This is a genomic window from Thioclava sp. NG1, assembly GCF_003122275.1.
GTDB lineage: Bacteria > Pseudomonadota > Alphaproteobacteria > Rhodobacterales > Rhodobacteraceae > Thioclava > Thioclava nitratireducens.
This window is the reverse complement of sequence record NZ_QFBB01000001.1, coordinates 1-55,872: the sequence shown is the minus strand read 5'-3', so window position 1 is coordinate 55,872 and position 55,872 is coordinate 1. Positions and strand designations below refer to the sequence as shown.

The 55,872-nt window shown below is 65.1% G+C and carries 52 protein-coding genes and 2 tRNA genes (1 of these 54 only partly in view); 32 read left to right on the top strand and 22 right to left on the bottom strand.

Going from position 1 to position 55,872, the window contains the following annotated elements; all coding sequences use genetic code 11:
• A protein-coding gene (locus DEM26_RS00270; RefSeq protein WP_109171453.1) for a class II aldolase/adducin family protein crosses the window boundary here: on the top strand, window positions 1–606 show its final stretch. 636 nt of this gene lie to the left of the window's left edge; 606 of the gene's 1,242 nt are visible here — the last part of the coding sequence; its start codon lies off the left edge, out of view; its stop codon occupies window positions 604–606.
• Between the two features lie 610 nt (window positions 607–1,216).
• Here DEM26_RS00270 and DEM26_RS00265 read toward each other — a convergent pair.
• Window positions 1,217–1,291: transfer RNA gene (locus tag DEM26_RS00265), tRNA-Gln, on the bottom strand.
• Between the two features lie 98 nt (window positions 1,292–1,389).
• Here DEM26_RS00265 and DEM26_RS00260 point away from each other — a divergent pair.
• The gene (locus DEM26_RS00260) at window positions 1,390–2,580 is read left to right on the top strand and encodes an NAD(P)/FAD-dependent oxidoreductase (RefSeq protein ID WP_109171657.1); all 1,191 of its coding nucleotides are present in this window, start codon (window positions 1,390–1,392) and stop codon (window positions 2,578–2,580) included.
• A gap of 95 nt (window positions 2,581–2,675) precedes the next feature.
• Here the strand turns inward: DEM26_RS00260 and DEM26_RS00255 are convergent, their stop codons facing one another.
• Window positions 2,676–3,980 (bottom strand): UDP-glucose dehydrogenase family protein, encoded by a 1,305-nt coding sequence (locus DEM26_RS00255; protein ID WP_109171452.1) that lies wholly within the window; start codon window positions 3,978–3,980, stop codon window positions 2,676–2,678.
• A gap of 311 nt (window positions 3,981–4,291) precedes the next feature.
• Between DEM26_RS00255 and DEM26_RS00250 the strand changes: the two genes are divergently transcribed.
• The 6 genes from DEM26_RS00250 to DEM26_RS00225 all read left to right on the top strand — a co-directional run bounded on the left by DEM26_RS00250 (window position 4,292) and on the right by DEM26_RS00225 (window position 8,376).
• Window positions 4,292–4,480, top strand: coding sequence for a hypothetical protein (locus DEM26_RS00250; RefSeq protein ID WP_172976163.1), 189 nt, complete (start codon window positions 4,292–4,294; stop codon window positions 4,478–4,480).
• Window positions 4,481–4,751: 271 nt separating this feature from the next.
• Window positions 4,752–5,795 (top strand): TRAP transporter substrate-binding protein, encoded by a 1,044-nt coding sequence (locus tag DEM26_RS00245; RefSeq protein WP_109171451.1) that lies wholly within the window; start codon window positions 4,752–4,754, stop codon window positions 5,793–5,795.
• A 2-nt stretch (window positions 5,796–5,797) separates the two neighbouring features.
• Window positions 5,798–6,310 carry a TRAP transporter small permease gene (locus DEM26_RS00240; protein WP_109171450.1) on the top strand — a complete coding sequence of 171 codons (513 nt, stop codon included), beginning with the start codon at window positions 5,798–5,800 and terminating at the stop codon, window positions 6,308–6,310.
• Entirely contained in the window at window positions 6,303–7,616 is a 1,314-nt protein-coding gene (locus tag DEM26_RS00235; protein WP_109171449.1) for a TRAP transporter large permease, read from the top strand. The genes DEM26_RS00240 and DEM26_RS00235 overlap by 8 nt, the downstream gene beginning before the upstream one ends.
• A gap of 69 nt (window positions 7,617–7,685) precedes the next feature.
• A complete protein-coding gene (locus tag DEM26_RS00230; RefSeq protein ID WP_075774285.1) occupies window positions 7,686–8,003 on the top strand; it encodes an antibiotic biosynthesis monooxygenase family protein in 318 nt (105 codons plus the stop codon).
• A gap of 100 nt (window positions 8,004–8,103) precedes the next feature.
• Window positions 8,104–8,376 carry a hypothetical protein gene (locus DEM26_RS00225; protein ID WP_075774286.1) on the top strand — a complete coding sequence of 91 codons (273 nt, stop codon included), beginning with the start codon at window positions 8,104–8,106 and terminating at the stop codon, window positions 8,374–8,376.
• 15 nt (window positions 8,377–8,391) lie between these two features.
• Here DEM26_RS00225 and DEM26_RS00220 read toward each other — a convergent pair whose 3' ends face one another.
• The gene (locus DEM26_RS00220; protein ID WP_109171448.1) at window positions 8,392–8,856 is read right to left on the bottom strand and encodes a YdcF family protein; all 465 of its coding nucleotides are present in this window, start codon (window positions 8,854–8,856) and stop codon (window positions 8,392–8,394) included.
• Between the two features lie 76 nt (window positions 8,857–8,932).
• Here DEM26_RS00220 and DEM26_RS00215 point away from each other — a divergent pair, with 76 nt between their 5' ends.
• On the top strand, window positions 8,933–9,532 hold the full coding sequence (locus tag DEM26_RS00215; protein WP_075774288.1) for a rhodanese-like domain-containing protein: 600 nt from the start codon (window positions 8,933–8,935) through the stop codon (window positions 9,530–9,532).
• 3 nt (window positions 9,533–9,535) lie between these two features.
• Here DEM26_RS00215 and DEM26_RS00210 read toward each other — a convergent pair whose 3' ends face one another.
• A complete protein-coding gene (locus DEM26_RS00210; protein ID WP_146194418.1) occupies window positions 9,536–10,294 on the bottom strand; it encodes a DUF6782 family putative metallopeptidase in 759 nt (252 codons plus the stop codon).
• Window positions 10,291–12,474, bottom strand: coding sequence for an excinuclease ABC subunit UvrB (uvrB, locus tag DEM26_RS00205; protein ID WP_109171446.1), 2,184 nt, complete (start codon window positions 12,472–12,474; stop codon window positions 10,291–10,293). Before uvrB ends, DEM26_RS00210 begins: the two co-directional genes overlap by 4 nt.
• 413 nt (window positions 12,475–12,887) lie before the next feature.
• Between uvrB and DEM26_RS00200 the strand changes: the two genes are divergently transcribed.
• A complete protein-coding gene (locus DEM26_RS00200; RefSeq protein WP_075774291.1) occupies window positions 12,888–13,199 on the top strand; it encodes an ETC complex I subunit in 312 nt (103 codons plus the stop codon).
• 87 nt (window positions 13,200–13,286) lie between these two features.
• Here the strand turns inward: DEM26_RS00200 and DEM26_RS00195 are convergent, their stop codons facing one another.
• The 4 genes from DEM26_RS00195 to DEM26_RS00180 all read right to left on the bottom strand — a co-directional run bounded on the left by DEM26_RS00195 (window position 13,287) and on the right by DEM26_RS00180 (window position 18,706).
• The gene (locus DEM26_RS00195) at window positions 13,287–14,492 is read right to left on the bottom strand and encodes an ABC transporter permease (RefSeq protein ID WP_109171445.1); all 1,206 of its coding nucleotides are present in this window, start codon (window positions 14,490–14,492) and stop codon (window positions 13,287–13,289) included.
• Window positions 14,492–15,196: an ABC transporter ATP-binding protein gene (locus DEM26_RS00190; protein ID WP_088720062.1), complete on the bottom strand. Its 705-nt coding sequence runs from the start codon at window positions 15,194–15,196 to the stop codon at window positions 14,492–14,494. Before DEM26_RS00190 ends, DEM26_RS00195 begins: the two co-directional genes overlap by 1 nt.
• Window positions 15,193–16,443, bottom strand: a complete 1,251-nt coding sequence (locus tag DEM26_RS00185; RefSeq protein ID WP_109171444.1) for an efflux RND transporter periplasmic adaptor subunit — start codon at window positions 16,441–16,443, stop codon at window positions 15,193–15,195. Before DEM26_RS00185 ends, DEM26_RS00190 begins: the two co-directional genes overlap by 4 nt.
• Window positions 16,444–16,633: 190 nt before the next feature.
• Window positions 16,634–18,706, bottom strand: coding sequence for a [FeFe] hydrogenase, group A (locus DEM26_RS00180; RefSeq protein ID WP_109171443.1), 2,073 nt, complete (start codon window positions 18,704–18,706; stop codon window positions 16,634–16,636).
• A gap of 160 nt (window positions 18,707–18,866) precedes the next feature.
• Between DEM26_RS00180 and DEM26_RS00175 the strand changes: the two genes are divergently transcribed.
• From DEM26_RS00175 to DEM26_RS00155, 5 genes are all read left to right on the top strand, one after another.
• The gene (locus DEM26_RS00175; protein WP_109171442.1) at window positions 18,867–19,715 is read left to right on the top strand and encodes a hypothetical protein; all 849 of its coding nucleotides are present in this window, start codon (window positions 18,867–18,869) and stop codon (window positions 19,713–19,715) included.
• 131 nt (window positions 19,716–19,846) lie between these two features.
• Window positions 19,847–20,740: a lytic transglycosylase domain-containing protein gene (locus DEM26_RS00170; protein WP_109171441.1), complete on the top strand. Its 894-nt coding sequence runs from the start codon at window positions 19,847–19,849 to the stop codon at window positions 20,738–20,740.
• Between the two features lie 68 nt (window positions 20,741–20,808).
• Entirely contained in the window at window positions 20,809–21,276 is a 468-nt protein-coding gene (locus DEM26_RS00165) for a GNAT family N-acetyltransferase (protein ID WP_109171440.1), read from the top strand.
• Window positions 21,277–21,317: 41 nt separating this feature from the next.
• Window positions 21,318–21,394: transfer RNA gene (locus DEM26_RS00160), tRNA-Arg, on the top strand.
• Window positions 21,395–21,540: 146 nt separating this feature from the next.
• Complete coding sequence (locus DEM26_RS00155; protein WP_075776987.1) at window positions 21,541–22,014, top strand: glycine zipper 2TM domain-containing protein; 474 nt, start codon at window positions 21,541–21,543, stop codon at window positions 22,012–22,014.
• 48 nt (window positions 22,015–22,062) lie between these two features.
• Here DEM26_RS00155 and DEM26_RS00150 read toward each other — a convergent pair whose 3' ends face one another.
• The 5 genes from DEM26_RS00150 to DEM26_RS00130 all read right to left on the bottom strand — a co-directional run bounded on the left by DEM26_RS00150 (window position 22,063) and on the right by DEM26_RS00130 (window position 28,442).
• Window positions 22,063–23,901, bottom strand: coding sequence for a heavy metal translocating P-type ATPase (locus DEM26_RS00150; RefSeq protein WP_109171439.1), 1,839 nt, complete (start codon window positions 23,899–23,901; stop codon window positions 22,063–22,065).
• 129 nt (window positions 23,902–24,030) lie between these two features.
• The gene (locus tag DEM26_RS00145) at window positions 24,031–25,326 is read right to left on the bottom strand and encodes an MFS transporter (protein ID WP_199224608.1); all 1,296 of its coding nucleotides are present in this window, start codon (window positions 25,324–25,326) and stop codon (window positions 24,031–24,033) included.
• Between the two features lie 116 nt (window positions 25,327–25,442).
• Complete coding sequence (locus tag DEM26_RS00140) at window positions 25,443–26,600, bottom strand: PAS domain S-box protein (protein WP_146194417.1); 1,158 nt, start codon at window positions 26,598–26,600, stop codon at window positions 25,443–25,445.
• 49 nt (window positions 26,601–26,649) lie between these two features.
• Window positions 26,650–27,549, bottom strand: coding sequence for an HAD-IIA family hydrolase (locus DEM26_RS00135; RefSeq protein WP_369907696.1), 900 nt, complete (start codon window positions 27,547–27,549; stop codon window positions 26,650–26,652).
• Between the two features lie 98 nt (window positions 27,550–27,647).
• On the bottom strand, window positions 27,648–28,442 hold the full coding sequence (locus tag DEM26_RS00130) for a DeoR/GlpR family DNA-binding transcription regulator (protein WP_109171436.1): 795 nt from the start codon (window positions 28,440–28,442) through the stop codon (window positions 27,648–27,650).
• 171 nt (window positions 28,443–28,613) lie between these two features.
• On the opposite strand from DEM26_RS00130, the gene DEM26_RS00125 reads away from it, so the two are divergent.
• The 8 genes from DEM26_RS00125 to DEM26_RS00090 all read left to right on the top strand — a co-directional run bounded on the left by DEM26_RS00125 (window position 28,614) and on the right by DEM26_RS00090 (window position 37,669).
• Window positions 28,614–30,251, top strand: coding sequence for a Na/Pi cotransporter family protein (locus DEM26_RS00125; protein ID WP_088720069.1), 1,638 nt, complete (start codon window positions 28,614–28,616; stop codon window positions 30,249–30,251).
• A gap of 123 nt (window positions 30,252–30,374) precedes the next feature.
• A complete protein-coding gene (locus DEM26_RS00120; protein ID WP_109171435.1) occupies window positions 30,375–31,217 on the top strand; it encodes an SMP-30/gluconolactonase/LRE family protein in 843 nt (280 codons plus the stop codon).
• Between the two features lie 475 nt (window positions 31,218–31,692).
• Window positions 31,693–32,745, top strand: a complete 1,053-nt coding sequence (gene pstS, locus DEM26_RS00115) for a phosphate ABC transporter substrate-binding protein PstS (RefSeq protein ID WP_088720071.1) — start codon at window positions 31,693–31,695, stop codon at window positions 32,743–32,745.
• Between the two features lie 77 nt (window positions 32,746–32,822).
• Complete coding sequence (gene pstC / locus DEM26_RS00110; RefSeq protein ID WP_109171434.1) at window positions 32,823–33,791, top strand: phosphate ABC transporter permease subunit PstC; 969 nt, start codon at window positions 32,823–32,825, stop codon at window positions 33,789–33,791.
• Between the two features lie 3 nt (window positions 33,792–33,794).
• Complete coding sequence (gene pstA, locus DEM26_RS00105) at window positions 33,795–34,634, top strand: phosphate ABC transporter permease PstA (RefSeq protein WP_075776978.1); 840 nt, start codon at window positions 33,795–33,797, stop codon at window positions 34,632–34,634.
• Between the two features lie 29 nt (window positions 34,635–34,663).
• Window positions 34,664–35,443 carry a phosphate ABC transporter ATP-binding protein PstB gene (gene pstB / locus DEM26_RS00100; protein ID WP_075776999.1) on the top strand — a complete coding sequence of 260 codons (780 nt, stop codon included), beginning with the start codon at window positions 34,664–34,666 and terminating at the stop codon, window positions 35,441–35,443.
• Between the two features lie 69 nt (window positions 35,444–35,512).
• Window positions 35,513–36,610, top strand: a complete 1,098-nt coding sequence (locus DEM26_RS00095) for a transglutaminase domain-containing protein (RefSeq protein ID WP_109171433.1) — start codon at window positions 35,513–35,515, stop codon at window positions 36,608–36,610.
• An 84-nt stretch (window positions 36,611–36,694) separates the two neighbouring features.
• On the top strand, window positions 36,695–37,669 hold the full coding sequence (locus DEM26_RS00090; RefSeq protein ID WP_109171432.1) for a type I glyceraldehyde-3-phosphate dehydrogenase: 975 nt from the start codon (window positions 36,695–36,697) through the stop codon (window positions 37,667–37,669).
• A 56-nt stretch (window positions 37,670–37,725) separates the two neighbouring features.
• Here DEM26_RS00090 and DEM26_RS00085 read toward each other — a convergent pair whose 3' ends face one another.
• Together DEM26_RS00085 and DEM26_RS00080 are read right to left on the bottom strand one after the other, a co-directional pair.
• Window positions 37,726–38,445: a Bax inhibitor-1/YccA family protein gene (locus DEM26_RS00085; RefSeq protein ID WP_075776975.1), complete on the bottom strand. Its 720-nt coding sequence runs from the start codon at window positions 38,443–38,445 to the stop codon at window positions 37,726–37,728.
• Between the two features lie 134 nt (window positions 38,446–38,579).
• Window positions 38,580–38,810: a DUF1127 domain-containing protein gene (locus tag DEM26_RS00080; RefSeq protein WP_088728066.1), complete on the bottom strand. Its 231-nt coding sequence runs from the start codon at window positions 38,808–38,810 to the stop codon at window positions 38,580–38,582.
• A gap of 114 nt (window positions 38,811–38,924) precedes the next feature.
• On the opposite strand from DEM26_RS00080, the gene DEM26_RS00075 reads away from it, so the two are divergent.
• Window positions 38,925–39,773, top strand: a complete 849-nt coding sequence (locus DEM26_RS00075) for a LysR family transcriptional regulator (protein ID WP_109171431.1) — start codon at window positions 38,925–38,927, stop codon at window positions 39,771–39,773.
• Here the strand turns inward: DEM26_RS00075 and DEM26_RS00070 are convergent.
• Complete coding sequence (locus DEM26_RS00070) at window positions 39,764–40,732, bottom strand: NADPH:quinone oxidoreductase family protein (RefSeq protein WP_109171430.1); 969 nt, start codon at window positions 40,730–40,732, stop codon at window positions 39,764–39,766. The two genes, DEM26_RS00075 and DEM26_RS00070, sit on opposite strands and share 10 nt — an antisense overlap.
• Before the next feature lie 396 nt (window positions 40,733–41,128).
• Between DEM26_RS00070 and DEM26_RS00065 the strand changes: the two genes are divergently transcribed.
• Window positions 41,129–41,491 (top strand): helix-turn-helix domain-containing protein, encoded by a 363-nt coding sequence (locus DEM26_RS00065; protein WP_075776971.1) that lies wholly within the window; start codon window positions 41,129–41,131, stop codon window positions 41,489–41,491.
• Between the two features lie 146 nt (window positions 41,492–41,637).
• Window positions 41,638–42,456: an inositol monophosphatase family protein gene (locus DEM26_RS00060; protein ID WP_088720078.1), complete on the top strand. Its 819-nt coding sequence runs from the start codon at window positions 41,638–41,640 to the stop codon at window positions 42,454–42,456.
• Window positions 42,457–42,588: 132 nt separating this feature from the next.
• Here DEM26_RS00060 and DEM26_RS00055 read toward each other — a convergent pair whose 3' ends face one another.
• Window positions 42,589–43,572, bottom strand: coding sequence for a Hint domain-containing protein (locus tag DEM26_RS00055; RefSeq protein ID WP_109171429.1), 984 nt, complete (start codon window positions 43,570–43,572; stop codon window positions 42,589–42,591).
• A gap of 211 nt (window positions 43,573–43,783) precedes the next feature.
• On the opposite strand from DEM26_RS00055, the gene DEM26_RS00050 reads away from it, so the two are divergent.
• Together DEM26_RS00050 and DEM26_RS00045 are read left to right on the top strand one after the other, a co-directional pair.
• Window positions 43,784–44,563 carry an SDR family oxidoreductase gene (locus DEM26_RS00050; protein WP_075776968.1) on the top strand — a complete coding sequence of 260 codons (780 nt, stop codon included), beginning with the start codon at window positions 43,784–43,786 and terminating at the stop codon, window positions 44,561–44,563.
• Between the two features lie 99 nt (window positions 44,564–44,662).
• The gene (locus tag DEM26_RS00045) at window positions 44,663–45,763 is read left to right on the top strand and encodes an ABC transporter ATP-binding protein (protein WP_109171428.1); all 1,101 of its coding nucleotides are present in this window, start codon (window positions 44,663–44,665) and stop codon (window positions 45,761–45,763) included.
• A gap of 4 nt (window positions 45,764–45,767) precedes the next feature.
• On the opposite strand, the gene DEM26_RS00040 is transcribed toward DEM26_RS00045, so the two are convergent.
• Genes DEM26_RS00040 through ccmI form a run of 3 tightly spaced genes read right to left on the bottom strand, consistent with a single transcriptional unit; the run spans window position 45,768 to window position 48,051 of the window.
• Window positions 45,768–46,013: a DUF1289 domain-containing protein gene (locus DEM26_RS00040; protein ID WP_078548071.1), complete on the bottom strand. Its 246-nt coding sequence runs from the start codon at window positions 46,011–46,013 to the stop codon at window positions 45,768–45,770.
• Complete coding sequence (gene ruvX, locus DEM26_RS00035) at window positions 46,010–46,483, bottom strand: Holliday junction resolvase RuvX (protein WP_088720082.1); 474 nt, start codon at window positions 46,481–46,483, stop codon at window positions 46,010–46,012. The genes DEM26_RS00040 and ruvX overlap by 4 nt, the downstream gene beginning before the upstream one ends.
• On the bottom strand, window positions 46,480–48,051 hold the full coding sequence (gene ccmI, locus DEM26_RS00030) for a c-type cytochrome biogenesis protein CcmI (protein WP_088724801.1): 1,572 nt from the start codon (window positions 48,049–48,051) through the stop codon (window positions 46,480–46,482). Before ccmI ends, ruvX begins: the two co-directional genes overlap by 4 nt.
• A 192-nt stretch (window positions 48,052–48,243) precedes the next feature.
• Between ccmI and DEM26_RS00025 the strand changes: the two genes are divergently transcribed.
• The 4 genes from DEM26_RS00025 to DEM26_RS00010 all read left to right on the top strand — a co-directional run bounded on the left by DEM26_RS00025 (window position 48,244) and on the right by DEM26_RS00010 (window position 53,377).
• Window positions 48,244–49,488, top strand: coding sequence for a sarcosine oxidase subunit beta family protein (locus DEM26_RS00025; RefSeq protein WP_075776998.1), 1,245 nt, complete (start codon window positions 48,244–48,246; stop codon window positions 49,486–49,488).
• 70 nt (window positions 49,489–49,558) lie between these two features.
• Complete coding sequence (locus DEM26_RS00020) at window positions 49,559–49,882, top strand: sarcosine oxidase subunit delta (RefSeq protein WP_109171427.1); 324 nt, start codon at window positions 49,559–49,561, stop codon at window positions 49,880–49,882.
• Window positions 49,879–52,833 (top strand): sarcosine oxidase subunit alpha family protein, encoded by a 2,955-nt coding sequence (locus DEM26_RS00015; RefSeq protein ID WP_109171426.1) that lies wholly within the window; start codon window positions 49,879–49,881, stop codon window positions 52,831–52,833. Before DEM26_RS00020 ends, DEM26_RS00015 begins: the two co-directional genes overlap by 4 nt.
• Window positions 52,826–53,377: a sarcosine oxidase subunit gamma gene (locus DEM26_RS00010; RefSeq protein WP_109171425.1), complete on the top strand. Its 552-nt coding sequence runs from the start codon at window positions 52,826–52,828 to the stop codon at window positions 53,375–53,377. The genes DEM26_RS00015 and DEM26_RS00010 overlap by 8 nt, the downstream gene beginning before the upstream one ends.
• Before the next feature lie 378 nt (window positions 53,378–53,755).
• Here the strand turns inward: DEM26_RS00010 and DEM26_RS00005 are convergent.
• Window positions 53,756–55,872, bottom strand: a 2,117-nt coding sequence (locus tag DEM26_RS00005) for a pyruvate carboxylase (protein ID WP_109171424.1), incomplete at its 5' end; no start/stop codon positions are given.

The window sequence follows — 55,872 nt, the reverse complement described above, 5'->3', positions numbered from 1 at the left end:
ATCGAGTTCGTTAGCGCCGCCGAAGCGTTTCTCGCGTCGCAAGGGATCACTGTGGAGGGTCCGCAGTCCAATGACGCGCCGGTCCCCGATGATCTGGCCTCCGCGCTGACCCGGGCCCTCGCCGCGCAGGGAGCGCTTGGCGCCGAGCCCGTGGTAGACTTCCGCACGACACCTGCGATCCGGCGCTATCTCTCGCGCGAGGATTTGTCGGAGCTGGCAATGCGTGGCACAGCGACCCCGGACCACGTGATACGTATCAAACCCTTCCCGCTGATCGTGGAGGTCGGGGACGATGTCGCGGCGATCGAGCGCAAGCTCGCGGGTTACGCCGATCGCTATCAGGCCTATTTCGAGCGCAACGCGCCCCATGCTTCCGAGCCGAAGACCATGCTCGATCCTGCGCCGCGCGCGGTGCTTGTGCCAGGCGAGGGGCTTTTTGCAGTCGGTGCGAACGAGAAAGCGGCGCGCATCGCAGGCGATCTGCTGGAGCAGACGGCGCGTATCGTGAACGCGGCGGAAGAGTTCGGGCGCTTCGCTCCGATTTCCGAGCGCGAGCTGTTCGACATGGAATACTGGTCCCTCGAACAGGCGAAGCTGAAGAAGTGAGGGAAAGCGTGAGCGCTTAAACAAAGGGCATTATTGGATAGTGCGACAAGCTTCGGTTGAGTGCTGGCCATGGACTTCGTGGCAGGTAGCGACCTGAGATGAGCACCGTCAATGCAGCGAATGTCTGCTCTCGCCCAAAAACGACCGAGCCCTTGGCGCGGGCAACAGAAGTGAGAGCCCTAACCTTCGGCTCGTGTCGTTGGGGGCTGCGGGCGTCATGCCCGATTGCTGCCGGGAAATTTGGGCGGGTGAGGTTCTGCGCGCTGCTTGATCGCCCGTCCCTTGCGGCCGCATCCATAGGGCGTGCCCTCAGGGCGTCGCTCTTTTTGTTACAGCAGAAGTCTAATGAACGACCGAGTAACGTTGAATGGCCTGAGGCGCATGCTGCGCTCTTTCTAAGAGATCGAGTGCATCTTCCGATTTTCCTGCGCGCTGAGCGAGAGATGGCGGAGATGGAGGCCGAGCTTGCGGCTGTAGAGTGGGCGAAAGCGATCCTTCGATTCGACGAGGATGAATGCCCTGATAGTCCGGGAACGTGATCCCCAAAGTGTTACGTTCGCGAAACTGGTCCGCTCCGCAATTAGCTGGTTTCGCTACAAAAAAAGGAGAGTGGCTGGGGCGGTAGGATTCGAACCTACGGTGCGCGGTACCAAAAACCGGTGCCTTACCACTTGGCTACGCCCCAACTTGGGGGCTATCTAGCCAAGCTCGCGCGGGGCTTCAAGAGGAAAATCCGACAAATTTCGATTGCGCGTCATGCGCCGCTACGGCAAGCGAGGCGGCATGGAAAAATGCGATGTTGTGATACTCGGCGCGGGCGCTGCCGGGCTGATGGCCGGGATCGAGGCGGCGCGGCGCGGGCGGTCGGTGCGCGTGCTCGACCACGCACGGCGCCCGGGCGAGAAGATTCGAATCTCCGGCGGCGGGCGGTGCAACTTCACCAACCGGCTACTGACCCGGCAGAATGCGACCGAACGCTTCCTGTCGCGCAATCCCCGCTTCGCTCTCTCGGCGCTGTCGCGCTATACGCCTGCGGATTTCATCGCGCGGTTGGATGCGGCAGGGATCGCGTGGCACGAGAAACATCTCGGCCAGCTGTTCTGCGACGGGAAGGCTACGCAGATCATCGACCTGCTGCTGCGCGATCTGCGTGCGGCAGGGGGCGAGCTGTCGCTCGAGACCTCGATCGACCGGGTGGAGCGCGAGGGCGAAGGTTGCCTGGTGACGACCTCGCAAGGCCCGATCCGCGCGGCTTCGGTAATTGTGGCGACGGGCGGCAAGTCGATCCCGAAGATGGGGGCGTCCAGCCTCGGCTACGAGATCGCGCAGCGCTTCGGCCTCGAGATCGTCGAGACGCGCCCCGCTCTGGTGCCCCTGACCTTCGCCGAGCAGGATCTGGCGCGCACCGCGCCGCTGTCCGGCCTCGCGCGGCCCGTCGATCTGCGGCTCGGCAAGACGCATTTCGCCGAGGATCTGCTGTTCACCCATCGCGGGTTGTCCGGCCCTGCAATCCTGCAGATATCCAGCTATTGGCGCGAGGGCGACACGCTCAGGGTCGATCTCGCGCCAGGCGATGACATCGCGGCGGCGCTGGCTGAGCAGCGCGACGCGGCGGGCCGGCAGGCGCTGCACAATGCGCTTGCGCGGCATCTGCCGGAGAAGCTCGCGCAATTTGTGGTGGCGGAGGCGAAGCTCAAGGGGCGGCTGGCCGAGCAATCGAACAAGGATCTGGCCAAGCTCGACGATCAGATTCATCGCTGGCAGGTGCGGCCCGTGGGGTCGGAAGGGTATCGCACGGCGGAGGTCACGCTGGGCGGCGTGTCCACCGATGCGCTCGACGCGAAGACGATGGAAGCCAAGCAGGTGCCAGGGCTCTATTTTATCGGCGAGGTGGTCGATGTCACCGGCTGGCTCGGTGGCTACAACTTCCAGTGGGCCTGGGCGTCCGGCTGGGCGGCGGGGCAGGTGGCCTAGGCGGCCTTCCCTTCCTCTTGGGATAAATATCCCGGGGGGCCGAAGGGCGGGGGCAGAGCCCCCTCCCCGGGGCCGATCCCGGCGCGGCCGCTTCCTTACCGCCCGACCGCCACGTAATCCGCGAAGCCCGCCTTTCTGACGTCCTTCTCGGAGTAGATGTTGCGCAGGTCGGCCATGCGCGCGGTCTCCATCGTCGCTGCGATCTTTTGCAGGTCGAGCGCGCGGAACTCGTTCCACTCGGTCAGGATGACCACGCAATCGGCCTTCTCGGCTGCCGCATAGGCGTCATCCATCCAGGACACGCCCGGCAGCAGCGCTTCGCCCTCGCGCTTGCCCTGCGGGTCGACCACGCGGACCTTCGCGCCGCCGCCCACCAGCGCGGGCACGATGGTCAGGGCAGGGGCCTCGCGCATGTCGTCGGTGTTCGGCTTGAAGGTCACGCCATAGACCGCGACCGTCTTGCCATTGACCGAGCCGCCGCAGAGATCGACGACCTTCTCGATCATCCGCCGCTTGATGTCGTCATTCACCTTGATGACGGTTTCGACGATCTCCATCGGGCAGGAGTAGTCCTGACCGATCCGCGCGAGCGCCGCCGTGTCCTTCGGGAAACACGAGCCGCCATAGCCCGGCCCCGCATGGAGGAACTTGTTGCCGATCCGGCCGTCGAGACCCATGCCGCGCGAGACCTGCTTGATATCGGCGCCGGTCTTCTCGCAGAGCCGCGCGATCTCGTTGATGAAGGTGATCTTCGTCGCGAGAAACGCGTTGGCCGCGTATTTGATCATCTCGGCGGTTTCCAGGTCGGTATAGAGGATCGGGAATTCGCGCAGGAAGAGCGGGCGGTAGATCTCACCCATCACCGCCTCGGCCTTCTCGGAGGTGGTGCCGACGACGACCCGGTCGGGACGCATGAAATCGTCTATCGCCGCGCCTTCGCGCAGGAATTCGGGGTTCGAGGCGACGTCGAACTCGATGTCGGGACGGGTCTTGCGCACGACCTCCGCGACCTGACGGTTGGTGCCCACCGGCACGGTCGATTTCGTCACGATCACCGCATAGCCGGTCATCGCATTGGCGATCTCCTCGGCGGCGGCCATCACATAGGTCAGGTCCGCATGGCCATCGCCGCGCCGCGTCGGCGTGCCCACCGCGATGAAGACCGCATCGGCGCCTGCAACGGCTTTCTTCAGGTCGGTGGTGAAGGAAAGACGCCCGCCTTCGACGTTCTTCACCATCAAATCGTCGAGGCCCGGCTCGTAGATCGGCACGCGGCCGCCCTCGAGCATTTCGATCTTCGCGGGGTTCTTGTCGACGCAAACGACCTCATGGCCGAAATCCGAGAAACACACCCCCGAAACCAGGCCAACATAGCCCGTGCCGATCATCGCGATTTTCATATTCTCGTCCTTGCCTGTGCTATGTCGATGCCTTGATTCCCGGGCGGCGAAGATGCAAGCCATTTCCCGGCAAGTTCTGGTAATTCTTCTCAGAATCCGCGCCGCTCAAGAAGCGCAGAATGGTGCCATGTGCCGCGTTAGACACGAATTGTGGGCATTTCATGCAATAAACGTGCCAAAGTGCAACAGTCTTCGCCTCTGCGTGAATGGGCCGTGTAATTCACTCTTTGCAATCCCGGGAAGCTGTGTAAGTCTCGCCGGGAAGCTGCCAGAAAACCCGGCGGCTCCCTACGGTAATGACGGAGATTACTATGAAAAAGATCGCTACCATCGCCCTGGCCCTCGGCCTCACCGGTTCGACCGCTTTCGCCGGTGGCTACACCGCTCCGGTCGTCGAGCCCGAGCCCGTCGTGGTTGAGCAGTCGTCGTCCTCGAACGCCGGCATCATCATCCCGGTTCTGCTGCTGCTCGGCGTTGCTGTCGCAGCCTCGAACAACTAATTTCGGTTAACACCGAATTGGAAGAGGCCGGACGTTAGCGTTCCGGCCTCTTTCATTTCCGGAGATACGGGGTAGGGCCTGACGCTCCGGGGACAGGGAAAGCCCGCGCTTGGCGCGGGTTTTTCTTTTGCGGAAAGAGGAGGGATCCGCCCGAGCGGGGCACCGGATCGCGCGCCGCATGACAGATCCCGTCCTCTCGTGAAAAGCAAAACTGGACGTCGGGGCATCCGCCGGGTAAATCCGCTCTGGACTGCGTGAGAGGGAGCCCCGCATGAGCCAGAGATTCACCCGCCGTGAGAGTTTCGCCCTTGCCGCAGGCGCCGCCGCTCTGGCCGCGCCGCCCGTGTTGGCCGACGAGCCGGAGGTCACTCTGCGACTCCACCAGTTCCTGCCGCTGACCAGCTTCGTGCCCGCCCATATCCTCACACCGTGGATCAAGGCGGTCGAGGAGGCGACGCAGGGCCGGGTTCGCATCCAGCACTACCCCTCCATGCAGTTGGGCGGGAAACCGACCGATCTCGTCGATCAGGTCACCGATGGGGTGGTCGACATCGTCTGGACACTGCCGGGCTACACGCCGGGACGGTTCCCGCGCACCGAGGTGATGGAGCTGCCCTTCATGGTCGCCGAGGCCGAGGCGGCCTCCGCAGCGCTGTGGGAATTGGCGCAAGCGAAGATGGTCGACACGGATTTTCGCGACTTCCATCTTCTGGGCACCTGGGTGCACGGGCCGGGCGTGATCCACGCGAACAAGGCGGTGCGGAACATTCCCGATTTCGAGGGGCTGAAACTGCGCGGGCCTTCGCGGGTGACGACGAAGCTGCTGGAGCATTTCGGCGCGACGGCAGTCGGGATGCCGGTGCCCTCTGTGCCCGAGGCGCTTTCCCGCGGGACGATCGACGGGGCGCTTTTGCCCTGGGAGGTGTCCGCCTCGTTGCATATCGGCGAGCTGGTCCACCATCACACGCAATTCGCCGGGCCGTCGATCTACACCGCGAGCTTCATCCTCGCGATGAACAAGAAGCGCTACGCCGCGCTCGATCCCGAACTGCAAGCCGCGATCGACAGCGTCTCCGGCGCCGACTTCTCGGCGCAGGCGGGCCGTTTGCAGCAGGCCGAGGATATCCCCTCGCGTCAGGCCGCGATGGATCTGGGCAACGAGATCATCACGATCCCGGCCGAGGATACACCTATGTGGAGAGACGCCTCGCAGCCCGTGATCGACGCATGGGTCGCCGAGATGAAAGAGAACGGCGTGCCGGGCGATGAGCTACTGGAAACCGCGCGCGCCCTGATCGAGAAACACCTGTTCTGAGCATGGCTCGCGGCGCGATCGAGAGGGCGGCGCAGGGGCTCGCGCTGCTCGGCGGGCTGGTGCTATTGGCGCTGGTCGTGATGACCTGTCTCTCCAGCCTCGGCGCGCTCGGCTTGAAGGGCGCGCAAGGCGGTTGGCTCCCCGGAGGCGTTGGGATAGGCCCCTTCAAGGCAGGTTTCGAGATCGTCGAACTGAGCCTGCCTGCCATCGTCTACGCTATGGTCCCCTTGGTGCAACTGCGCCACGCCCATGCGCGGGTCGAGATCCTGCGTGGCCGTTCGGCGCGCTGGCTTGACCTGTTCTGGCAGTTGGTGGCGGCGGTGTTGTTCGCTGTGATCGCGTGGCGGATCGGATTGGGTATGGGGGCGAAGATGCGCTCGGGCACCACGACCTTCCTGCTGGGGCTGCCGCTCTGGTGGGGCTATGCGGCCTGCTTGCCCGGCGCATGGGGCTCAGCCGTGGTGGCCACGTGGAACGGCTGGCGGCTTGCGGCTGGCGGGGGATACGATGAGTGATTTCGCCCTCGCATTGACCTCTTTTCCGCTATTGCTGCTGATGATCGCCCTGCGCGCGCCGATCGGGCTGGCCATGCTGATCTTGGGCGCAGGCGGGCTCTGGGCGCTGACCGGAAGCCCGCAGATCTGGCTCGCCAAGATGAAGAACGAGGGGTTTTCGACCTTCGCCCATTACGAGCTGTCGGTAATCCCGATGTTCCTGCTGATGGGGCAATTCGCGACCCAGGGCGGGATGAGCCGCGCGCTGTTTCGCGCCGCGGACGCGCTGATCGGGCACCGGCGGGGCGGGCTGACGATGTCAGCGATCGCAGCCTGCGCGGGCTTTGGCGCGATCTGCGGCTCCTCGCTCGCGACGGCGGCGACGATGGGGCGTGTGGCACTGCCCGAGATGCGGGCGGCGGGCTATTCGAGCGCGCTCGCCACCGCGACGCTCGCGGCGGGCGGCACGCTCGGCATCCTGATCCCGCCCTCGATCGTACTGGTGATCTTCGCGATCCTCACCGAGCAGAACATCGCGACGCTCTTCGCCGCCGCCGTGCTGCCGGGGCTGCTGGCGGTTCTGGGCTACGTGATCGCGACGCGCGCCTACCTGATCCCGCATCCTGACGCCGCCGGCGCTCCGCGCGCTGCGCTCAATTGGGCCCAACGTGTGCGGGCGCTGATTGGAATTTGGCCAGTGATCGCGATCTTCGCGCTCGTCGTAGGTGGCATCTATGGCGGCATCGTCTCGCCCACCGAAGGTGCGGCCATCGGCGCGGCGCTGACTGGGATCGCCGCCTGGGCCTCGGGGGGCTTGCGCGGAGGCGGGCTGGTGCGCGCCCTTTTGGAGACCGCGCAGACGACCGGGATGGTGTTCTTCATCATCCTTGGCGCGGCGGTCTATAACGGGTTCCTCGGCTTCGCGCGCTTCCCGCAGGAACTCGCGCAGATGATCACCGGCGCGGGGGTGTCTCCGTGGGCTGTGCTGATCGCGATGCTGGTTCTTTATCTCGTCCTCGGTTGCTTCATGGACAGCCTCTCGATGATCCTGCTGACTGTGCCGACCTTCTGGCCGATCGTCGCGGGGCTCGATTTCGGCCTCGACCCGCAGGCACTCGCGATCTGGTTCGGGGTGCTGGTGCTGATCGTGGTCGAGGTCGGGCTGATCACGCCGCCCGTGGGCATGAACCTCTTCGTCATTTCCGCCATCGAAGGGCAGGGGCCGGGCCGCGCGAGCTGGGGCGCGGTCAGCTGGTTCGTCGGCGCCGATCTGATCCGGATCGCGCTGATCGTAGCGATCCCGGCGCTGGCGCTTCTGCCGCTCTGATACGGGAGAACAAAAGAGCGGTGATTTCTGCGCGCTTCTGTGCGAGCATGACCCGGAGGAGGACCGCCCATGACCGAGATTACCAGCGATTTCAAAGGGCAGACCGTGATCTGCACCTTCGAGATGACGCCCGCCACAGCCGACGAATTGATGGAGAAGCTGCAAGCCGCCTATGCCGAGGTGATCTCGAAAGCGCCCGGTTTCATCGGCGCGGGCCTGCATATGAACGACGCGCGCACGCGGATCGCGACCTATTCCAAATGGCACGAGCGCGGCGACTATCAGGCGATGCTGCGCAGCCCCGAGATGATCGAGCGCAACCGGGTCATCTACACGCTCTGCCGCAATTTCGAGCCGGTGATGTACGAAGTTTCCGCCGATTTCTGACTGGCGCGCACGGGGCGCTGCGCTGCCGAAATAGGCGCGCGAAGAGGGAACTTCAGAGCGCGCCTCGCGTTGATGTGAAAAGACGTATCGGAGTGAAATCATGGAAAGCGTTCTGCAAGCAATCGGCACGGTCGGCCTGATCCTTCTCGTGCTCGCAGGTCTTCTGGCGGGCTGGATCGCGAGCGTCGTCTCGGGCGGACGTCACAAAGCCGCCTATCTGGCGATCGGCGTCGTCGGCGCCCTCATCACCCCGTTCATCGTGGCCCTTCTGGGCGGAGCGGTGCTTGCGGCGGGCGGCCTGCTTGCGATAATCGCCATCGCGCTTGTCGGGGCGGTGATCGTGCTGATCATCGGCAAGATGATCCTCGACTGACGCATGCGGCGCGGGTCAGGGCAAGGGCCCGCCCCGCGCCATCCACCATCCCAGCTTCAGGTAGGCGAAGCCTTCGCGGGCGCGGGCCTTCGCGCTTGCGCGGTGCGTGGGGCAATCCGCGCGTGCCCGCAGCCCTATCCGGCGCGCGATCATCACCGCGCGCGGTGCGTGGTAGGGATCGGTGACGATGGTTACCTCGTCGCCATCCAGATGCGCCTGCGCGAAGCCGATATTCTCGTAAGTGCTGGTCGAGCGATCTTCGAGAAGGATCGCCTCAGAATCCACACCTTCCGTGCGCAATATCCGGGCCATCACTTCCGCCTCGCTCGGTGGATACCGCCCGACACCCCCGCAGCAGATCACCCGCTCCGCCGCGCCCGAGTGCCATAGCGCAGCCGCGTGCCGCGTGCGCCGTAGCAAGGTGGGCGACGGGGCGCCCTCCGCCCAGACCGCCGCGCCGAGGATCAAAATCGCTCTCATTTCGTTGAGCTAAAGATCCGCACGTCCGGCGACAAGGCCGGGAGTTATGTTAAGATCACGAAAAAGGGAGGTTATCATGCGTTTCATGTTTCTTGCCGCGCTGCTTGTTGCCGCGCCTGTTCTGACCGCGCCCGCTTTCGCCGAGCCGGTGAATATTCGCCCGGACGTTATGTCCGTGACCGTGGAGACTGCCAAGGGGCCGGTCGAGATCAAGCGGATTCAGGATAACGAGAACAAGCTGGAAGGCGAGTGGGCCAAGACCTCGCGCCCCTGTCCGAATTTCTGCATCCAGCCGATGATCCCGGCGCCGGGTGTGACCCCGGTGGGTGAACTGGAGATGATGGAGTTTCTCAAGGATCCCAACGTGGTGGTCGTCGACGGGCGGGTGACCCGCGATTTTGAGGGCGGTGCGATCCCGGGCGCGATCAACATTCCCTACATGGAAGCACCCGACCGTCTGGGCGAGCTTGGCTGCCAGCCGGATTTCGAGGGCTTCATCTGCGATGGTCCGGACGTGAAATCGGTCGCGCTTTACTGCAACGGTCCGTGGTGCGGCCAGTCGCCGACAGCCGCGCGCCGGATGATCGAAGCCGGCTTCCCGGCGGAAAAGATCTATTACTACCGCGGCGGGATGCAGCAATGGCGGCTGCTGGGCTTGACGGTCAGCGGCGGCTGAGCCTCATCCTCCGGATTCTGCGCAAGGGTAGGCTTCGCCATCGGGAAGCCGACAAAGCGCGTTGAAGAAGCCGCTGGAAAGTCGATCATAGCTGAGCATTCTGTGGTCCCGGTCGCGGGACTCGAGATAATCGCTGCACGACGCGAGGTAGTACAGCTCGCGTCGTTCGTCTTTCGCGTACCATTGGGTGAACGCGGCGCTGGCCGCGCTGATGAGATCGCCCGAGCGGCCCATTTCGGCCTCGAACGCGGTCGCGATATCGGCCTGCATTGGCCAGGTCGCCAGCGCGTTCCAGGTGTCGGGCATCCCGGCTTTGCGCAAATCCCAGGCGACAGCGAGACTGTAGGTGGTGGCATCGGCCTCCATCGCGAAGATCGCGCGGGCGTTTTCCTTCATCGACAGGTTCGGCTCAGGGCAGGAGCCGTGGAATTTCTGCTCCAGATGGCGCAATTCGTGAATCAGAACTGCCTTTTGCAAGGCGGGTGCCATATCGGTGGCGATCACGAGCCGGGAGGAGCGCGGCTCGAAATATCCCCGCGCATCGTGCAGCGTGTCGGCAACACACAACTCTCTAGCGTCTCGAAAGAGCGCAACATGCAGGCTCGGCCAGCGGTCGAGAGCGGGACGCAGCTGATCGACGATGGTTGCGACCTCGGGGGGATCGTCGAATGGCGGTGCGGCGCAGGTTAGTATCTGGGCCTGCGCGGGCAGGGCGAGCGCACCGAGCCAGAGGCTCAGCAAGAGGCGTCGGACAAGCCTCACCGACCCTTCCGCCGCTTCACACCCCCGCGCTGGCCCGGGCGACCCGCAGTAGACCGGCCCGTCGCCTTGACCGCAGCCTCGCTTGCCGCTTCCACTGCGGACTGTCGTGCGAGCGGGTCGTCGTGGACGGCGAGGTCCACCGCTTCGAGACGTTTCACCTCGTCGCGCAGGCGGGCGGCTTCCTCGAATTCCAGATCTTCGGCGGCCTTGCGCATCTTCGCACGCATGTCATCCAGATGGGCCTGAAGGTTGGCCCCCGGCTTCACCGCATCGACCTTGGCGGTCACGCGCGACATGTCGGTGTCGCCCTGATAGAGGCCCGCCAGAACGTCATCGACATTCTTCTTGATCGTCTCCGGCGTGATGCCGTTTTCCTCGTTATAGGCGATCTGCTTGGCGCGGCGGCGGTCGGTCTCGTCCATCGCGCGCTGCATCGAGCCGGTGATCCTGTCAGCATACATGATGACCCGCCCCTCGGAGTTCCGCGCGGCGCGGCCGATGGTCTGGATCAGCGAGGTTTCCGAGCGCAGGAAGCCCTCCTTGTCGGCATCGAGGATCGCGACCAGCCCGCATTCGGGAATGTCCAGACCCTCGCGCAGCAGGTTGATCCCGATCAGCACGTCGAACGCGCCCAAGCGCAGGTCGCGCAAGATCTCGATCCGCTCGATCGTGTCGATGTCGGAGTGCATGTAGCGCACGCGAACGCCCTGCTCGTGCAGGTATTCGGTCAGATCCTCGGCCATGCGTTTGGTCAGCGTGGTGACCAGCGTGCGATAGCCGCGCGCCGCGACAGTGCGGATTTCATCGAGCACGTCGTCCACCTGCGTCTCGACCGGGCGGATCTCCACGACCGGGTCGAGGAGGCCTGTGGGGCGAATGACCTGTTCGGTGAAAACGCCGCCTGTCTGTTCCAGCTCCCATGCGGCGGGCGTCGCCGAGACGAAAACCGACTGCGGGCGCATCGCATCCCATTCCTCGAACTTGAGAGGGCGGTTATCCATGCAAGACGGCAGGCGGAAGCCGTGTTCTGCCAGCGTGAACTTGCGCCGATAGTCCCCGCGATACATGCCGCCGATCTGGGGCACGGTGACGTGGCTCTCGTCGGCGAAGACGATCGCGTTGTCGGGTATGAATTCGAACAGGGTGGGCGGCGGCTCACCGGGTGCGCGACCCGTGAGGTAGCGCGAATAGTTTTCGATCCCGTTGCAGACGCCGGTCGCCTCCAGCATCTCCAGGTCGAAATTCGTGCGCTGTTCGAGGCGCTGCGCCTCCAGCAGCTTGCCTTCCTCTTCCAGCTGCTTCAGCCGGAGCGCCAGCTCCTTGCGGATGCCCTTGGCCGCTTGCTGCAGGGTCGGGCGTGGTGTGACGTAGTGGCTGTTCGCGTAGATGCGGATCTGGTCGAAACTGTCGGTCTTCGCGCCCGTCAGCGGGTCGAACTCGGTGATCGCCTCCAGCTCTTCGCCGAAGAAGGAGAACCGCCAGGCGCGGTCCTCCAAGTGGGCGGGCCACAGATCGACCGTGTCGCCCTTCACCCGGAACGCGCCGCGCTGGAATGCCGCGTCGAGGCGTTTGTACTGTTGCGCCACCAGCTCGTTGATGAACTTGCGCTGCTCGATCAGGTCGCCGGTCTTGAGATCCTGCGTCATCGCCGAATAGGTCTCGACCGAGCCGATGCCGTAGATGCACGAGACCGAGGCCACGATGATCACGTCGTCACGTTCCAGAAGCGCCCGGGTGGCCGAGTGGCGCATCCGGTCGATCTGCTCGTTGATCTGTGATTCCTTCTCGATATAGGTGTCCGAGCGCGGCACGTAGGCTTCGGGCTGGTAGTAGTCGTAATATGAGACGAAATATTCCACCGAGTTTTCGGGGAAGAAGCTCTTGAACTCGCCGTAGAGCTGCGCGGCCAGGGTCTTGTTGGGCGCGAGGATGATCGCGGGCCGCTGAGTCTCCTCGATCACCTTTGCCATGGTGAAGGTCTTGCCGGTCCCGGTCGCCCCGAGCAGCACCTGATCGCGCTCCATCGCCTCGACCCCGGAAGACAGCTCTGCAATCGCGGTGGGCTGGTCGCCGGCCGGAGCGTACTGAGTGTGCATCACGAACCGCTTGCCGCCTTCCAGCTTGGGGCGGGTAAGCACATCGGGGCGTTCGGTGGGCAGATTGGTATTGTTGTGGGGCATCGGGCAGACCTTTTGCTTGCTCCCCAGATTTGTCCTCTTTTCGTTCGCATTCAAGGGTTTGCGAGGGAGGACGCGGAAAGCTTAATGCGTGCTGTCGGATTGTCCATATTTAACAGAGGCTTGTGGCGGAGTTCGACCAAGGGGCGCGTCGGTCCGGGAGAGCATCTTTTGCCTCTTGGGGCGTATCCGACCGCCGAGCGGCGCGTCACTCTGAGCTTGCCCTCCGGTCGGTTCGCAGGTCCGCTACTTTATTTGTGCAAAGCGGATGCCCGGGCAACAGTGGCGGACGGTCTTCCTTCCTTCCCGCTGCACCCTGCATAATCGCTGCGCTTCCGTTGCCATTGCGCTCCGGGGCTTGCGATTTGTTGCAGATGCACTAAGAAAAGCCAGAGGTATCGCAGAGGAGTTTGCCCATGCGCGCGCGCATCTACCAACCCGCCCGCAACGCCATGCAATCGGGCAACGCGAAGACGCGGTTCTGGTATCTCGACTACGTCGCTGCCGACGCTCGCGAAATCGACCCGCTGATGGGCTGGACCAGCTCGAACGACACGCAGGCGCAGGTACGGCTGCGCTTCGAGACACGCGAAGCGGCGGAAGCCTATGCCAAGGAAAAGGGCATCGATTACGTCGTGACCGAGCCGCATAAGCGCGCCCCGAATGTCCGCGCTCGCGGCTACGGCGAGAACTTCGCCACCGACCGCCGCGCGAACTGGACGCATTGAGGGGCCAGGTCATCACCAACGAATGACGAGAACGGCGTTGCGGTGGCAGCGCCGTTTTGCGTTTCAGGGGCCACCCGGCCACCGCCTCTACTGGTAATGAAGCGCATCGATCGGGTCGAGCCGTGCCGCGCGTCGCGCCGGGAAGTAGCCGAAGACCATTCCCACTACCGCCGAGAAGCCGAAGGCGAGAAGAATGATATCCGGGCGTGGCGAGAAGGGGATCGCCATGATCCGCGACGCGACATAGGCGAGGCCGAGGCCGAAGAGGATGCCGATGATCCCGCCCAGAACCGAGAGCACCACGGCCTCGACCAGAAACTGCATCAGCACCTGATGCGCCTGCGCTCCGACCGAGAGGCGGATGCCGATCTCGCGGGTGCGCTCGGTCACCGAGACGAGCATGATGTTCATGATGCCGATGCCGCCCACCAGCAGGCTGACCGCCGCGACGGAGGAGAGCAGGCCGGTGAGCACCGAGTTGACCGAATTGAGCATCGAACTCAGCTCGGCCATGTCGAAGACCGAGAAATCGTCCTCTTCGCCGATGGCGATGCGACGCCGCTCGCGCATCAGGGTCTCAATGTCGGAGGTCGCCCGGGCCGTCGACACGTTCGGCGCGACCTGAACCGAGATCGTAGAAACGTCCTGACTGCCCATCAGCCGTCTTTGCACCGTTCGTATGGGCATGATGACGAGATCGTCCTGATCCTGCCCGAACGAGCCTGCGCCTTTCGCCTTCAGCAAGCCGATCACCTCGCAGGAAATCGCCTTGATGCGGACCTTCTCGCCGGTCGGATCGGTCGCGCCGAACAGGGTCGTCCGCACGGTCTCGCCGATGATGCAAAGATTGGCGCCGCTGCGATCCTCGGCCGGGGTGAAGCTGCGCCCGAGTGCGAGGGACCAGCCACCGATATCGAGATAGGCGGAGGTCGTCCCGGTGATCGACGTCATGCGGTTGTTATTGCCGAACACGGCCGTGGCCGCGGTCGAAACGACCGGCGCGACGGCGGAGAGGCTGCTCAGGTCTTTCAGCGCCTCGGCGTCCGACAGCTTGAAGGGCGGGGCAGCCTCGCGCGATCCGGGCCCCATCATCCGCGCACCGGATCGCAGGACGAGAACATTCGTGCCGAGCGCGGCGACATTCGCCGAGACCTGTTCCGAGGAGCCTTGCCCGACGGTCATCATCGCGATGACGGCAGCCACCCCGATCACGACGCCCAGCACGGTGAGAAAGGAGCGAAGCGCGTTTCGGATGATCGCGGTGAGTGCGAGCCGGATGGTTTCCCAGAGCATTACAGGGCCCCCTCGCGCATCTTCTCGTCACGCACGACCCGGCCGTCGGTGAAGACGACGAGGCGCGAAGCGTAGGCGGCCATATCCTCCTCATGCGTGACCATGACGATGGTCAGGCCGGACTCGCGGTTGAGATCCTGCATCAGGTCCATGATCTCGACGCTGCGTTTGGTGTCGAGATTGCCCGTGGGCTCGTCGGCGAGCATAACCATCGGCTCTCCCGCAAGCGCCCGCGCGATCGCGACCCGTTGCTGCTGACCACCCGAGAGCTGCGACGGCGTGTGATCCTCGCGCCCCTCAAGCCCGACGCGTGCCAGAGCCAGCTGGGCGCGCGCCACGCGTTCGGCCTTCCGCATCCCTTTGTAGATCAGCGGAAGCTCGACGTTCTCCAGCGCGGTGGTGCGCGGCAGAAGGTTGTAGCCCTGAAAGACGAAGCCGAGGTAATGCCTGCGCAGCAGGGCCCGTTGATCGCGGTTCAGGGTCGCGACCTCGACGCCGTTGAACAGGTAATTCCCCGCGGTCGGCCGGTCGAGGCAGCCGATGATATTCATTGCGGTCGACTTTCCCGACCCCGAGGGGCCCATGATCGCAAGGAATTCCCCCGGTTCGACGCGAAGATCCACGCCGTCGAGGGCACGCACGAGGGTCTCCCCGTGGCCGTAGTGGCGCTCGATTCCGCGCAGTTCGAGGAGCGGCTCACTCATCGCGACGTGTCCCGCTGATCGGTGATGACCTGATCGCCGACGATCAGGTCGCCTTCGGTGACGATCGTGAACTTGCCATTCGTCGCCCCCGGCGTGACCGCAACCTCGACAGGGGTGCCCTCGCGAAGAACCCAGACGGATTTCCCGCTCGCGGTACCGCTCTCCGAACCCGGTCGGCTCGGTATCACGAGGCCGATGAGCCCGCTCGCGCCATTGCCTGCGTCTTCGACCTCTTGCGGGGGCGCATAGCGCAGCGCCGCATTCGGGATCAGGAGCGCGTCTTTGGCCTCGTCCACGGTGATCGTCGCCGTCGCGGTCATGCCGGGGCGCAACAGCAGGTCGGCATTGTCGACCGCCAGCACACCCTTGTAGGTCACGACATCGTCGGTGGTCTCGGGGGCGTAGCGCACCTGCGTGATCGTCGCCGGGAAAGAGCGACCGGAATAGGCGTCGACGGTGAATGTCGCTTCATTGCCGACCGCGACCTGACCGATATCCGCCTCGTCGATATCGACGAGTAACTGCATGCGGCGCAGGTCCTCGGCGAGCGTGAACAAGGTGGGCGCGGATAGCGAGGCGGCCACGATCTGACCGGCCGAGACATTGCGGTCCAGAACGACGCCGTTGATCGGGGACCGGATGACCGATTTCTCCAGATCGTCCTTCTCCAAAGCAAGGTTCGCCTCGGCCAAAGTCAGCGACGCTTTCGCGGCCTGAACGGCCGCCACCGCGCGATCGCGCTGCGCGATATAGGTGACGAAGGTGCTATGGGTCGAGACGCCGCGCCGGTCCAGTTCCGCCTGTGTCTCGTAGAGTGCCGTCGCTTCCTTCTGGGTGGCTTCGGCCTGTGCGAGCTGCGCCTTGGCGGCCGCAAGCGCGGCCTCGGCATTGGCGACCTGCGCCTTGAATTTCGTATCGTCGAGCCGCGCGAGGACCTGACCCACTTTGACCTCGTCGTTATAGTCGACGTCGATGCTTGCCAGCGTACCCGACAGCTCCGAGGAGACCTCGACTTCCGTCGTGGGCTGCACCGTGCCGGTCGCGGTGACCGTGACGGTCAAATCGCCCCGGGTGACGGCTTGCGTGATGTAGCTCGTGCCGGTGCTGTCGCGGGACGGCGCCAACCAGACCCAAGCGCCGACCGCGATCACGAGGGCCCCCGCGCCGAGGGCCCAGAGCCGCCAAGGTCGGCGGCTTTTCGCGCTGGACAATACGTGTTCGATTTCGTCGCGGCTCTGACTCGGCATGATGAATCCGTTCCGGTTTCTCGTCCCGCAGGGGAGGGCAGGTGTGATACGTCGCAAAGGATGAACCCCGTCGCCCGCTATGGCTTTGCTCTAGAACAAGAAGGGAAGAAGAAACGCGCGTGGGGTCGGCGAATTGATCAATTCGCGATCTGTCTTCGGCCGCTGCGGGCAATGCTTGCACATCACCGCATCAAAGGACCGTGCGCGTGAGGGTCTTGATCGCCATCTGCGAATATCCGTCCTCCTCCACGGTGCTCAGCTCCAGATCGAAGCGGCTGCGGCTTCCGTCGGGGGCGAGGACCGTGAGATCGTCGATATCCGAGGAGCGCTCCATCTGGTGGCGCGCATATTTCGCGCCGCGCAAGTTCGGCGGAAGCTTCGCGTCGATGAGCCCCGCGATCTCGTCCGCGCCGGTCAGCACGCCGAAGGGAGAGGCGGTCGACCAGACCCCGTCGGGATGAAACAGCTTTGCAGCCGCCGCACCGTCGCGCCGATCCACGCAATCGAGAAAGCGCATCAGCAGTGAACGCTTGGAATCTCTGGCTGCGTAATGGGTGTGGAGCAGATGGTGCGCGGTCGGGGAGTTCGGCGCGCCCAGTTCCGAGGCATAGAGCGCCTGCACATCCGCATTCTCATAGGAACGGCGGCGCGGTGCCTTTGCATCGACGCTGTAGATCGCCTTGGCGCGTTTTTGCAGAATTTGCGGGTCCATGGATTTCGGCTCGCCGCCGCCGCCGAGGCAGCCACCGACGCAGGCCATGACCTCGATCGCGACATAGTCCTCGCGCCACGTCTCATCCTCCAGCATGCGCTGGGCGGACGCGATCCCGTTGCACACGGCCACCGTGCCGACGCCGGGAATGGTCGCGGTCTTCACGCCCTCGCGCACACCGCGCAGTGCCTCCCATTCCAGTGGCAGATCGTGCTCGACCCCTTTGAAATGCGCAGCCGTGCGGACCATCGCCTCCATGACGCCGCCCGAGGCGCCGAATATCTGGGCGGCCCCGGTGCTCTCGCCCAGCGGGCTGTCGAATTGCCCGTCCTCGGAGAGCGCCCCGAACGGGATCCCGCGCGACCGGATCATCCGCGCCAGCTCTCGGGTGGTGAGCACATGATCCACGTCGCCCGAGACGCCGGGCCGCTGAGCCTCGTCCTTCTTGGCGGTGCAGGGCATCACGCTCACCACGTAGGGTTCGGCCTTGCCGTCTGCGAAATCAGGGCCCAGAGACCGCACGAAGCGGCCCCGTTTGGCGATCGCGCCATGCATCTGCTGTGGCGATTTGGTCGTGCTCAGATGGGGCAGAAGATCGGGGCGGTTCAACTCGACCCAGTTCACCCAGCCCGGACAGCAGGAGGTGAACAGCGGCAAATCCGTGCCCGCCTCGAGGCGCGACAGCAGTTCAGTGCCTTCCTCCATGATCGTGAGATCGGCGGCGAAATTCGTGTCGAACACATAATCGAAACCCAAAAGCCGCAGCGCATTGATCAGGCGCCCCGTGCTGACAGTTCCCGACTCCAGCCCGAATTCCTCGCTGATGGCGATGCGGGTCGCCGGGGCGACCTGAACCACGGAGACCCGCCGATGGGCATCGAGCGTGCGCAGCACCTCGTGCCAATGCGGGGCCTCGATCAGCGCGCCAACCGGGCAGACAAGTGTGCACTGGCCGCAGGAAATGCAGTTGGTCTGCGACAGCGGCACGTCGAAAACGGTGACGGGGCGCCGGTCGAAGCCCCGATTGGCGAAGCCGATCACGTTCTGGTTCTGCACGCTGTCGCCGCAGACCTCCGCGCAAAGCCCGCATTCGATACACTTCGACAAGTCCCGCCAGATGCTGGGGGAGGTGTGATCGCAGGAGAGTTCTTCCGACGCGGTGACGGCCCCGGCCGGCGTCTTCGGCCAACGCTCTTCCCACTGGTTCTCATGGACGAGACGCTGGAGCTGGCACGCCCCGTTCACTTCGCAGCGCATGCAGTCGTTCGGATGCCGCGCGAGCAGCCATTCCGCATCGGCTTTCCGAAAGGCAGTCAGCGCTTCGCTGTCCGTCGTCACCACGTCCCCATCCTTCGCCAGAGTGCGACAGGCCGGTTGCGGGTTCTGCGTGCCCTCGATCTCCACGAGGCACATGCGGCACACGGCATGGGCGGGCAGGCCGGGATAATGGCACAAGGTCGGGATGTGGATGCCGGCTGTCTTCGCCGCCTCCAGCAAGCTGGTGCCGTCCTCGACGTCGATATGTCGCCCATTGATCGTCAGCGTGATCATGCGAAGAAACCTCCCGATCCGATAAGTATAACAGAGGCTCCCGTCGTCGCAGAAGGTCCACCTTAGGTCTGCCTCGCAGCCCGGTCGGCAAGGCGGATTCCCGGTTTTCGGCTCGGTCGTGCTACACTGACACTTGATAGTGCTCGAAAGGATGGCGTGAATGACCCGAGCCACCCGGACATCGCAACCAGCCCCGCTCTGGGGCATCGGCGCATATTGGCGCGGCGCGTACCCGCCGTGGATCGCGCTTATAGTCGTGCTGATCGGCGGGCGGTTCGCCGTGGCTCGGCTTTGGCAGGTCGTGTCGCCGCCGGTGCCAATGCCACTCTTCTCAATGCTCATCCTCGCGGACATCGCGCTGGCGGTATGGCAGGTGGTGGGGGCGTGGCGCAGCGTCTCGCATTGGGTCGATGCGCGGGCACGGGGCGATGTGCTGTTCGCCGCGCGTGTGGCGATCGGGGCCGTCGCGGTGGCGAGCGCGACGCATGCGCTCGACCAATCGGCGCGGCAAACGATGGCCTTGGCGCCGATCGCCCATGCCGGGCCGATGCCGCTGGAGGTGCGAAACGGAATCGCCTATCTCACCGGCGATATCAGCTACGATCTTCTGGCTCGGTTCGAGGCGACCCCGACGCAGGGCGTCTCGGCGATCGATCTCGACAGCGCCGGTGGGCACGTTTTTGCCGCGCGCGCGCTGGCGCAGCGCGTGATGAGGCGGGGGCTGAAGACGCGGGTGACGAAGCGATGCTACTCGGCCTGCACGCTGATTTTCATGGCAGGCGCGCATCGCGATCTTGGCCCCGAAGGGGAGCTGGGTTTTCACGGCTACAGCCTGGAAGCTTACCCGTTGCCGATCGACATCGGAAAAGAGGAGGAGATCGACCGCGCTTTCCTGCGCGAGCGTGGCGTGACGGCGCGCTTCGCCGCGCGGGTCTTCGCGACACCGCATACCGATATCTGGCGGCCTGACCGCCACGCGCTGACCGCCGCCGGGGTGCTGCGCGACTAGGGCTGCGCGACTGGGGCTGAGCGACCGCTGCTTGAAGCCAGCCCATTCGTCCATGCAGCCGCACGATGTCTGGTGACTTCGTCCTTGAACTCGCGCTGGCCCCACGCCGGGAATCCCGGTAATTTTCCGCAATGCGAGCCGTCCTTTCCGCCCTGATCCTCTGTGCCCTCGCGGGGACGCCGAACGCGCAACCGGCGCGGGCGATAATCGGTCCGCCCGCGCCCGATCTGCGCTGCACCGCGGACGGGCGGCGATGTATCGGACTGACGGATTATTTCGCCGACACCTGCGGGCTCATTCAAAGCGCGGCCGACGAGGCTGGGCTCGATCCGGGCTATTTTGCGCGGCTTTTGTGGCGCGAAAGCCGGTTCGATCCGGCGGCGATCAGCCCGGCGGGCGCGCAGGGTATCGCGCAATTCATGCCGGGCACGGCGCGGCTGCGCGCGCTTGCCGACCCGTTCAACCCGGCGGAAGCGATCGAGGCCTCGGCGCGTTACCTCGGCGAGATGGCCAGACGCTTCGGCAATCCCGGCCTCGCAGCGATCGGCTATAACGGCGGCGAGGATCGCGCGGCGGGCTTCATTGCGAAGACCGGCGGCCTCGCGGGCGAAACCCGGGCCTATGTCCGCGCGATCACCGGGCACTCGGCAGAAGACTGGCGCGACACGCCGCCAGATAGGGTGGATTACAGGCTCGATGGCGATACGCCTTTCCTCGTCGCCTGCACCACATTGGCGGAGGGTCAGGCGATCCGCGACTTCCGCGATCCGGTCCCGCCCTGGGGCGTCATCGTGGCCGCCGGGCGCACCCAGAGATCGGCCGAGACTTTCGGGAAAAAGGCTGCCGCGCGCCACTCCGGGGTTATCGGCGACGCCAAGCTGCGCTTCGTACGTGCGGTCATGCCGGGCTTCGGACGACGCGCGCAATACACCGCGCAGGTCCCGGCGGGTTCGCGCAAGGAGGCGCTGGCGACCTGCGAGAAAATCCGCGGTGGGGGCGGCTTCTGCAAAGTCATTCGCAACTGATGCGTTTTCGCGCTGGAGGCCGGCGCGCGCCATGCCTAATCTGCCGCCGACACGAATGAGGACGCCCAATGCAAGACACGATCGAAATCGCGCGCGAGACCCCGCTGGAGGGCGATCTCGCAGAGCTTCACGCCCGCCACGCGGCGGCGATGCACGCCGATACGCCGCCGGAGTCGATCCACATGCTGCCGCCCGATGCGCTCGCCGCTCCCGGCATCTCGTTTTTCGTTATGCGGCAGGCGGGACGCCCGGTCGGCATGGGGGCGCTGAAGCGCATCGCGCCCGATGAGGGCGAGATCAAGTCGATGCACATCCTTTCCGAAATGCGCGGGCAGGGGCTGGCGCAGCGGATGCTCGAGCAGTTGGTCGAAGCCGCCCGCGCCGAGGGCATGGCGCGCCTCTATCTCGAGACCGGATCGCAGGACTCCTTCGCTCCGGCGCGCCAGCTTTACCTGCGCGCGGGCTTTACGGAATGCGGGCCCTATGTCGGCTACCAGCCCGATCCGAATTCCGTCTTCCTGATGCGCGCGATCTGAACTTGCGCCGCGCGCCCCGATCGCGCATTTAGGGGCCACGCGGTCCCTTAGCTCAACTGGATAGAGCAGCTGACTTCTAATCAGCAGGTTCGGGGTTCGAGTCCTCGAGGGATCGCCAAGAAACTTTCTCCCCTCCATGCAGCCTCCGCCTGCGACTTCTTCGCGCGTATTGTCCGAAAACAAGGAAACGCTCTCTGAGTCGCGGCAAGCTCTTCCTACGCCCCAATGTCGACGACATGCGGCGGAGCTACCATGGAGGTTCAAATGCGTTTCTTTCTTCTTGTCCTGCCGGCGGCGCTGAGCGTCGCTGCGTGCAATCCGACGCCCGGTCCCTATGCGACCGGGCCCTATAACGGCCCGGCCCCCGGCACGCGCACCACCTACAATTACGAGAGTGTGGAATACGGCCGCATCGTCGCGATGCAGCCGGTCACGATGCGCCGGACCAGTGACGGCGACCAGATCGTCGGCGCGGTCACAGGCGGTCTCGTCGGTGCCGTGATTGGCCATCAGCTCGGCTCAGGGAAAGGCAAGGACGTGATGACCGGCGTCGGCGCGATCGCGGGCACGATCGTCGGCAGCAACATCGCCAGCCAGGGCGGCACCTACACCTCCTATGCGTGGACCGTGCGGCTCGACAATGGCGGCTCGATCACCGTGATCCAGATGTCGAACCAGTTCCGCGTCGGCGACAGGGTGAGCGTCGTGCGCAGCGGCAACCAGGTCTACCTGCGATAGCATCGTTCGGCGCAGGGCCGGGTGAGGGCGCGCGATTGCGATGCGGTCTCACTCGGGCCTGATCCGGAGGGCGCGCAAGGCGTTGAGGATGACGGCGACGTCGATCACCTCCTGCAAAATCGCCCCCTCGACCGGGGTGAGGTAGCCGTAGGCGGCCGCGATCATACCGAGCACGGAGAGCCCGATCCCGGCGGCGACGCTCTCGAAGGCAATCCGCCGCGAGGACGCGGCGATTTCGATGCCCGCGCGCAGTTGATCGATCCGGTCGACGAGAAGCACCACATCCGCCGCTTCGGCCGAGGCGGCGGCCCCGCGTGCGCCCATGGCGACGCCGACATCTGCCGCGGCGAGGGCGGGCGCGTCGTTCACGCCGTCGCCCACCATCATGACCGGCCCGTTCTTGCGCTCGGAGAGCACGAGGAGAACTTTCTGGTCCGGTGTGAGGCCCGCGCGCAACCCGTCGAGGCCGAGGCCCTCGGTCACACGCTCGGCGACGTCCGTCCGGTCGCCGGTCGCGAGCAGGATGCGGGCGATCCCCTCCTGACGCAGCCCGTCGAGCATCGCGCCCGCACCTTCGCGCAGCGGATCGGCCATCACCAGATGCCCGGCCATCCGGCCATCCACTGCGACGGCGACGAGAACCGCCCCGGCGGCCATCGCTGGGTGACCGCCCGGTTTGCGCCCTACCCGCGCCGCTACGAAATCGTCACCGCCGACGAAGACCTTGCGCCCCTCGACATGGCCGACGACTCCCTCGCCCGCGATTTCAGCGACATCCGACGGGACGGGCAGGGTGAAGCCGCGCTCTTTCGCTTCAGCGACGATCGCCTGTGCTACGGGGTGTTTCGACGCCTGATCGAGCGCGGCGGCGAGGCGCAGGATCTCGTCTTCCTCCATCCCGTCATGGCTGTCGATGGACACGATCTGCGGGCGGCCGTCGGTCAGGGTCCCGGTCTTGTCGAGGATCAGCGTGCGGATACGCGCCATCGTCTCAAGCGGGCCCGCACCCTTGATGAGCACGCCGTAATGCGCCGCGCGCGAGAGGCCCGCGACCAGCGCGACCGGCACGGCGAGGATGAGCGGGCAGGGCGTCGCGACCACCAGAACGGCAACGGCCCGGATCGGGTCTCCGGTGAACCACCACGCGGCGAAGGCGATGGCGACGGTGACCACGAGAAAGCCCAGAGACCAGCGATCCGCCAGCCGCGACATCGGCGCCTTCGAGGCCTGCGCTTCCTCGACCAGCCGCACGATCCCGGCATAGGTGCTGTCCTTCGCGGGCCGCACCGCGATAAGGTCGAAGGCTTCGCCCGCGTTGGTCGAGCCGCTCATGATGTCGCCCCCGTGCGCAAGACGCACTGGCAAGGACTCCCCGGTGAGCGCCGATGTGTCCAGAAAAGCCGTCTCGGACGCCAAGGTCCCGTCCACGGGCACCACGTTGCCCTGATGGATCAGCAGGCGGTCCCCGGGGGCGATCTCGTCGAGGGAGATATCTTCCAGCTCGCCGTCGCGGTGACGCGTCGCGGTCCGAGGGACGCGGGAAAGCAGGTCGTGCATCTCCCGCCGGGCGCGGCCTTCGGCGAAGCTTTCGAGGAACGTGCCGCCGGAATACATCACCGCCACGACTGCCGCCGCGAGTGTTTCGTCAAAGACAAGCGCGGCGGTCATCGAGAGCGCGGCCACGATATCCAGACCGACTTCGCCGCGCCTCAGGCTGCGCGAGATTTCGTAAACCAGCGCGGCGAGGGTGGGCACGACGCCGACGACCCAGCTCGCTTTTGCCATGGCCTCGGCGCCCGCGAACCAGAAGGCGAGCCCCATGATCAGGGCCGCTGCGGCGAGCGCGAGAAGAGCGAGTTTGAGACGGTCGGTTCCGCGCTGTTCCATCCGGTCTGCGTTCCTTCTGCACGGTTCACGGTCGATCGCGCGTCAGTCCGCAGAGGATCGCGCCGATACCGTGATAGCGCATCCCGGCGATCGGTCCAGCTTTCAATCGGGTTTCGCCAGGCGATCCGTTCAGCGCAAGGGCGCGCGGCTGCGATCCGGGGTGAAGAGGAGTGCGACCACAGCGATCAAGCCCGCCACGAGCATGTAGAGCGCGGGGGCGGTGACGAGGCCCGTCGCGGCGATGAGGCTCGTTGCGATCATCGGGGTGAGACCTCCGAAGATGCCGAGGCCGATGTTGAAGGCCACGGAATAGCCCGAGAGCCGGTCCCGCTCGGGGAACATCTCCGCGAACAGGGCGGGCCCCGATCCCAGCGGTACGGCCAAGAGCAGGAAGCTCACCGCATGCGCCACCACCACGGGCAGAATCGCGCCGCCTGACGTGAGCATCCATTCGTGCAAGGGCCACGCGGCCAGCGCCAACGACCCGATCGCCAGAGCGATCCAGACCCTGCGCGGCAGCCACCGGTCGCCCACGATCGCCGCCAGTGGCATCGCGGGGATCACGAGGACCGTCATCGCGGTGTTGATCAGAAGCGCCGTGTCTCGCGCCATCAAGCCCTGGCCGGACAGCCATTCCGGAAGATAGACAAAGGCGATGTAGTAGCAGGTGCCGTAACTGGCCGCGAAGGCCACCGCCAGAAGCGTCTCTTTACGGTTCGTCGTGAAGGCTTCGAGAAGGGGAGACGTCTCGTCGCGCCCCTCCTGATGCTGCCGGAAATGCTCGGACATGTGCAGGTTGCGGCGGATCAGGATCGCCACCGTCCCGAGGAGTGCGCCCCCAAGGAAGGGCAGGCGCCACGCCCAATCGGCGAGCGTCTGCGCGTCGAACAGGTTCGTCACCAGCGCCGCCGCCCCGACCCCGAGAAGTGATCCCGACATGGAGCCGATATTGGCCCAGCTCCCCGTCAGGCCGCGTTTCTTCAGGGGCGCGGTTTCGACAAGATAAGTCGCCGAGGACGAGAACTCCCCACCGACCGAAAGGCCCTGCAGCAGCCGCACCAGAACCAGAAGTGCCGGCGCCAGCACGCCGACCTGCGCATAGGTTGGTAATATGCCCAGCAACAGCGTCGGCATCGCCATCATCACGACCGAGATCTGCATCGTGCGGGCGCGCCCGTAGCGGTCGCCGAACCACCCGAACACCGCCGCGCCTAGCGGACGCATCAGGAACCCGGCCGCGAAAATCCCGTAGGTTGCAATCAGGCCCGCAGTCGGGTCGTTCGAGGGGAAGAAGACCGGGGCGATGACGCCCGCCAGATAGCCATAGAGCGCGAAGTCATACCATTCGACCACGTTGCCGATGAAGCCGGCCATGATCCGGTGCCGAAGCTCTGCCGGTTTGGATGCGCTGTCGTCCCGCGTCATTGCCGAGCCTCGTGATTTTGCCGCCATCTTTGGGGTATACGTAGCCCTTACTCCGGCCTGGAAGCAAATCGGCAGGCCAGACCTTCAGGTCGCAGGCATCTCGATGCCGGTCGCTCTCACGACATTTCCGATACGGCGGCCAGATCGAGGTCCAAGGTCGCGACCAGACCCTCTGGCGTGAATTCGCGCGAGAAGCTACCTCCGAGCGAGGTTGATACGGTGAGCCGGCACAGGGACGTGCCAAACCCCTTGCTTTCGACCTTGCCCGACCCCGCTTCGGTGACGCCGGGTTCTTTCCACGTGAGCCCGAAGCGCCCGTCTTCTATCTCGGCGTTTATCTCGAGGCCGTGGCCGTCCCGCGAAAGGCCACCGTACTTCACCGAGTTCGTCGCGAGTTCGAACAGAACGAGCGTCAGTGGCGTGATCGCGGCGGGTCGCACCTGAATATCGGGAAGCGAGGTCTGGACCGTCGCCCCTTCGCTGAAAGGTTTCAGGATGGTGCTCACGAGATAGGAGAGCGGCATGCCTTCCGCTTCGTCGCCGGATGGGTCGTTCACCGTCATCGAGTTGAGCGACGCGATGGCGTGGAGACGGCAGCGCATTTCGGAACTGAGCTGCTCGACGCTTTCCGCCTGTCGCGCGGCCACGGCAATCAGGGAGGCCGCGACGGCGAAGGCGTTCCCGACCCTGTGGCGCATCTCTGACAGGAGCAGCCGCTGCTGCTCTGCCAGTTGATGCTGCAAGGTGATGTCGCGCGCGATCTTAGATGCGCCGACGACATGTCCCTCGGCATCGCGCACGGGCGAGACGGTCAGCGACACCGGGACAGGGCTTCCATCTTTGCGTTGACGGACCGTTTCGTAATTCGCGATCCGCTCGCCGCGCCGCAGGCGGGCGATGAAGTCGACCTCCTCGTCCATCCGGTCGTCGGGAAAGATGATTGTGATCGGCCGGCCAATGGCTTCTTCCGCAGTGTAGCCAAACAGGTTCTCCGCGCCGCGGTTCCAGCTCAGGATGATGCTGTTGAGGTCCTTGGTGACGATCGCATCTTCCGAGCTTTCCACGATAGCGGCCAAATGCTGTTGGATGCTCTCTGGTGAGTCCATGACAGGTCTGGTCTCCATGCTTTTCCGGCAACAGATACTAAAAGATGCATATGAAGTATACCCTTTAGCCCGGCGGCGTAAGGCGTGCCCGAGGGCATTGCCCGGCCACGCGTTGTCGACGAGACGGCGTGACGCCGCATGCCGCATGGCAGCAAGGACGGGGCGCACGGCTCAAGTCTCGCGCTGAGGGCGTCGAACTATACTGGTCGCCGCAGGCTCACGGGCGTTGCAGCACGAAGTCCGGACAGATGCCGCAGATCGCGATTGCCGCTTGCGCGTCCTCGCCGCCGAAGAACCCGTATCCCGCGATCAGGGCAGAGCGAATACCGGCGGCCTGCGCGCCGAGAATGTCGGTGTGCAGGCTGTCGCCGACCATCAGCACGCGCGCGGGGTCGACCGGGCCGAGACGCGCGAAGGCGAGATCGTAGATATTGGTGAAGGGCTTGCCGAAGAACTCCGGCGCGATGCCCGTCGCATCGGCGAGCCGGTGGGCAAAGTGCCCCGGTTCCTGCGTGAAACCGATCTCGCGCGGGGCGACGATGTCGGGATTGCCGACCCAGACCGGGCGCGGGTTGTCGCGCAGAGAGGCTTCGAGCAGGGCGTGCCGCTCCTCGGTCCATTCCGCCGCGCCGATCAGAAGGAAGCCCTCGACCGCGTCGTAGGCGGCACGGTCTTCGGCGAGCCATGTGACATCGAACGCGTCCAACTCGCCGATCCCGGCCGCGCGGCTCGCCATCAGACCCCAGGCGCGGGGAGGGGCGGTGCGCAGGGCGGAGACGAGGGCGGCACGGCTGGTGACGACATCCTCGGGCGCGAAGCTGTAGCCGAGCCTTGTGTATTTTTGCATCAGGGTGTCGTGCGGGAAGCCCGCCGCGTTCGACACGACCATTACCCGCTTGCCCGCCGCTTGCAGCGTCGCGACGCGCTCGGGCGTGCCCTCGATGGCGGTCTCGCCGATATTGAGCACGCCGAACGCATCGAGCAGAAAGACGTCGAACAGATCGGCAAGCTCCGAGAGGTCGCGGGCCATCCGGCTCGTCTTGGTCAGCCCGGGGGAGGGCAGTCTGTGGCGCGCGCGCTCATAGGCCACAAGCGCTTCCTGCGCTGTCATTGTCATCAGAAGGTCGTCCCTAAGCACTTTCGTCGATGGCCATGCGCTTATCACCACTGCGGTCGCGATCACCAGCCGGTTCGGGCGCCCCTGTGACCTTGCCGTCACTGCGCGAGCAGCACGTCCACGCCGTTCTTTCGCAGTGCCTCTTCCAGATCGGCGGGCGGTGCGCGGTCCACCACCACCGAGGCCAGCGCCCCGAGCGTCGCGGCGCGCGTGAAACCATGAATGCCGAATTTCGAGCCGAGGATCAGCAGCATCCCCGCCTGCGCCTGTGCGAGCATCGCGCGTTTGACCGCAGCGAAGCCCGGAATGGACTCGGACACGCCCTCGAGCGAAAGCGCCGTGGCGCCGATCACCGCCCGGTCGACGTGATGGCGTGACAGGAAATCGAGCGTCTCTTCGCCCACGACCGCCGACTCCGTGGGCAGGTAATTCCCCGGCGCGAGGATCACGTCCGCCCCCTCGCTACCACCGAGAAGCATGGCGATGGGCAGGGAATTGGTGATCACACGACAGGGCGTTCCTGCCATGGCGAGAAATCTGGCCATCTGCTGCGTGGTCGAGCCGGAGTCGATCATCAGCGTCTCGCCAGCGGCGACCTGCGCGGCGGCCATGCGGCCGATCCGCTCGCGCTCCTGAAACTGGTCGCGTTCGCGTTCGTCCAGCGTGGGATAGTGGCCAGGATGGGGCCGCGACGCGCCGCCATGCGCGCGGTCGATCAGCCCCTTTTCTTCGAGCGCATCGAAATCTCGCCGGATCGTCTCTGTCGAGACCCCGAACCGTGCCGCGAGTTCCGAGATGCGCAAGTGCGGGCGCAGCTTCAACTCGAACAGGATCTGTTCCCGCCGGTCGCGTTTGCGGAGCCGCGTTCCCTCTTGTTTCGCGCTCGCGTCCATTGCCTCTCCCGAAAGGTGATCCTTTCACCGCGTTCCTAAAAATTGATGTGGGCTATGCCTCGTAATTTCAAGAAAAATGTTGCTAATACCACATTTTGATGCAGTTTATCCTGAAAAGGTCCGCGCGCCGTCGGAGGTAACCCGGGCGGCGTGCGGGATTTGGGAGAGCGCATGATCTATTTCCTGATCGATCTGGCGGGCGCGGTGGCGCTGCTTCTCTGGGCGGTTCGGCTGATCCGCACCGGGGTCGAGCGCGCTTTCATGGCGTCGCTGCGACAGTTCCTGCGCCGTACGGCCGGGACGCGGATCAGCGCGATGGCGGCGGGGACGGGGGCGGCGATGCTGCTGCAAAGTTCGACCGCCGTCGCGATCCTGACTGCAGGTTTTGCCGCGAGCGGAACATTGGCGGCGATCTCTGGCGTGGCGCTCGTGCTGGGCGCCGATCTGGGCTCGTCGATCGTGGCCCAGATCCTGCTCTCGCCGATCCATGTGCTGGTGCCCGCGCTGCTGGTGATCGGGGTGACGCTGTTTCTCAAGTCGAAAGCCCGGCGGCCGCGGCAGGCGGGGCGTATCTTCGTGGGGCTGGCGCTGGTGCTGCTCTCGCTCGGTCTGATCGGCGAGGCGACGGCGCCCCTGCGCGAAAGCGCGCTCGTCAATGCGGTGCTGACGCGGTTGGGCAGCGATCTGGTCTCGGCCTTCGTCCTCGGAGCCCTGCTGACCTGGGCGATGCATTCCTCGATTGCGGCGGTGCTGATGTTCGTGACCTTCGCCGGGCAAGGCCTGCTGCCGGGGCCGGGCGCTGCGGCGATGGTGCTCGGCGCCAATCTCGGCGGGGCGATCATCCCGGTGATGCTGACCCTCTCGGCCGATCCGATCCCGCGCCGGATCATGGTGTCGAATTTCGTCCTGCGCGGGGGCGGGGCCATGCTTGTGCTGCTCGGCCTGATTTTCTATCCGCAAGCGCTCGACTTCTTGGGTGGCACGATGGCGCGGCGGGTGATCAATCTGCACCTCGTCTTCAACCTCGGCGTCGCAATCCTCTCGCTTCCGCTGATCCCGTCGGTGCTGCGCCTTGCCGGAGCGGTCGTGGCGGACCGCAAGGAGATGTCGCCCACTCGGATCAGCGCCCTCGATCAAAAGGGGCTCGGCGATCCGGGGCATGCGCTCGGCAATGCGGCACGCGAGCTGTTGCGCATGGGCGAATCCGTCTTCGAGATGCTGCAACCCGCCTTGGGGCTCTTCGTACATTGGGATCCGGAAATCGCCGCCCGCATCAAGCGCACCGAGAACGAAGTCGACCGGATGCATTACGAGATCAAGCTCTATGTCGCGCGGCTCAACGAGACACGGCTGAGCACCGAGCAATCCCGGCGCGCGATGGAGATCGCGATGGTCGCGAACCATCTCGAGGATGCGGGCGACCAGATCTCGACCAATCTCGTGGATCTCGCGCAGCGTATCCACGAACGCGGCCTGACCTTCTCCGAAGAGGGGCTGCGTGAGCTGACCGATTTCCACGACCGAGTCGCGTCGAATGCGCGGGTTGCGCTGAACGTCCTGATGTCGGGCGAGATCGACGACGCGCGACAGCTCGTGGAGGAGAAAGACCGCACCCGCGCCGCCGAGGCCGAATTGCAGGCCGCACACCTCGCCCGGCTGCGTGCGAATAACAGCGCCTCCATCGAGACCACGAATATCCATCAGGAAACCGTGCGCGCGCTGAAGCAGATCAACACGGACATGACCTATGTCGCCTATCCGATCCTCGAACAGGCGGGCGATCTGCGGGCGACGCGGCTGACCGGGTGAGCCTAGCGCAGCCTGGAGACCCGTCGCGCCTTGCGGAGGGTCGATTGCCGGAACAAGTCCTGGACCCTCTTGCCCGAGGACTTGCAGGAGTGAGAGGGTTCCGCAAATTGCGGGAGGAAATAGATGAGCGTGTTTGATGACAGGGTTTGCGAACTGGGCGAGGGGCCGTTCTGGCATCCCGAGCGTAGCCAGTTCTTCTGGTTCGACATCCTGAACCGCCGGCTGCTGACGCGCGATGCCAACGGTCCGAGCGAATGGCAGTTCGAGGGCATGGCCTCGGCGGCGGGCTGGGTGGACCGCGAGCGGATGATCCTCGCGACCGAGAGCGGGCTGTCTCTGTTCAACATTGCCGAGGGGACGCTCGAGCCGCTCATCGAGGTGGAAGGCGACGATCCCGGCACCCGCTCGAATGACGGGCGCGCGGATCGGCAGGGCGGCTTCTGGTTCGGCACGATGGGCAAAAAGGCCGAGCGACGGCGCGGTGCGATCTACCGCTATTACCGCGGCGAGCTACGTCGTCTGGTCACGGAGATTTCGATCCCCAACGCGATCTGCTTCACGCCGGATGGGCGGACTGCCTATTTCGCAGATACGCCCAGCCACAAGGTCTGGCGTCAGCCGCTGGATGCGGATGGCTGGCCCGAGGGGGAGCGGAGACCTTTTCTCGACCTCTCGGCCGAGGGCCTCTATCCCGACGGCGCTGTGGTCGATGCCGAGGGTGGCCTCTGGTGCGCGCTGTGGAGTTCCGGGCGCGTGGCCCGCTTCGATGCGGAAGGTCGTATGACCCACCATCTCGATCTGCCCGGGAAGAACAGCACCTGTCCGGCCTTCGGCGGCGCGGATATGCGCGACCTGCTGGTTACGAGCGCGCTGGAGGGCATGACCGACCCGGATGCGGCGCAAGGGTTGACCTATCTTCTGCGCGCGCCGTTCGTGGGCATTCCCGAGCCGTGCGTGATCTTGTGAGCGGCCCGGCGGCCCGGCAGGTCGCGTAGTTGGCCTGCGGAGGCCGGGCATGGCGAGTCAGCCGGTCGCCGCAGGGCTGTGGCGCCGCGACTCGGGGTCGCTGGGGATGAACAATCCGGCCCTCACGGACGCTGCTTGAGAGAGAAACCGTCACAAAAAACGCCTGCCACCTGTCATTTTCTCGGAGTAATTTACACGAGGGGTGGCCCAAAACGCGCGTGCCTCGCGACCTTGCGATTTTGTCGTGATCGCCAGCGGCGCGCGAAAGCGTCTTGCAGGTCGTCATTTTCGGGGCGTCCGTGCGCCGCGCCTCGTGATCCCGAAGTCCGCGAAAACGTCCGAATATCACGGCCTTTCACGCAGTCGCGACTGTTACATAGCTGTCAAGAAGCCCCGTCATTAGTCCCCCCAGCGGACGGGACGAGTTTCGTTACCGCGTTCACAGTATCCGAATTCTGACAGCGAGGACTGTTCAATGTTCATCACCCGCCTCACCCTCTCCGCCGCGATCGCCGGTGCGACGCTGGCTTCGGCCGCCGCCGTGCAGGCCGCCGATATCTCCGGCGCCGGCGCGACCTTCCCCTACCCGATCTACTCGGACTGGGCGAAAACCTACAAAGAGAAGACCGGCACCGGTCTCAACTACCAGGCCATCGGCTCGGGCGGTGGCATCAAGCAGATCGAGTCCCGCACCGTGACCTTCGGCGCCTCGGACAAGCCGCTGGGCGGCGACGAGCTGGAGAAGAACACGCTGGTTCAGTTCCCGACCGTCATGGGCGGCATCGTTCCGGTCGTGAACGTCGAAGGCATCAAGCCGGGCGAGCTGGTTCTCGACGGCGAAACGCTGGCGAAAATCTACGAAGGCAAGATCACCAAGTGGAACGATCCGGCCATCGCGAAGCTCAATGACGGCGTGAAGCTCCCCGACGCGGCGATCGCCGTTGTCCACCGTTCGGACGGTTCGGGCACCACCTTCAACTACACCTATTACCTCGCCTCGGTCGACGAGACCTGGAAGAACGATATCGGCGTCTCGACCTCGGTCGAATGGCCGGTGGGTCTTGGCGCCAAGGGTAACCAGGGCGTGGCCGCGAATGTCGATCAGACGAAGAACTCGATCGGCTATGTCGAATATGCCTACGCGCTGCAGAACAACATGACCTACACGGACATGATCAACAAAGCAGGCAAGAAAGTCGCGCCGAAGGCCGAAGCCTTCGCCGCTGCCGCGGCCAATGCCGACTGGTCGAGCCAGCCGGGCTTCGGCGTGATCCTCGCGAACCAGCCGGGCGACAAGACCTGGCCGATGACCGCGGCGACCTTCATCCTGATGCACAAGGATGCCAAGGACGGCGCAGCGTCGAAAGAGGCGCTGAAGTTCTTCGACTGGGCCTACGCCAACGGCGACGACGCCGCGGCCAAGCTGGACTACATCCCGATGCCCGACAATGTCGTGGCCCAGATCAAGAAGGAATGGGGCCAGATCAAGGGCAAGGACGGCAACCCCGTCTGGGCCATGAACAACTGATCCTTCCTTCATAAACACCTTCGGGGGAGGGCCGTGACTGCGGCCCTCCCTTTCTGCGATTTTGAGTGGAGTGCGCGATGACGGCGACAAGCGATTACGACAGAGGCGTGAAGAGCGCGCGCCCGGTAGCCCAGTCCGATCGGATTTTCGGAACCTTGACGCTGGCCGCCGCGGTGGTGGTGCTGCTGGTCCTTCTGGGCGTGTTCGTCTCGCTCATCATGGGGGCGTGGCCGGCACTCAAGGAATACGGGCTGCCGTTCCTGTGGACCGAGAAATGGAACCCGGTGACCGAAAAGTTCGGCGCGCTGGCACCGCTCTACGGCACGGTCGTCACCTCGATCATCGCGATGGTCATAGCGGTGCCGGTCGGGCTTGGCATCGCGATCTTCCTGACGGAGACCTGCCCGCGCATGTTGCGTCGCCCGTTGGGGATCGCGATCGAGCTGCTCGCGGGCATCCCCTCTATCATTTACGGCATCTGGGGCCTCTTCGTCTTCGCGCCCTTCATGCAGAGCTATATCCAGCCCTTCCTGATCGACACGCTCGGCAATATCCCGGTGATCGGCTCTCTCTTCGCGGGCCCGCCCTACGGGATCGGGATGCTGACGGCGGGGCTGATCCTCGCGATGATGATCCTGCCCTTCATCGCCTCGCTCGCGCGCGACATCTTCCAGACGGTGCCGCCGATGCTGCGTGAAAGCGCCTATGGCATGGGCATGACCCGTTGGGAGGTGAACCGCCACATCGTGATCCCGCATGTGCGCACCGCGCTGGTGGGCGGTATCATGCTGTCGCTCGGCCGCGCGCTGGGCGAGACGATGGCCGTGACCTTCGTGATCGGCAACGCGCATCGCATCTCGGGCTCGATCCTCGCGCCGGGCACGACGATCTCGGCGGCTATCGCCAACGAATTCACCGAGGCCACGACGCCGATCTACACCTCGTCGCTTATCGCGCTGGGCCTCGTTCTGTTCATCCTCACCTTCATCGTGCTCGCCGCTGCCCAGTGGATGCTCAAGCGAATGAAGCAAAAGTCGGGAGCGTAACGCATGGCTTCGATGACCCGCAGAAAGACCGTCAACGCGGTGATGATGACGCTGTCCACGGGGGCGGCGGCGCTCGGCCTCTTCGTGCTGGCCGTGATCCTGCTCTACCTGCTCTACAAGGGAGCGAGCGCGCTGAACCTAGCCGTCTTCACGCAAGACACGCCCTCGCCGATGGAGCCGGGCGGCTTGCGCAACGCGATCCTCGGCTCGGTGATCATGTCGGTGATCGCGGTGGCGATCGGGACGCCGATTGGCATCCTCGCCGGGACCTACATGGCGGAATACGGGCGCTATGCGAAGCTGTCCAAAGTGATCCGTTTCGTGAACGACATCCTGCTGTCGGCGCCGTCGATCATCGTCGGCCTCTTCGTCTATCAGGTGCTCGTCGTCAGCCTCGGGCATTTCTCCGCGCTTGCGGGCTCGGTCGCGCTGGCGATCCTCGTGATCCCGATCGTCGTGCGCACCACAGAGGACATGCTGCGCCTCGTGCCCGATCAGCTGCGCGAAGCGGGGCTTGCGATGGGCTGGCCGCGCTGGATCGTGATCCGCACGGTCGCTTACAAGGCGGCGATGGCGGGGATCGTGACCGGCGTGCTGCTGGCCATCGCCCGGATTTCGGGCGAGACTGCGCCGCTTCTGTTCACGGCGCTCAGCAACAATTTCTTCAGCCTCGATCTGACGCAGCCGATGGCCTCGCTACCGATCACCATCTTCCAATTCGCGCTCTCGCCCTACGATAACTGGCAGGCCCTTGCCTGGGCAGGCGCGCTTCTCATCACCGTCGCGGTGCTGGCGCTGTCGATTGTCGCCCGCCTCGTCACCTCCAAGAAGGAGAAACACTGATGGATACCCTCACCCGCGAACGCTCGCCGATGACCTTCGACGGGGTCGATCCCGCGCCGAAACCGCGCATCTCGATCAAGAATCTCGATTTCTTCTACGGTGATTTCAAAGCCCTGAAATCGATCAATCTGGACCTGCCCGAGAACCGCGTGACCGCCTTCATCGGCCCGTCGGGTTGCGGCAAGTCCACGCTCCTGCGCGTGCTCAACCGGATGTATGACCTCTATCCGAAGCAGACCGCGACGGGGGAAGTGCTGCTCGATGGCGAGAATATCCTTGGTAAGAAGGTCGATCTGAACCGGCTGCGCGCGAAGGTGGGCATGGTTTTCCAGAAACCCACGCCCTTCCCGATGACGATCCACGAGAATATCGCTTTCGGTCTACGCCTCGCGAATTACGCGAAATCCGAGATCGACGACCGGGTGCAGGCGGCGCTGAAAGGCGCGGCGCTCTGGGACGAGGTGAAAGACAAGCTGCAAAGCTCGGGCCAGTCGCTCTCGGGTGGTCAGCAGCAGCGCCTGTGCGTCGCGCGTACCATCGCGGTGGAACCGGAGGTGATCCTGCTCGACGAACCGGCTTCCGCGCTCGACCCGATCTCGACCGGCAAGCTGGAGGAGACTATCCACCAGCTCAAGGAGCAGTTCACCATCGCCATCGTGACCCACAACATGCAGCAGGCGAGCCGCGTCAGCGATCGTACCGCCTTCATGTATCTGGGCGAACTGATCGAAGAGGGCGAGACCGCTCAGATTTTCACCCGCCCGCGGGTCGAGCGCACGTCGGATTACATCACTGGCCGTTTCGGCTGAGCGCACGGATGCCTTGTTCTTGCAGGGACGCGGGCGTAGAACGCGGCCAGAATTCAGCGGAGTGGTGACATGGCTTTGAACAGACGGCGTCTTCTGCAACTCGGCGCGGCTTCGGTGGCGCTGGCGGCCAGCCCGCGCGGCGCGATGGCGGCGTTCGATCCCAAGCCCACGGGCTGGCGCAACTTCGAGCTGGTCACCAAAGTCAGCCTGCCCGGCGGCGGCGAGACGGCGCAGCTCTGGGTGCCGGTACCCTCCGTGCATGGTGACGGCTGGATGAAGCCCGGCGCGGTGAACTGGGAAAGCGATGCGGACGAGGTGCAGATCGTGAACGCGCCCGATAGCGGCACTCCGATGGTGCACGCGGTCTGGGGCGCTTCCGAGGGCCCGCGCAAGCTGACCGTGACCGCGCAGGCCCAGACGCAGGACTTCGTGGTCGATCTGAGCAAACCGGGCGATGTCGAGCCGCTGGACGAGGTCGAGCGTGCGCGTTTCACCGCCGCGACCAAGCTGCTGCCGACCGACGGGATCGTGAAGCAGACCGCCGACTCGATCACCCGTGGAAAGACCGGCGATCTGGAGAAAGCCCGCGCGATCTACGAGTGGATCGTCGAGAACACCGTGCGCAACCCGAAGACGCCGGGCTGCGGGTTGGGCGATATCGCCTTCATGCTGACCTCGGGCGATCTGTCGGGCAAATGCGCCGACCTCAACGCGCTCTTCGTGGGTCTGGCGCGCGCCGCCGGGATCCCTGCGCGCGATGTCTATGGCATCCGCGTCGCGCCCTCGCGTTTCGGCTACAAGAGCCTCGGTCTGAAAACCGACGACGCCACCGGCGCGCAGCATTGCCGCTCGGAGGTTTGGCTGAGCGGCTTCGGCTGGGTGCCTGCCGATGCCGCCGATGTGCGCAAGGTGATGCTGCAGGAAGGCGAGGGGCATCTGGGCCTCAAGGACCCCAAAGTGGTCGATGTGCGTGCGAAGCTCTTCGGCGCGTGGGAAGGCAACTGGGTCGCCTATAACTACGCGCATGACGTGGATCTGCCGGGTTCGGACGGGCCGGAGCTGCCCTATCTGATGTATCCGCAGGCCGAGATCGACGGCAAACGCCGCGACTATCTCGACGCCAAGGACTTCACCTACCAGATCACCGCGCGCGAATTGTCCGCTTGAGGCGGTCTCTGCCGTATCGGTGACAATCGCGCGCTTTCCCTTGGCGCCTTGCGGCGCTAAGGGCGGTTGCAGGAGGTGCGCCAGATGCGTGTTTTCATAAACGGGTTCGGACGGATCGGTCGCTCGGTGCTGCGCGCCTGGGCGGAGGCGCCTGCGAGCTGGCCGGGGCTGGAGATCGTGGGCGTGAACGATATCGAAGCGCCCGAGATGCTGGCTTACCTCTTCGAATATGACAGCGTCTTCGGCCCGTGGCGCGGGAGTGTCACGCTGGAAGAGGGCGCGCTGGTGATCAACGACACCCGGATCGCGCTGCACCGCGCGGATGATATCTCCACGCTCGATCTGTCTGGCATTGATCTGGTGATGGAATGCACCGGTCGGGCCGACAGTCCGCAGATTGCAGGGCAGGGGATCGCGGGCGGAGCGAGTCGCGTGCTGATATCGGGACCTGCCAAAGCGGCGGAGATCACGGTGGTTCTGGGCGCGAATGACGCGGCGCTGAACGGGCAGAAGATCGTCTCCAATGCAAGCTGCACGACGAATGCGCTGGCGCCGCTTGCGCGGCTGATCGATGCGGAATTCGGGATCGTCACCGGCTCGATGACGACAGTGCATTGCTATACCGGCTCGCAGCCCACGGTCGACAAGCCGCGCGGCCCGATGGAACGCTCGCGCGCGGCGGCGTTGTCGATGGTGCCGACGACGACCTCCGCGGGCAAGCTGATGGAAGAGGTGCTGCCCGATCTCGCCGGTCGCCTGATCGCGCAGGCGGTGCGGGTGCCCACGGCCTCCGTCTCGGCGGTTGATCTGGCGGTGACGGTGAAAAATCCCGCCACGGTCGAACAGGTCAACGCGATGCTGCGGGACGCAGGCGGGGTGATCGGCACGACCGGGAAGCCGCTCGTCTCCACCGATCTGCGCGCGCGCCCCGAGAGCGTCGTCATGGCGCTGCCCGAGACGCGGGCGACCGCGCACGGGCTGATCCGGGTCTTCGGCTGGTATGACAATGAGTGGGGCTTCTCCAACCGGATGCTGGATATGGCACTAAGGATGGGCTGACATGAAAAAGCCCCGCCGGAAGGGCGGGGCTTTCGAATGTCTCGTGGGCGTGCCGATTACTGGCGGTTACCCATGAATTGCAGCAGGAACATGAACAGGTTCAGGAAGTCCAGGTAGAGCTGCAGCGCGCCGATGATGGCGGCCTTGCCCATGAACTCCGAGTCGCTGGCAGCGAGCTGCAGGTAGGTGTTTTTGATGTTCTGCGTGTCGTAAGCCGTGAGGCCTGCGAAGATCAGAACGCCGATCACCGAGATCGCGAAGGCCATCGCCGAGGAGGCGAGGAAGATGTTCACGATCGAGGCGACGATCAGGCCGATCAGACCCATCATCAGGAACGAGCCCATCGCGCTCAGGTTACGCTTCGTGGTGTAGCCGTAAAGCGAGAGGCCCGCGAAGGAGATCGCCGTCACGAGGAAGGTCTGCGCGATCGAGATGCCGGTATAGGCGGCGAAGATGAAGCTGATCGACAGGCCCATCAGTGCGGCATAGACGAAGAACACGATCTGCGCCGTGCTGGTCGACATCTTGTTGATCATCGCGCCGAAGGCGAAGACGATCGCCAGCGGGGCCAGCATCACAACCCATTTGAGGCCCGAACCGAAGATCGCGGCAACGAGCGCCGGGTTCGTACCCACACCAAACGCCACGGCCCCGGTCACCAGCATCGCCAGCGACATAAGCCCGTAGACCTTGTTCATATGTGCGCGAAGACCCTCGTCAATCGCAGCCTGACGCGTGCCCGCGCGAGGGGTCCGCATCGTTTCGAAATCAGCCATCAGCACCTCCAACTATGTCGTCCGGTCGTCCCTCGGACCGGTTTCCCGACCGATATTGGCAGAGCAGCCCCGGAATTCAAGATTTGGGGCTGCCGGAAAATGCGTCGTTTCACATGGTTTTCACAGGTTGTGCCTCAGCGACCCGCGCGCCAGTGGTCGGGGGCGTCCCAAATCCGGCGCCGGACCTCGAACGCGGCTTCGGACTCGGTCAGCCCGATATCCTCGAGAAGCCTTGCATCGAGCCTCGCCAACGCTCGGCGCGAGCGGTAATGGGTGACAATCGCGGCGAGCGTGGCAAGGACGCTCCGCCGGGCGGGGCGGGCAGGGGCGCAGCAGGCGGCGTTGCGCTGGGTCAGGAAGGTCATCGTCTTATCCTCCGTGGGTGATCGTTTCTGCCCGGAAGGATGACGCAAGTTTTTTAATGATGAAAACGAATGATTGTGCTAATAAGCATCACGAAATGTGATGGATAGGCCGACTTGGCACATAACCTCGATATCGCAGCGCTGCGTGCGCTTCTGACCGTTTCGGAAACCGGCTCGGTGACGCAGGCGGCGCGGCTTCTGAACCTGACCCAATCGGCGGTCTCGATGCAGATCCGCCGCTTGGAGGAGGCGCTTGACAAGGTGCTCTTCGATCGGGCGAACCGGAAGATGGCGCTGACCCGTGCGGGGCGCTCTCTTCTGGACCATGCGCGCCGGATCTGCGCCGAGAATGACGCGGCTCTGGCGCGGCTGCGCGCGGCGGATGCCGAGGTGACCGTGCGCTTCGGCCTGCCACATGATCTGGTCAGCCCGCAGATGCCGCATCTGTTGCGCGCGCTCTCAGAGCAATGGCCGATGGTCCGGCTGCAACTCGCCTCGCGCCGCTCGCAGACCCTGCGGCGAATGCTGGATGCGGGCGAGCTGGACATGATCCTGACAACGGAGGAGACGCCCGGTCCGGAGGCCGAGGTGCTCTCTGCCGATCAACTGGTTTGGATCGGCGCGCAGCTCGGGCGCGCCTTTTGCGCGCGCCCTCTGATGCTGTCGATCGAGGAAGGATGCGCGTTCTACGGCGCGGCCTTGGCGGCGCTCGAGGCGGTCGGGATCGAGTCCAAACCGGCTTTCGACGGGCAATCAGACGAGATGGCGAGCGCGGCGGTGGCCGCCGATATGGGCGTCGCGGTGCGGCTGTCGCGTGACATCCCGCCGGGCTGCGTGGCGCTGGGACCGGAAAGCGGTCTGCCGCCGCTCGGTCGCTCGCGGATCTGCTTCTACGACACGGGCCGGCTGACCGGCGATCCGGTCGAGGGGCTGCGTGCGCTGATCCGGGAGGCCTATGCCTGAGCGTCGATCTCGATGACCAGCTTGCCGGTGGAGCGGCGCGCGCGCAGATCGTCCAGCGCGTCCGGGATCTGCTCCATCGGATAGGTCGCGCCGATATGGGGGCTGAGGCCGCCCTGCGCGAACCAGTCGAAGAGCCGCGCCATCGACCCGGTCAGAACCTGCGGATCGAGCTTGAGATAGCCACCCCAGTAAAGCCCGTGGATCGCGATATTCTTCACCAGCGCGTGGTTGAGGGGCAACTTCGGCTGGCTGCCGCTGGCGAACCCGATCATCAGATAGCGCCCGCCGGGTTTCAGGGCGCGGAAGGCGGCTTCGCCTGCGGGGCCGCCGATTGCGTCGTAAACCACGTCGCAACCGCCAAGGGCCTTGATCGCGCTTTTCAGATCGTCGCTCTCGCTATCGAGCGTCTCATTGGCCCCGGCGGCGCGCGCGATCTGCTGCTTCGCCTCGCCGCGCGCACAGGCAATCACCCGCGCGCCCATCTTCTTGCCGATCTCGACCGCCGTGAGGCCGACTCCACCGGCCGCGCCCAGAACCACCAGCGTCTCGCCCTCGGCGAGGCCTGCACGCGTCTCCAAGGCCACATGGCTGGTGCCATAGGCGATCTGGAAGGCCGCCGCCTGCGCGTAGCTCATCGCGTCCGGCATCGGCGTGCAGCGGCTTTCGGGGAAATTGCCCGCCTCGGCCAGCCCGCCTTGCCCTGAGAAGACGGCGACGCGGGTGCCCGTGGCGAGGGTGCAGCCCTCGCCTGCCGCGATGACCTCTCCCGCGAGCTCCATGCCGAGGGTGAAGGGCGGGGTGGGGGTGTCCTGATATTTCCCTTCGATCATCAGCAGGTCGGCGAAGTTCAGACCGCAGGCCCGGATGGCGACCTGCACCTCGCCCGGTGCCGGGGCGGGAAGGGGGATTTCGGTCAGCTCGGGGTTTTGCCCGGGGGCGGCTTGAACATAGGCGCGCATCGAATGCTCCGGCAAGTTGTGTCGCGGGGTTGGTTGGCCAGCAAAGCGGACCCTACGTCGCCCGTGATAGACCGCGCAGCCGATCAGGGCCAGCCCGCCTGCCAGAGCCCGGAGCGGGACGTCGCGGCAGGGTCGCCGCCGGGAATTGACCGGCGAATCAATCCTCCGTGAGAGGGCGGTTGGCACCATAGGTTTCCGTAGCGGAACTCAATTCATCGAGTTGCAAATCGCAAAACACGCGGAAGGCGAATAGGGGGGCACCTATCCTTTAGGTTAGGTGTGCTGCGGAAAGCCGCAATTTCCCTGTCTTTTTAGACAGGTTTGCGATTTTACCCGCGCGGGCCACACTCAGCGCACGGTAGTTTGTGGGTGAAATTGGCTTGAAGGGGAAAGAGTATGAAGCATCCGGTTGATGTCCATGTAGGCAAGCGGATCCGGCATCGCCGCTGGATGATTGGGATGACCCAACAACAGCTCGCGGACAAAGTTGGGATCAAATTCCAGCAGATCCAGAAATACGAAACCGGGATGAACCGGGTTTCGGCATCTCGACTCTGGGATATCGCGGATGCGCTCGAAGTTCCGATCTCCTTCTTCTTCGAAGGGCTCGCGGAAGATAGCGGGATGCAACCGGAAGTGGCGGGAGATATTCTGTCCGACAAGGAGGCGCTCGCGCTCGTGCGCTCCTATTACTCGATCCCGGAGGCGCAGCGCCGCCGGCTGTTCGAATTGGCCAAGGTGCTCTCCGACGCGGCCTGAGCGCCACGCGGACGCCTTTAGGCGCAACTGGCGACCGAATGTGGGGCGGTCGGCAGCTTGACCCGGAGAAGGGGGGCGGTTACCGCTCCCCTTATCTCATTTCTGGGGGTCGGTTGCGGTGACGGCGCGGCCCGGGGAGGACACCGATGCTTGATCTCGACACCGATACCCGCGCGGAGCTTTCGGCCCTGGCCGCTGAGCTTGCCGATTGCGCGCGGCGGGAGACCCTGGCGCAGTTCCGTCCCGTGGGCGGGATCGGCGCGGATAACAAGCTCGAAGGTGGGTTCGATCCGGTGACCGAGGCCGACCGTGCCGCCGAGGCCGCGATGCGTGCCCTGATCATGGAGCGTCGTCCGCAAGACGGCATCTACGGCGAAGAGCATGGCGTCACCCGCGGGCAAAGCGGACTGACCTGGGTACTCGACCCGATCGACGGCACCCGCGGCTACCTGTCGGGAACGCCGACCTGGGGCGTGCTGATCGCCTTGTGCGCCGAGGAACCGGACGGCCCCGGCGCGCCGCTCATGGGCGTGATCGACCAACCTTATATCGGCGAACGTTTTACCGGCGGCTTCGGGCGCGCGACGCTCGACGGTCCGCATGGCGCGCGCCAGCTTGGCGTGCGGACCGGGCGCGGGCTCGACAGCGCGACGCTTTTCACCACCTTCCCCGAAGTCGGCACGGCGGAAGAGGGCGCGGCCTTCGCTCGGTTGTCGAAGCAGGTGCGGCTGACGCGTTACGGCATGGATTGCTACGCCTATGCGCTGCTTGCCGCCGGCCAGATCGATCTGGTGGTCGAGGCCGGCCTGCAGCCCTATGACGTGGCGGCTCCGATCGCGGTGATCGAAGCGGCGGGAGGCCTTGTCACCAACTGGCAGGGTGGTCCGGCCCATCGCGGCGGGCAGGTGCTCGCCGCCGCCTCGCCGGAGATTCATGCCGCCGCGCTCGAAGCGCTGAACGGCTAATCTCTTCCTCTTTTTGAAAAGATCCCGCCGGATGAGGCGAGATCAGCGGCCTTTCAGTGGAAGGACGCCCCGCGGAACGCCCGAAGCGCAAGCGGAGGGCAGAAAAGAGCGGGGGCCGCGCCCCCTCGTGCCTCAATCCTTGCGCTTGCGGAACAGCTTCTCGCGCCCGATCCGATCGAGAAGTTCTCGGGTTGCCTCGGTGCCGAAATGCTGGCGGTGGGCGAGGTCGGGCAAGCGCTCGGATATCTCGCGGCCCAATTCTTCGGGTAGAAGTGACAGCGTCGCCTCGGACACCATCAGGCTCTCGACCGGAACGCCTTCGGCATAGATGATCTCATGCCGGTCGAAGACCAGCGCGAAGTAATCGACGAACCCGCCCTCGCGCTGCCAGACATTCTCGCCATCGACGAGATGCTTCGCCTGCACGAGGATTTCCGACGTGTCGCCCAACTTCTGCGCGCCGCGGCGATAGAGGAACACGCGGTGATGGGGCGAGATCACCAGGTCGCCTTCATTGCCCAGTACGCCCGCCGAAATCACGACCGGCGCGAAAGACCCCAGCGCGCGCATCGTCGCCTTCGTCACCAGCTTCACCGGCTGCGGGCCATTGTCGCGGGTCAGCACCCGCGCGCCGGGCGTCAGCTGCTCGATCGGCATCTGCGCGCCGCCGGCCAGCGTGATCATCGTGCCGGTGGTGAAGGCCACGCAGACGAGGTCCGACAGCCGCACCTCGCCGGGATCGTCGCGCGCCTCCAGCAACGTGTAGTCGAAGCGCGCTGCCATCGGTGAGAGCGGCAACGCGTAATGCGCGCCCGTGGCCTCGTGGCAGATCATCAGGATGTCGACCGTGTCGCCCTCGGGCGTGATCAGCAGGTGCCGCGCGATCAGCTCGAGCGCATCCCCCGGCGCGCCGATCTCGGAGCCTTCAGCAACGGTCGGCGCGGCGCCTTGCTGGGCCAGCACGAGGCGGCGCGGTTTGGCGGCGCGATGGAGCTGATAAATGTCGCCGGGTTCGCAATCTTCGACAAGGCCGAGCGCGTCGCCCTGATTGGCCCCGGAGGTGACCCAGATATCCTCTGCCTCAAAGACGTGAACGATCTGGCTCGGGTTTGACACGCGCTCTCCCTCGCCCTGTCGGGCCGTCTGAAACTGCTGGATCGCATCGGCTTACCGCGGGCCGCTCGTGATGGTCAAGCGGCCACAGCGCGCTTGTCCTCCCATTCGGGCAAGCTACTGTGCGAGGCGTAGCTGGCAGGGCCGCGCGCGATGTTTCGCGCGATGGGCTCGCCGGATCACGCCGGAGAATGAAAGCAAAGGAGAGGGCGCGATGGATCTTGGTATCAGGGGCCGCAAGGCGATCGTATGTGCGGGCTCGAAAGGGCTAGGACGGGGCTGCGCGATGGCGCTCGCGCAGGCAGGTGTCGACATCGTGCTGAATGCGCGCGGCGCCGATACGCTGGCCGCGACGGCGAACGAGATCATGGCCGCGACCGGGGTCACCGTGACGCCCGTGGCCGCCGACATCACCACGCCCGAGGGACGCGCGGCGGTGCTGGGCGAAGCGGGCGAGGTCGACATTCTGGTGACCAATGCGGGTGGGCCGCCTCCGGGCAACTGGCGCGACTGGTCGCGCGACGATTTCATCGCGGCGCTCGATGCGAACATGCTGGCCCCGATCGCGATGATGCAGGCGGTGCTGCCGGCCATGATCGAGCAGCGCTGGGGGCGGGTGGTCAATATCACCTCGCAATCCGTGCGCGCGCCGATCGCGCAGCTCGGCCTGTCGAACTCTGCACGTTCCGGCCTGACCGGCTTCGTCGCCGGCACTTCGCGTCAGGTCGCGGAATATGGCGTGAACATTAACAACCTGTTGCCGGGCCTGCATGCGACCGACCGCGCGGTGTCGCTCGATACGGCAGCGGCGAAGGCGAAGGGCATCTCGGTCGAGGAAGCCAAAGCGCAGCGCGAGGCATCGATCCCGGTGCGTCGCTACGGCACGCCCGAGGAGTTCGGTGCGACCTGTGCCTTCATGTGTTCGGTTCACGCCGGGTTCATGGTCGGGCAGAACGTGATGCTCGACGGCGGGCTGAACAACATCTCGATCTGAGCCGGATCTGCCGGACGACCTACCGGGCTTGCTTGGGGGGCGGGGGGCTGTTATCTGCCGCCCTGCATTGCCTGACACTTTCAGTCGAGATTTCGCTGCATGAGCGCACAATTACCCCCTCCGCGCCTCGAAGTTCGCGCGCTTGGCCGCGTGTTCGACGGGTTGGCCGTGGTCGACGACGTGTCCTTTGCGATCCCAGCGGGGCAGGTGACCTGTCTGCTGGGCCCCTCGGGCTGCGGCAAATCGACGACGCTCCGGCTGATCGCGGGAGTCGATACGCAGGATGCGGGCGAGATCTACGTCGATGGAGCCGCGATCAGCGACGGCTCCGTTCACGTCCCGCCCGAGCAACGCGCGATCGGGCTGATGTTTCAGGACTTTGCGCTGTTTCCGCATCTGACGGTTGCCGAGAATATCGCCTTCGGCCTCAAGGGCGATGCGGCGGCAAAGCGCGCCCGCGTGACGGAATTGCTCGAGAAGGTCCGCCTGCTGCGCCATCGCGACAGCTATCCGCACGGGCTTTCGGGCGGCGAGCAGCAGCGCGTGGCGCTGGCACGTGCGCTTGCACCCCGACCGCGTATACTCTTGATGGACGAGCCTTTCTCGGGACTGGACGAACGCCTGCGCGACGATATCCGCGACGAGACTCTGGCGCTTCTGAAAGAGGAAAACACCGCCGTGCTTCTGGTCACGCATGAGCCGCATGAGGCGATGCGGATGGCCGATGAGATTCTGCTGATGCGCGGCGGGAAGATCGTGCAGCGCGGCGCACCCTATAACCTCTATAACGCGCCTGTGGACCGGGCGGCGGCGGCGTTCTTCTCGGATGTGAATGTGCTCAAGGGCCGTGTGAGGGACGCGCTGACCGAGACCGCGTTCGGCGATTTCCTGACGCCGGGCCATGCGGACGGGACCGAGATCGACATCGTGATCCGCCCGCAGCATCTGAAGATCGATTTCGACCGGGCAGGGCGCGGCCCGTCCCCGACGCCGCAGGACGGCACGCCCGCGCGTGGGGTGGTCGAACGCGCACGCTTCTTGGGCCGCGAGAGCCTCGTCGAGTTCCGGATGGATTTCGACGGCACGATCCTGCGCGCCAGCGTCCCGAACGTATTCCTGCCGAAGCCCGGCACGCCGATGTGGCTGATGATCCGTCGCGATCGCTGCTTTGTCTTCCCGGCGAAAGGGGCCGACGCTTAACCGCTCAGCGGTCCTGTCGCCCCGCACGTCCGCCCCGGCGCTTGCGCAGTTGCGGCGCTCGCTCGGGCAGTTCCGCCATCACTTCGCGGCGCGCCTCGGGCGTCATCCGCGACCACGCGCCGATTTCTTCCATCGTGCGGTAGCAGCCGATGCAGATCCGCGCCTCGGGGTGAATCTGGCAGAGCTTGACGCAGGGGCTCTCGATCTCGGCGCGTTTCCAGATGTCGTCGGTGTTTTGCGGATCGTTCATGCCGCCCCCAGATAGCGCAGCCGATCCAGCGCGCCTTGCAGAATGAAGCTTGCCGCGACGTGGTCGATCGCCTCTGCGCGTTTGGCGCGCGACATATCGGCCTCCAGCATCGCGCGTTCGGCGGCGACCGTGCTCAGCCGCTCGTCCCAGTAGCTGATCGGCAGATCGGTGAGGCGGCTGAGGTTGCGAGCGAAGGCGCGGGTCGATTGGCAGCGCGCGCCTTCGGTCCCGTCCATGTTCTTCGGCAGGCCGAGGATCAGCCCCTTCAAATCACGCTCCGCCACGATCTTGAGAAGCGCCTCGGCATCTAGGCCGAACTTCCTGCGCTTGATCGTCGATAGCGGCGTCGCGACCGAGCGCAGCCCGTCGGACACCGCGACGCCGATGGTCTTGGTGCCCAGATCGAGCCCTGCGACGCCGCCCATGCGCGGGATCGCATCGGCGAATTCCTCGATCGTCTCGCAGATCATTGAGCCACACCTGCCGATTTCGCCGCCGCCTCGACCTGAGCCAGCGCATCCGGTTTGTCGGCCAACGCCTTCTGCGCCTCGCCCCAGGCTTCCTTGGCGCGGTCGGTTTGGCCCAACGTGGCGAGGGACGAGATCACCCGCGCCCATTCCTGCGGCGTGCCACCCTCGGTGGTCAGGCGGTCAAAGAGACCATCGACCATGCCCTGGATCATCTGCTGGCGCTCCTCGGGCGTCATCGAGGCCGCGTCCTTCATCTGCTGCGCGCTCGGACCGGGCAGGGCGGGGGCCGCTTGCGGGGCGCTTTGCCCCGCCTGCGCGCCACCCATGTCCTGCAGCGCCTGACCGGCCGGGGCCTGATGGGCCGCGTCGATCTTCGCCATGTCGTCCGGGCGCGAGCCGAATTTGCCCTTCGCTTCGCCATAGACCGCATCTGCGCGGTCGACCTCACCGATCATGCGCAGCGACGAAATCAGGCGTGCCCAGTCATCTGCGCTGCCGCCTTCCTGCGCCAGCCGGTCGTTCAGGCGCTCCACCATCGAGCGGATCATCTGCTGACGCGCCTCGGGCGACATGTCCGCCGCCGCCGCGACATCTGCCTGCGACGGGCCGGGCGCGCCGCGCGGTCTCGGCGGGGTGTAATCCTTCTCGCCCGCGAGCCATGCCAGTTCCTCGATGTTCTGCTGCACCAGCGGCACCCACGGATCGCTGCTTTCCGAGTTGCGCAGCAGGTTGTCCCAGAGGCGGAATGCCCGGTCGCCGCGCCCGTTCTGCGCCATCATCAGGCCAACGTAATAGAGCGCGAGCCCGTTATTCTGGTCCATCTTCAGCGCGGTCGCGAAGACTTTCTCCGCCTCGGGCGTGATCAGCCCGCCAGCGGCCACGGCCATCATCTCACCCAGCTCGGCGTAATCCTGAGCGGTGGCGGCATCGCCCTTTGTCGCGACGAGCCGCTGCTGCGCTTTCCATGCGGCGTCGAAATTGCCCAGCGCCGCCTCGTTGCGTGCAAGCAGTTCGAGGCCCTTCGGATCGTCGGGCTTCTTCGCCACGGCTTCGCGCAGCTTTTTCATCAGTTCGAGGAATTTCGGGTCCGGATTGGCCGGGGGGGTCGCGCGGGCCTTCTGCATCTTCTCGGCCTCGGCCTGCGAGGGGCGGCTGTCATAGAGCTTGTCGGCATCCGCGAAACGCTGCGCGATCGGCTGGTCCTGATAGCCCTCCGCGCCCATCCGGGTATAGAGCCAGAACGCCGCGCCGAAGATCACGACGCCACCGATCACCAGCGCGATGGTCGGCCCTTTCGGTGCCCGGCCCAGATCGGAGCCTGCCTGCGCCTTGCGGTCCGCCTCGAGCATCCGGCGCGAAATTTCCAGCTTTGCCCGGTCGGCTTCCTCGCGTGATGTGACTCCACGCTCGACGTCGCGTTCCAGATCGCGCAGCTGGTCGCGATAGACCTGCACGTCATACGAGGCCGCCGGTGCCATCTCGTCTTCCCCACGTCCGCGCAACAGGGCAAGCGCAAACAGAAGCGCAATGACCGCAACGAGCGCGGCGGCGATAATCCAGAACAGCATGGCGTCTCCTCATCCTTCGCCTCCCATTTAGGCGAGATGACGCCGCGCCGAAAGGGTCTAGCGCGTGACTGGAACCCGATGTCGCAGGCCCATGTCGCTTTTTTCCCTGCGATGCCGCAACAGGGGGGCTTTCGCCCGCCGCCCCGGTCCATCACAAAGGCGAAAGAGTCGAGACTGCTCGGAGGCGCGCTCATGAAACGCTATTCGATGTTTGCCGTTGCGCGTGAGGCGATGCGCTTCCATCGCGGTTGGGAGCGGGCCTGGCGCTCGCCCGAGCCGAAGAAACGCTACAAGGTCATTGTCGTGGGGGCAGGGGGGCATGGCCTCGCCACCGCCTATTACCTCGGCAAGGTGCATGGGATCACCGATGTCGCGGTGATCGAGAAGGGCTGGCTGGGCGGCGGCAATACCGGCCGCAACACCACGATCATCCGCTCGAACTACCTGCAGGATCCGTCGGCGGCGATCTACGAGAAAGCCCGCGCGCTTTACGAGGATCTGAGCCAGGATCTGAACTACAACGTGATGTTCTCGCCGCGCGGTCTTTTGATGCTGGGCCAGACTGAGCACGAGGTGCGCGGCTACAAGCGCACGGTGCACGCCAACCGCCTGCAGGGCATCGACACCGAATGGATCGGACCGGAGCAGGTCAAGGAGCTGGTGCCGATCATCAATATCGACGGGCCGCGTTACCCGGTGTTGGGCGCTCTGCTGCAAAAGCGCGGCGGAACGGCGCGGCACGACGCGGTAGCCTGGGGCTATGCGCGGGCGTGCTCGGACATGGGCATGGACATCATCCAGAAATGCGAAGTGACCGGTGTGCGCACCGAAGGCGGCAAGGTGCAGGGCATCTCGACCACCAAGGGCGAGATCGACTGTGAACAGCTCGCCATCATCGTCGCGGGGCATTCCTCGGTCCTGGCCGAAATGGCGGGCTTCCGTCTGCCGATCGAGAGCGTGGCGCTGCAGGCCTGGGTGTCCGAGCCGATCAAACCCTGCATGGATGTGGTCGTGATGGCCAACACTGTGCACGGCTACATGTCGCAATCCGACAAGGGCGAGATGGTGATCGGCGGCGGCACGGACGGGTTCAACAACTACACCCAACGCGGCTCGTGGCACCATGTCGAGGAAACCACCCGCGCGCTGGTCGAGACCTTCCCGATCATCTCGCGCCTCAAGATGCTGCGCCAATGGGGCGGCATCGTGGACATGACCGGCGACCGCTCGCCCATCCTGTCGAAAACGCCGGTCGAGGGCATCTTCGTCAATTGCGGCTGGGGCACGGGGGGGTTCAAGGCGATCCCGGGCTCGGGCTATGGCATGGCCGAGCTGATCGCGCGCGGCCACTCGCCGCTGACCGACCAATTCGGGCTCGACCGTTTCAAGGAAGGCCGCTTCATCGACGAAAGCGTCGCCGCAGGGGTGGCGCACTGATGAAGACGACCTCCCTTTCGACCTGCTTCAAATCCCTCCCGGCGCTCTCCAGTAAAGAGGTGCATCCGACATGCTGACCCTCACCTGTCCCTGCTGCGGCGTCACCGCCGAGGAAACCGAATTCGCCCCGGGCGGAGAGGCGCATCTAAAGCGCTTCGGGTCGGGCTCGTCGGATGACGAGTTCGAGGGATACCTGTTCGCCCGCAAGAACCCGAAAGGCGTCCATTTCGAGCGCTGGCGCCATGCCTATGGCTGCGGCAAGTGGTTCCTGGCTGCACGCGACACGGGCACGCTCGAGGTGTTTGCGACCTACAAGGCGCAGACCACCGAGCCCCCCGCCGATGTGATCGCGAAGATCAAAGCGAAACGCCCCGACTGGGAGGGCTATAAATGAGCACGCGTCTTTCCAAGGGTGGTCGTCTGATCGACCGCGCGAAACCGCTCGCCTTCACCTTCAACGGCAAGCCGATGCGCGGCTTTGCGGGCGATACGCTGGCCTCGGCTCTGCTGGGCGGCGGTCAGGTCATGGTGGGCCGGTCGTTCAAATATCACCGCCCGCGCGGCATCGTGGCCTCGGGCGCGGAAGAGCCGAACGCGCTCGTCGGTCTGGGCCGCAACGCGCGGTTCGAGCCCGACCAGCGCACCACCACGACCGAGCTGTTCGAGGGGGCCGAGACCACCAGCCAGAACCACTGGCCGTCGCTCGATTTCGACATCGGCGAGATCAACAACACCTTCTACAAATTCCTGCCCGCGGGTTTCTACTACAAGACCTTCATGGCCCCGCGCGCAGCGTGGAAGCACCTGTTCGAACCCATCATCCGCAAATCGGCGGGTTTGGGCGGCGTGCCGAAAGAGGCCGACCCGGATCGCTACGAGCAGGTCTACGCCCATTGCGACGTGCTCGTCGTGGGCGGCGGTGTGGCGGGTCTTGCTGCCGCGCTCAAGGAAGGCCGCGCGGGCAAGCGCGTCTGGCTGATCGAGCAGACCCCCAACTGGGGCGGGCGCACGCCGGTCGATGGCGGTCAAATCGACGGTCACGACGCGCAGACCTGGATCGACAGCGCGCTGGTCGAGCTGTCCTCGATGGAGAATGTCACGATGCGCACCCGCCTGATGGCGGCGGGCCTGCACGATCATGGCTATGTCATCGGCTACGAGAACCTCGCCGACACCACTCCCGGCGATGGCCGTCCGCGCCACCGTCTCTGGCGCATCCGTGCGGGCCACACGATCACCGCGACCGGCGCGATCGAACGTCCGCTTGCTTTCGCGGGCAATGACGTGCCCGGCGTGATGCTGGCTTCGGCGGTGCGCGATTACATCGTGAACTGGGCGGTCTCGCCCGGCGATCGCACGGTGATCGTGACCAACAACGACGACGCCTATCGCACGGCGCTCGCGATCCTCGATGCGGGGCTGACGGTCTCGGCCGTCGTCGACGCGCGCGAGGAAACCCATGGCGCGCTGCCCGAAGCCGTGAAGGCGCGCGGTGTGCGTGTGCTTGAAGGCCGCGGCATCGCGAAAGTGCTCGGCCGCAAACGCGTCTCCGGCGTTGAGATCTGCGCACAGGCCGGCGAGGGCGGGGCGGTCGAGACGATCGACTGCGATTGCGTCGCGATGTCGGGCGGCTGGTCGCCGGTCGTGCACCTGTGGTCGCATTGCGGCGGCAAGCTGACCTGGGACGATGCGCGTGCGATGTTCCGCCCCGATCCGAACCGTCCGCCGACCGGCGCGGATGGGGCCGGCATGGCGACGGTCGTGGGGGCCGCCAATGGCGATCTGACGCTCTCCGAGGCGATGGGCGGTCTGGGCATCGGCGCGGCTTCCGAGGAGGAAGCGCCGCTCGCCCCCGTCTGGATGATGCCCGCGGGCGCGCCCGATGCGCTGCGCTTCAAGAGCTTCCTCGACTACCAGAACGACGTGAAGGTCTCCGATGTGCAACTGGCCGCCCGCGAGGGCTACGAGTCGGTCGAACATACCAAGCGCTACACCACGCTCGGTATGGCGACCGATCAGGGAAAGCTGAGCAATATCAACGGGCTCGCTATTCTCTCGGATGCGCTTGGCCAACCGATCCCGGCCACTGGCACCACCACCTTCCGCCCGCCCTACACGCCGATTTCGCTCGGCGCCGTGACGGCGGAGGCCAAGGGCGAGCTGTTCCAGCCCCTGCGCCGCACCCCGATCCAGTCCTGGCACGAAGTCAAGGGCGCGCATTGGGAGCCGGTCGGCCATTGGCGTCGCCCCTATTGCTACCCGAAATCGGGCGAGAGCCACCGCGACGCGGTCAATCGCGAGATCACCAATACCCGCAAGAATGTGGGCATGCTCGACGCCTCGACGCTGGGCAAGATCGTAGTGAAAGGGCCGGATGCGGGGAAATTCCTCGACATGCTCTACACCAACATGATGTCGACGCTGAAAGTCGGCAAATGCCGCTACGGGCTGATGTGCAACGAGAACGGCTTCCTGATGGATGACGGGGTCGTGGCGCGCCTGTCCGAAGATACGTGGCTGTGCCACACGACGTCGGGCGGGGCGGATCACATCCATGGCTGGATGGAAGACTGGCTGCAATGCGAGTGGTGGGACTGGAAGGTCTACACCGCCAACCTGACCGAGCAATATGCCCAGATCGCCGTCGTCGGCCCGAAGTCGCGCGAACTGCTGGAGCGACTGGGTGGCATGGATGTCAGCAAGGAGACGCTGCCCTTCATGCAATGGGCGGACGGCACGCTGGGCGGTTTCGACGCGCGCATCTTCCGCATCTCCTTCTCGGGCGAGCTGAGCTACGAGATTGCGGTTCCCGCGTCGCAGGGCCTCGCGCTGTGGGAGAAGCTGATGACCGAGGGCGAAGCGCTTGGCGCGATGCCCTACGGCACCGAGGCGCTGCACGTGATGCGCGCCGAGAAGGGCTTCATCATGATCGGCGACGAGACCGACGGCACCGTGATCCCGCAGGATCTGGGCCTCAACTGGGCGATCTCGAAGAAGAAGACCGACTATCTGGGCAAGCGCGCGCAGGAGCGGTCCCACATGACCGACCCGAACCGCTGGAAGCTCGTCGGCCTCGAGACGCTCGACGGATCGGTGATCCCCGATGGTAGCCACGCGCCCGCCGACGGGTTCAACGCCAACGGTCAGCGCAACACGCAAGGCCGCGTCACCTCGACCTATTACTCGCCGACGATCGGCAAGGGTATCGCTATGGGGCTGGTGCTGAACGGACCCGACCGGATGGGCGAGGTGATCGAGTTCACCGGTGAGGGCGAGGACATGGTCAAGGCGCGGATCGTCGATCCGGTCTTCTACGACAAAGACGGGGAGAAGCAGAATGTCTGAGGCCGTCAGCGCCCTTTCCGGGCAGACCCACGAAGGTTTCGTCACCGTGTCCGAGGCCGGACTGGTGGGCATGATCTCCATCCGCTGCGATCTGGGCGCGAAGGCGCTGGCCAAGGCGCTCAAGGCCGAGGGGCTGCCCGTCCCCGGTCCGCGCCGGATCGAGACCGTCGACGGGCGCTCCATCGCGTGGATGAGCCCGGATGAGCTATTGCTGATCTGCGCCCATGACGAGGCGCCCGCGCTTACCGACCGGCTGGCCGAGGCGCTTGCCGCAGAGCATGCGCTGGTCGTCAACGTCTCTGACGCCCGCGCGATGTTCACCATCCGCGGCGAGAAGGCCGACCAAGTGGTGATGAAGCTCTCCCCCGCCGATGTCGCGACTCTACCCAAAGGCGAAATCCGCCGCTCCCGTGCGGCACAAGTGGCGGCGGCGTTCTGGCGATCGGGGGAAGACGAGATCTCGCTGGTCTCCTTCCGCTCCGTCGCGGGCTACGTGATGGGTCTTCTGGAGGTCTCCTCGCGCCCCGGGTCGGAATTGTTCTGAGGTGCGGGGACTGGCGCCCGCCGGCCCTCAGTCCAGGCTATTCAGTGTTCGGGGTCGTGTCGTTTGAAACGACGAATTTTCACTCCGTCTCACGCCTCAGGGGAATATCAAGCAATTGGAAAGCCGAAATAATTACTAAACCTCGGTCCGTCTATGCTGCCGCTGCGGTGCAGGCGGGATGCCGATTGCCGCGCAGTTCGAGAAGCCCGGCTTTCCCTCCGCTCTGAGGCTAGAGCCGGGCGTTTTTCGCCTTCAATGAACCAAATATCCCGTGCGGGCCCGGGGGCAGCCCCCTCGAACTCCACGGTCTGTCCGAAAATGAAACCGCGCGCCGGGGCGGGGGCCTTGGCGCGCGGTTCGGTCTCGATCAGGACCGGTTTACTCCAGCTCGATCAGCAAATCCTTCGCGTCGATCTGGGCGCCCGGCGAAACGTGGATCGCTTTCACGGTGGCGTCGCGCTCGGAGTGGATCCCGGTTTCCATCTTCATCGCCTCGATGGTCAGGAGCATATCGCCCGGCTTCACCTTCTGGCCGACATTGACCGCGATCGAGGCGATCGAACCCGGCATAGGCGCACCGATATGATCCGGGTTACCCGCCTCGGCCTTCGGTTTCGCCGCGGTCGTCGCCTTCACCGCGCGGTTCGGAACGCGCACGGCGCGGGGCTGGCCGTTGAGCTCGAAATAGACTTTAACCTCGCCCAGCTCGTCGGTGTCGCCGGTGGTGAGATAGCGAATCTCCAGCGTTTTGCCGGGGTCGATCTCGGCGGAAATCTCGTCCTGCGGCTCCATCCCGTAGAAGAAGACCGGGGTCGGCAGGGTGCGCACCGGGCCATAGGCTTCGTGGCGACTTGCGTAATCGGTGAAGACCTTGGGATACATCAGGTAACCCGCCAGATCCTCGTTATCGATCTCGCGCCCGTCGAGTTGTTCGGAGGCCTCCTTGCGGGCGGCTTCCAGATCCACCGGGGCCAGGTTTTTGCCGGGACGCTCGGTCGAAGGCGTTTCGCCCTTGAGCACCTTCGCCACGATCCCCTCGGGCCAGCCGCCGGGCGGTTGGCCGAGATTGCCGCGCATCATGTCGATGACCGAATCCGGGAAGGAGACGTCCTTGGCCGGATCGAGCACGTCTTCCTTGGACAGGCCCTGCGCGACCATCATCAGCGCCATGTCGCCCACGACTTTCGAGGACGGCGTGACCTTTACGATATCGCCGAAGATCTGGTTGGCATCGGCATAGGCCTGCGCCACCTCGTGCCAACGCTCTTCCAGCCCCAGCGAGCGCGCCTGCGCCTTGAGGTTGGTGAACTGGCCGCCGGGCATTTCGTGCAGGTAGACCTCGGAGGCGGGAGCCTCGAGACCGCTCTCGAAGGCCGCGTATTGGTGGCGCACGGCCTCCCAGTAGTTCGAGATCATCCGGATCGCGTGGATATCGAGGCCGGTATCGCGCTCGGTATGGGCCAGCGCCTCCACGATGGAGCCGAGGCAGGGCTGCGAAGTGCCGCCCGAGAACGCGTCCATCGCCGCGTCCACCGCATCGACGCCCGCATCGGCGGCAGCAAGGATCGTCGCGCCTGCGATGCCAGAGGTGTCATGGGTGTGGAAGTGGATCGGGATATCGACCTTTTCCTTGAGCGCCGAGATCAGCTGACGCGCGGCGGCCGGTTTCAGAAGGCCCGCCATGTCCTTGAGGCCGAGGATATGGGCGCCCGCCGCTTCCAGCTCTTTCGCCATGCCGATATAGTATTTCAGGTCATATTTCGCGCGGTCGGGATCGAGGATGTCGCCCGTGTAGCAGATCGTGCCTTCGCAGATCTTGCCGCTCTCGATCACCGCATCCATCGCGACGCGCATGTTCTCGACCCAGTTGAGCGAGTCGAAGACGCGGAACACGTCGACGCCGCTTTCCGCCGCCTGCTTGACGAAGAACTGCACCACGTTGTCAGGGTAGTTCGTGTAGCCCACGCCGTTCGAGGCGCGCAGAAGCATCTGGGTCAGGATGTTGGGCATCTCTTCGCGGATGTCGCGCAGGCGCTGCCACGGGCATTCCTGCAAGAAGCGGTAGGCCACGTCGAATGTCGCGCCGCCCCAGCATTCGACCGAGAACAGATCGCTCAGGTTCGAGGCATAGGCGGGGGCTGCCTTAATCATGTCGATCGAACGCATCCGGGTTGCCAGCAGCGACTGGTGGCCGTCGCGCATCGTGGTGTCGGTCAGCAGCAGCTTCTTCTGCGCCTTCATCCAGTCGGCGACCGCCTTCGCGCCCTCTTTCTCGAGCAGGTTGCGGCTGCCGGGCTTCACCTCGTCTTTCAACGCGGGCAGGCGCGGCGGTCTCGCCTCGGCATGCGGCTTGTTGCGGCCCGCGGTCTCGGGGTGACCGTTCACCGTGATGTCCGCGATATAGGTCAGGATCTTGGTGCCCCGGTCGCGGCGTTGCTTGAAGTCGAACAGCTCCGGCGTCGTGTCGATGAACTTCGTCGTGTAGCTCATGTCGA

Coding starts and splice junctions, on each gene's coding strand:
- DEM26_RS00215 (WP_075774288.1), top strand. CDS start 8,933: ATGCGTTTCATGTTTCTTGCCGCGCTGCTTGTTGCCGCGCCTGTTCTG.
- DEM26_RS00150 (WP_109171439.1), bottom strand. CDS start 23,901: ATGGAACAGCGCGGAACCGACCGTCTCAAACTCGCTCTTCTCGCGCTC.
- DEM26_RS00120 (WP_109171435.1), top strand. CDS start 30,375: ATGAGCGTGTTTGATGACAGGGTTTGCGAACTGGGCGAGGGGCCGTTC.
- DEM26_RS00165 (WP_109171440.1), top strand. CDS start 20,809: ATGCAAGACACGATCGAAATCGCGCGCGAGACCCCGCTGGAGGGCGAT.
- DEM26_RS00085 (WP_075776975.1), bottom strand. CDS start 38,445: ATGGCTGATTTCGAAACGATGCGGACCCCTCGCGCGGGCACGCGTCAG.
- DEM26_RS00175 (WP_109171442.1), top strand. CDS start 18,867: ATGACCCGAGCCACCCGGACATCGCAACCAGCCCCGCTCTGGGGCATC.
- DEM26_RS00190 (WP_088720062.1), bottom strand. CDS start 15,196: ATGAGTGAGCCGCTCCTCGAACTGCGCGGAATCGAGCGCCACTACGGC.
- DEM26_RS00015 (WP_109171426.1), top strand. CDS start 49,879: ATGAGCACGCGTCTTTCCAAGGGTGGTCGTCTGATCGACCGCGCGAAA.
- DEM26_RS00090 (WP_109171432.1), top strand. CDS start 36,695: ATGCGTGTTTTCATAAACGGGTTCGGACGGATCGGTCGCTCGGTGCTG.
- DEM26_RS00135 (WP_369907696.1), bottom strand. CDS start 27,549: ATGACAATGACAGCGCAGGAAGCGCTTGTGGCCTATGAGCGCGCGCGC.
- DEM26_RS00245 (WP_109171451.1), top strand. CDS start 4,752: ATGAGCCAGAGATTCACCCGCCGTGAGAGTTTCGCCCTTGCCGCAGGC.
- DEM26_RS00185 (WP_109171444.1), bottom strand. CDS start 16,443: ATGCCGAGTCAGAGCCGCGACGAAATCGAACACGTATTGTCCAGCGCG.
- DEM26_RS00050 (WP_075776968.1), top strand. CDS start 43,784: ATGGATCTTGGTATCAGGGGCCGCAAGGCGATCGTATGTGCGGGCTCG.
- pstC (WP_109171434.1), top strand. CDS start 32,823: ATGACGGCGACAAGCGATTACGACAGAGGCGTGAAGAGCGCGCGCCCG.
- DEM26_RS00180 (WP_109171443.1), bottom strand. CDS start 18,706: ATGATCACGCTGACGATCAATGGGCGACATATCGACGTCGAGGACGGC.
- DEM26_RS00065 (WP_075776971.1), top strand. CDS start 41,129: ATGAAGCATCCGGTTGATGTCCATGTAGGCAAGCGGATCCGGCATCGC.
- DEM26_RS00255 (WP_109171452.1), bottom strand. CDS start 3,980: ATGAAAATCGCGATGATCGGCACGGGCTATGTTGGCCTGGTTTCGGGG.
- DEM26_RS00240 (WP_109171450.1), top strand. CDS start 5,798: ATGGCTCGCGGCGCGATCGAGAGGGCGGCGCAGGGGCTCGCGCTGCTC.
- DEM26_RS00220 (WP_109171448.1), bottom strand. CDS start 8,856: ATGAGAGCGATTTTGATCCTCGGCGCGGCGGTCTGGGCGGAGGGCGCC.
- DEM26_RS00260 (WP_109171657.1), top strand. CDS start 1,390: ATGGAAAAATGCGATGTTGTGATACTCGGCGCGGGCGCTGCCGGGCTG.
- ruvX (WP_088720082.1), bottom strand. CDS start 46,483: ATGATCTGCGAGACGATCGAGGAATTCGCCGATGCGATCCCGCGCATG.
- DEM26_RS00170 (WP_109171441.1), top strand. CDS start 19,847: ATGCGAGCCGTCCTTTCCGCCCTGATCCTCTGTGCCCTCGCGGGGACG.
- DEM26_RS00060 (WP_088720078.1), top strand. CDS start 41,638: ATGCTTGATCTCGACACCGATACCCGCGCGGAGCTTTCGGCCCTGGCC.
- DEM26_RS00130 (WP_109171436.1), bottom strand. CDS start 28,442: ATGGACGCGAGCGCGAAACAAGAGGGAACGCGGCTCCGCAAACGCGAC.
- DEM26_RS00095 (WP_109171433.1), top strand. CDS start 35,513: ATGGCTTTGAACAGACGGCGTCTTCTGCAACTCGGCGCGGCTTCGGTG.
- pstA (WP_075776978.1), top strand. CDS start 33,795: ATGGCTTCGATGACCCGCAGAAAGACCGTCAACGCGGTGATGATGACG.
- ccmI (WP_088724801.1), bottom strand. CDS start 48,051: ATGCTGTTCTGGATTATCGCCGCCGCGCTCGTTGCGGTCATTGCGCTT.
- DEM26_RS00010 (WP_109171425.1), top strand. CDS start 52,826: ATGTCTGAGGCCGTCAGCGCCCTTTCCGGGCAGACCCACGAAGGTTTC.
- DEM26_RS00250 (WP_172976163.1), top strand. CDS start 4,292: ATGAAAAAGATCGCTACCATCGCCCTGGCCCTCGGCCTCACCGGTTCG.
- DEM26_RS00195 (WP_109171445.1), bottom strand. CDS start 14,492: ATGCTCTGGGAAACCATCCGGCTCGCACTCACCGCGATCATCCGAAAC.
- DEM26_RS00025 (WP_075776998.1), top strand. CDS start 48,244: ATGAAACGCTATTCGATGTTTGCCGTTGCGCGTGAGGCGATGCGCTTC.
- DEM26_RS00070 (WP_109171430.1), bottom strand. CDS start 40,732: ATGCGCGCCTATGTTCAAGCCGCCCCCGGGCAAAACCCCGAGCTGACC.
- DEM26_RS00200 (WP_075774291.1), top strand. CDS start 12,888: ATGCGCGCGCGCATCTACCAACCCGCCCGCAACGCCATGCAATCGGGC.
- pstB (WP_075776999.1), top strand. CDS start 34,664: ATGACCTTCGACGGGGTCGATCCCGCGCCGAAACCGCGCATCTCGATC.
- DEM26_RS00230 (WP_075774285.1), top strand. CDS start 7,686: ATGACCGAGATTACCAGCGATTTCAAAGGGCAGACCGTGATCTGCACC.
- DEM26_RS00125 (WP_088720069.1), top strand. CDS start 28,614: ATGATCTATTTCCTGATCGATCTGGCGGGCGCGGTGGCGCTGCTTCTC.
- DEM26_RS00155 (WP_075776987.1), top strand. CDS start 21,541: ATGCGTTTCTTTCTTCTTGTCCTGCCGGCGGCGCTGAGCGTCGCTGCG.
- DEM26_RS00235 (WP_109171449.1), top strand. CDS start 6,303: ATGAGTGATTTCGCCCTCGCATTGACCTCTTTTCCGCTATTGCTGCTG.
- DEM26_RS00080 (WP_088728066.1), bottom strand. CDS start 38,810: ATGACCTTCCTGACCCAGCGCAACGCCGCCTGCTGCGCCCCTGCCCGC.
- DEM26_RS00020 (WP_109171427.1), top strand. CDS start 49,559: ATGCTGACCCTCACCTGTCCCTGCTGCGGCGTCACCGCCGAGGAAACC.
- DEM26_RS00225 (WP_075774286.1), top strand. CDS start 8,104: ATGGAAAGCGTTCTGCAAGCAATCGGCACGGTCGGCCTGATCCTTCTC.
- pstS (WP_088720071.1), top strand. CDS start 31,693: ATGTTCATCACCCGCCTCACCCTCTCCGCCGCGATCGCCGGTGCGACG.
- DEM26_RS00040 (WP_078548071.1), bottom strand. CDS start 46,013: ATGAACGATCCGCAAAACACCGACGACATCTGGAAACGCGCCGAGATC.
- uvrB (WP_109171446.1), bottom strand. CDS start 12,474: ATGCCCCACAACAATACCAATCTGCCCACCGAACGCCCCGATGTGCTT.
- DEM26_RS00045 (WP_109171428.1), top strand. CDS start 44,663: ATGAGCGCACAATTACCCCCTCCGCGCCTCGAAGTTCGCGCGCTTGGC.
- DEM26_RS00145 (WP_199224608.1), bottom strand. CDS start 25,326: ATGACGCGGGACGACAGCGCATCCAAACCGGCAGAGCTTCGGCACCGG.